The organism is Mycobacterium sp. UM_Kg27, assembly GCF_000972905.1.
GTDB lineage: Bacteria > Actinomycetota > Actinomycetes > Mycobacteriales > Mycobacteriaceae > Mycobacterium.
Genome location: NZ_JRMM01000005.1, coordinates 1 through 56,168, shown reverse-complemented (window position 1 = coordinate 56,168; position 56,168 = coordinate 1). Strand labels below are relative to the sequence as shown.

Annotated in this window: 56 protein-coding genes, 1 tRNA gene and 1 other RNA gene; 19 read left to right on the top strand and 39 right to left on the bottom strand. The window is 66.8% G+C overall.

From position 1 onward, the window contains the following. Positions 1 to 4: 4 nt before the first annotated feature. Positions 5 to 78 (top strand) — tRNA-Met (locus LI94_RS01795). 191 nt (positions 79 to 269) lie between these two features. Here LI94_RS01795 and LI94_RS01790 read toward each other — a convergent pair. The 6 genes from LI94_RS01790 to LI94_RS01765 all read right to left on the bottom strand — a co-directional run bounded on the left by LI94_RS01790 (position 270) and on the right by LI94_RS01765 (position 6,877). Continuing rightward, the gene (locus LI94_RS01790; protein ID WP_046300102.1) at positions 270 to 1,013 is read right to left on the bottom strand and encodes a DsbA family protein; all 744 of its coding nucleotides are present in this window, start codon (positions 1,011 to 1,013) and stop codon (positions 270 to 272) included. Continuing rightward, the gene (locus LI94_RS01785; RefSeq protein ID WP_239651128.1) at positions 1,010 to 1,810 is read right to left on the bottom strand and encodes a maleylpyruvate isomerase family mycothiol-dependent enzyme; all 801 of its coding nucleotides are present in this window, start codon (positions 1,808 to 1,810) and stop codon (positions 1,010 to 1,012) included. Before LI94_RS01785 ends, LI94_RS01790 begins: the two co-directional genes overlap by 4 nt. 78 nt (positions 1,811 to 1,888) lie before the next feature. Further along, positions 1,889 to 3,313: a TIGR00366 family protein gene (locus LI94_RS01780; protein WP_046300100.1), complete on the bottom strand. Its 1,425-nt coding sequence runs from the start codon at positions 3,311 to 3,313 to the stop codon at positions 1,889 to 1,891. 89 nt (positions 3,314 to 3,402) lie between these two features. Beyond that, positions 3,403 to 4,017: a TetR/AcrR family transcriptional regulator gene (locus LI94_RS21820; protein WP_052739850.1), complete on the bottom strand. Its 615-nt coding sequence runs from the start codon at positions 4,015 to 4,017 to the stop codon at positions 3,403 to 3,405. Then, complete coding sequence (locus tag LI94_RS01770; RefSeq protein WP_046300099.1) at positions 4,014 to 5,840, bottom strand: NAD(P)/FAD-dependent oxidoreductase; 1,827 nt, start codon at positions 5,838 to 5,840, stop codon at positions 4,014 to 4,016. Before LI94_RS01770 ends, LI94_RS21820 begins: the two co-directional genes overlap by 4 nt. Positions 5,841 to 5,953: 113 nt before the next feature. Then, positions 5,954 to 6,877: an alpha/beta hydrolase gene (locus tag LI94_RS01765; protein WP_046300098.1), complete on the bottom strand. Its 924-nt coding sequence runs from the start codon at positions 6,875 to 6,877 to the stop codon at positions 5,954 to 5,956. 79 nt (positions 6,878 to 6,956) lie between these two features. On the opposite strand from LI94_RS01765, the gene LI94_RS01760 reads away from it, so the two are divergent. Continuing rightward, positions 6,957 to 7,334 carry a MerR family transcriptional regulator gene (locus LI94_RS01760; protein WP_024442442.1) on the top strand — a complete coding sequence of 126 codons (378 nt, stop codon included), beginning with the start codon at positions 6,957 to 6,959 and terminating at the stop codon, positions 7,332 to 7,334. A gap of 69 nt (positions 7,335 to 7,403) precedes the next feature. Continuing rightward, positions 7,404 to 8,159, top strand: a complete 756-nt coding sequence (locus tag LI94_RS01755) for a DUF1295 domain-containing protein (RefSeq protein WP_046300097.1) — start codon at positions 7,404 to 7,406, stop codon at positions 8,157 to 8,159. A gap of 9 nt (positions 8,160 to 8,168) precedes the next feature. On the opposite strand, the gene LI94_RS01750 is transcribed toward LI94_RS01755, so the two are convergent. Both LI94_RS01750 and LI94_RS01745 read right to left on the bottom strand, forming a co-directional pair. Continuing rightward, positions 8,169 to 8,990, bottom strand: a complete 822-nt coding sequence (locus LI94_RS01750; RefSeq protein ID WP_046300096.1) for a nuclear transport factor 2 family protein — start codon at positions 8,988 to 8,990, stop codon at positions 8,169 to 8,171. A gap of 43 nt (positions 8,991 to 9,033) precedes the next feature. Next, entirely contained in the window at positions 9,034 to 10,008 is a 975-nt protein-coding gene (locus LI94_RS01745; protein WP_024442445.1) for an NADPH:quinone oxidoreductase family protein, read from the bottom strand. 98 nt (positions 10,009 to 10,106) lie between these two features. On the opposite strand from LI94_RS01745, the gene LI94_RS01740 reads away from it, so the two are divergent. Both LI94_RS01740 and LI94_RS01735 read left to right on the top strand, forming a co-directional pair. Then, positions 10,107 to 11,093, top strand: a complete 987-nt coding sequence (locus LI94_RS01740) for an alpha/beta hydrolase (protein ID WP_024442446.1) — start codon at positions 10,107 to 10,109, stop codon at positions 11,091 to 11,093. Between the two features lie 15 nt (positions 11,094 to 11,108). Next, complete coding sequence (locus LI94_RS01735) at positions 11,109 to 12,107, top strand: TIGR03617 family F420-dependent LLM class oxidoreductase (RefSeq protein WP_024442447.1); 999 nt, start codon at positions 11,109 to 11,111, stop codon at positions 12,105 to 12,107. A gap of 26 nt (positions 12,108 to 12,133) precedes the next feature. Here the strand turns inward: LI94_RS01735 and LI94_RS01730 are convergent, their stop codons facing one another. Beyond that, the gene (locus tag LI94_RS01730) at positions 12,134 to 13,249 is read right to left on the bottom strand and encodes a hypothetical protein (RefSeq protein ID WP_024442448.1); all 1,116 of its coding nucleotides are present in this window, start codon (positions 13,247 to 13,249) and stop codon (positions 12,134 to 12,136) included. After that, positions 13,249 to 14,388: a phosphotransferase family protein gene (locus tag LI94_RS01725; protein WP_024442449.1), complete on the bottom strand. Its 1,140-nt coding sequence runs from the start codon at positions 14,386 to 14,388 to the stop codon at positions 13,249 to 13,251. Before LI94_RS01725 ends, LI94_RS01730 begins: the two co-directional genes overlap by 1 nt. Before the next feature lie 45 nt (positions 14,389 to 14,433). Here LI94_RS01725 and LI94_RS01720 point away from each other — a divergent pair, with 45 nt between their 5' ends. The 3 genes from LI94_RS01720 to LI94_RS01710 are packed head-to-tail and all read left to right on the top strand — an operon-like array spanning position 14,434 to position 16,731. Further along, entirely contained in the window at positions 14,434 to 15,036 is a 603-nt protein-coding gene (locus LI94_RS01720; protein WP_024442450.1) for a TetR/AcrR family transcriptional regulator, read from the top strand. A gap of 4 nt (positions 15,037 to 15,040) precedes the next feature. After that, on the top strand, positions 15,041 to 15,736 hold the full coding sequence (locus tag LI94_RS01715; protein WP_046300095.1) for a PIG-L family deacetylase: 696 nt from the start codon (positions 15,041 to 15,043) through the stop codon (positions 15,734 to 15,736). Further along, positions 15,733 to 16,731 carry a Gfo/Idh/MocA family oxidoreductase gene (locus LI94_RS01710; protein WP_024442452.1) on the top strand — a complete coding sequence of 333 codons (999 nt, stop codon included), beginning with the start codon at positions 15,733 to 15,735 and terminating at the stop codon, positions 16,729 to 16,731. The genes LI94_RS01715 and LI94_RS01710 overlap by 4 nt, the downstream gene beginning before the upstream one ends. A 20-nt stretch (positions 16,732 to 16,751) precedes the next feature. Here the strand turns inward: LI94_RS01710 and LI94_RS01705 are convergent, their stop codons facing one another. The 27 genes from LI94_RS01705 to hisN all read right to left on the bottom strand — a co-directional run bounded on the left by LI94_RS01705 (position 16,752) and on the right by hisN (position 44,983). Next, on the bottom strand, positions 16,752 to 17,240 hold the full coding sequence (locus LI94_RS01705) for a flavin reductase family protein (RefSeq protein WP_024442453.1): 489 nt from the start codon (positions 17,238 to 17,240) through the stop codon (positions 16,752 to 16,754). Between the two features lie 39 nt (positions 17,241 to 17,279). After that, on the bottom strand, positions 17,280 to 18,881 hold the full coding sequence (nuoN, locus tag LI94_RS01700) for an NADH-quinone oxidoreductase subunit NuoN (protein WP_046300094.1): 1,602 nt from the start codon (positions 18,879 to 18,881) through the stop codon (positions 17,280 to 17,282). Between the two features lie 2 nt (positions 18,882 to 18,883). After that, positions 18,884 to 20,509: an NADH-quinone oxidoreductase subunit M gene (locus LI94_RS01695; protein WP_024442455.1), complete on the bottom strand. Its 1,626-nt coding sequence runs from the start codon at positions 20,507 to 20,509 to the stop codon at positions 18,884 to 18,886. Further along, a complete protein-coding gene (nuoL, locus tag LI94_RS01690) occupies positions 20,506 to 22,440 on the bottom strand; it encodes an NADH-quinone oxidoreductase subunit L (protein ID WP_046300093.1) in 1,935 nt (644 codons plus the stop codon). The genes LI94_RS01695 and nuoL overlap by 4 nt, the downstream gene beginning before the upstream one ends. A gap of 15 nt (positions 22,441 to 22,455) precedes the next feature. Beyond that, positions 22,456 to 22,755, bottom strand: a complete 300-nt coding sequence (nuoK, locus tag LI94_RS01685; RefSeq protein ID WP_024442457.1) for an NADH-quinone oxidoreductase subunit NuoK — start codon at positions 22,753 to 22,755, stop codon at positions 22,456 to 22,458. Next, positions 22,752 to 23,609: an NADH-quinone oxidoreductase subunit J gene (locus LI94_RS01680; protein ID WP_046300092.1), complete on the bottom strand. Its 858-nt coding sequence runs from the start codon at positions 23,607 to 23,609 to the stop codon at positions 22,752 to 22,754. The genes nuoK and LI94_RS01680 overlap by 4 nt, the downstream gene beginning before the upstream one ends. After that, the gene (gene nuoI, locus LI94_RS01675) at positions 23,609 to 24,178 is read right to left on the bottom strand and encodes an NADH-quinone oxidoreductase subunit NuoI (RefSeq protein WP_024442459.1); all 570 of its coding nucleotides are present in this window, start codon (positions 24,176 to 24,178) and stop codon (positions 23,609 to 23,611) included. Before nuoI ends, LI94_RS01680 begins: the two co-directional genes overlap by 1 nt. After that, positions 24,171 to 25,403 (bottom strand): NADH-quinone oxidoreductase subunit NuoH, encoded by a 1,233-nt coding sequence (gene nuoH / locus LI94_RS01670; RefSeq protein WP_046300091.1) that lies wholly within the window; start codon positions 25,401 to 25,403, stop codon positions 24,171 to 24,173. Before nuoH ends, nuoI begins: the two co-directional genes overlap by 8 nt. Continuing rightward, positions 25,400 to 27,808: an NADH-quinone oxidoreductase subunit G gene (locus LI94_RS01665; protein WP_046300090.1), complete on the bottom strand. Its 2,409-nt coding sequence runs from the start codon at positions 27,806 to 27,808 to the stop codon at positions 25,400 to 25,402. Before LI94_RS01665 ends, nuoH begins: the two co-directional genes overlap by 4 nt. Then, positions 27,805 to 29,157, bottom strand: a complete 1,353-nt coding sequence (gene nuoF, locus LI94_RS01660) for an NADH-quinone oxidoreductase subunit NuoF (RefSeq protein WP_046300089.1) — start codon at positions 29,155 to 29,157, stop codon at positions 27,805 to 27,807. The genes LI94_RS01665 and nuoF overlap by 4 nt, the downstream gene beginning before the upstream one ends. Continuing rightward, positions 29,154 to 29,933, bottom strand: coding sequence for an NADH-quinone oxidoreductase subunit NuoE (nuoE, locus tag LI94_RS01655; protein ID WP_046300114.1), 780 nt, complete (start codon positions 29,931 to 29,933; stop codon positions 29,154 to 29,156). The genes nuoF and nuoE overlap by 4 nt, the downstream gene beginning before the upstream one ends. Positions 29,934 to 29,992: 59 nt before the next feature. Beyond that, positions 29,993 to 31,297, bottom strand: a complete 1,305-nt coding sequence (nuoD, locus tag LI94_RS01650) for an NADH dehydrogenase (quinone) subunit D (protein ID WP_024442464.1) — start codon at positions 31,295 to 31,297, stop codon at positions 29,993 to 29,995. After that, entirely contained in the window at positions 31,297 to 31,998 is a 702-nt protein-coding gene (locus LI94_RS01645) for an NADH-quinone oxidoreductase subunit C (protein WP_046300088.1), read from the bottom strand. The genes nuoD and LI94_RS01645 overlap by 1 nt, the downstream gene beginning before the upstream one ends. After that, on the bottom strand, positions 31,995 to 32,549 hold the full coding sequence (locus LI94_RS01640; protein ID WP_024442466.1) for an NADH-quinone oxidoreductase subunit B: 555 nt from the start codon (positions 32,547 to 32,549) through the stop codon (positions 31,995 to 31,997). Before LI94_RS01640 ends, LI94_RS01645 begins: the two co-directional genes overlap by 4 nt. 22 nt (positions 32,550 to 32,571) lie before the next feature. Next, a complete protein-coding gene (locus tag LI94_RS01635) occupies positions 32,572 to 32,949 on the bottom strand; it encodes an NADH-quinone oxidoreductase subunit A (RefSeq protein WP_024442467.1) in 378 nt (125 codons plus the stop codon). Positions 32,950 to 33,166: 217 nt separating this feature from the next. Continuing rightward, on the bottom strand, positions 33,167 to 33,571 hold the full coding sequence (locus LI94_RS01630) for a response regulator transcription factor (RefSeq protein ID WP_046300113.1): 405 nt from the start codon (positions 33,569 to 33,571) through the stop codon (positions 33,167 to 33,169). An 87-nt stretch (positions 33,572 to 33,658) separates the two neighbouring features. After that, on the bottom strand, positions 33,659 to 34,006 hold the full coding sequence (locus LI94_RS22975; RefSeq protein ID WP_024442469.1) for a DUF6285 domain-containing protein: 348 nt from the start codon (positions 34,004 to 34,006) through the stop codon (positions 33,659 to 33,661). Then, positions 34,003 to 34,983 carry a phosphotransferase family protein gene (locus LI94_RS01620; protein ID WP_046300087.1) on the bottom strand — a complete coding sequence of 327 codons (981 nt, stop codon included), beginning with the start codon at positions 34,981 to 34,983 and terminating at the stop codon, positions 34,003 to 34,005. Before LI94_RS01620 ends, LI94_RS22975 begins: the two co-directional genes overlap by 4 nt. After that, positions 34,980 to 36,221 (bottom strand): acyl-CoA dehydrogenase family protein, encoded by a 1,242-nt coding sequence (locus LI94_RS01615; protein ID WP_024442471.1) that lies wholly within the window; start codon positions 36,219 to 36,221, stop codon positions 34,980 to 34,982. Before LI94_RS01615 ends, LI94_RS01620 begins: the two co-directional genes overlap by 4 nt. Positions 36,222 to 36,238: 17 nt before the next feature. Then, a complete protein-coding gene (locus LI94_RS01610) occupies positions 36,239 to 36,859 on the bottom strand; it encodes a TetR/AcrR family transcriptional regulator (RefSeq protein WP_046300086.1) in 621 nt (206 codons plus the stop codon). An 8-nt stretch (positions 36,860 to 36,867) separates the two neighbouring features. Next, positions 36,868 to 37,773: a hydroxymethylglutaryl-CoA lyase gene (locus LI94_RS01605; protein ID WP_024442473.1), complete on the bottom strand. Its 906-nt coding sequence runs from the start codon at positions 37,771 to 37,773 to the stop codon at positions 36,868 to 36,870. After that, positions 37,770 to 38,975 carry a CoA transferase gene (locus LI94_RS01600; protein ID WP_024442474.1) on the bottom strand — a complete coding sequence of 402 codons (1,206 nt, stop codon included), beginning with the start codon at positions 38,973 to 38,975 and terminating at the stop codon, positions 37,770 to 37,772. The genes LI94_RS01605 and LI94_RS01600 overlap by 4 nt, the downstream gene beginning before the upstream one ends. Next, positions 38,972 to 40,156: an alpha/beta fold hydrolase gene (locus LI94_RS01595; protein WP_024442475.1), complete on the bottom strand. Its 1,185-nt coding sequence runs from the start codon at positions 40,154 to 40,156 to the stop codon at positions 38,972 to 38,974. The genes LI94_RS01600 and LI94_RS01595 overlap by 4 nt, the downstream gene beginning before the upstream one ends. Next, positions 40,153 to 41,247, bottom strand: coding sequence for a homogentisate 1,2-dioxygenase (locus LI94_RS01590; protein ID WP_046300085.1), 1,095 nt, complete (start codon positions 41,245 to 41,247; stop codon positions 40,153 to 40,155). The genes LI94_RS01595 and LI94_RS01590 overlap by 4 nt, the downstream gene beginning before the upstream one ends. Before the next feature lie 150 nt (positions 41,248 to 41,397). Continuing rightward, complete coding sequence (locus LI94_RS01585; RefSeq protein ID WP_046300084.1) at positions 41,398 to 42,606, bottom strand: acyl-CoA dehydrogenase family protein; 1,209 nt, start codon at positions 42,604 to 42,606, stop codon at positions 41,398 to 41,400. 49 nt (positions 42,607 to 42,655) lie between these two features. After that, on the bottom strand, positions 42,656 to 44,059 hold the full coding sequence (locus LI94_RS01580; protein WP_046300083.1) for an acyl-CoA dehydrogenase family protein: 1,404 nt from the start codon (positions 44,057 to 44,059) through the stop codon (positions 42,656 to 42,658). Between the two features lie 111 nt (positions 44,060 to 44,170). Beyond that, a complete protein-coding gene (gene hisN / locus LI94_RS01575; RefSeq protein WP_046300082.1) occupies positions 44,171 to 44,983 on the bottom strand; it encodes a histidinol-phosphatase in 813 nt (270 codons plus the stop codon). 23 nt (positions 44,984 to 45,006) lie between these two features. Between hisN and LI94_RS01570 the strand changes: the two genes are divergently transcribed. Further along, the gene (locus tag LI94_RS01570) at positions 45,007 to 45,330 is read left to right on the top strand and encodes a hypothetical protein (protein WP_024442480.1); all 324 of its coding nucleotides are present in this window, start codon (positions 45,007 to 45,009) and stop codon (positions 45,328 to 45,330) included. A gap of 9 nt (positions 45,331 to 45,339) precedes the next feature. Here the strand turns inward: LI94_RS01570 and LI94_RS01565 are convergent, their stop codons facing one another. Beyond that, positions 45,340 to 46,800: an FAD-dependent oxidoreductase gene (locus LI94_RS01565; RefSeq protein ID WP_082105626.1), complete on the bottom strand. Its 1,461-nt coding sequence runs from the start codon at positions 46,798 to 46,800 to the stop codon at positions 45,340 to 45,342. Positions 46,801 to 46,897: 97 nt separating this feature from the next. On the opposite strand from LI94_RS01565, the gene prfB reads away from it, so the two are divergent. From prfB to LI94_RS01525, 9 genes are all read left to right on the top strand, one after another. Beyond that, positions 46,898 to 48,004 carry a peptide chain release factor 2 gene (gene prfB, locus LI94_RS01560; RefSeq protein ID WP_024442482.1) on the top strand — a complete coding sequence of 369 codons (1,107 nt, stop codon included), beginning with the start codon at positions 46,898 to 46,900 and terminating at the stop codon, positions 48,002 to 48,004. A gap of 4 nt (positions 48,005 to 48,008) precedes the next feature. Then, a complete protein-coding gene (locus LI94_RS01555; RefSeq protein WP_024442483.1) occupies positions 48,009 to 48,911 on the top strand; it encodes a mechanosensitive ion channel family protein in 903 nt (300 codons plus the stop codon). A 44-nt stretch (positions 48,912 to 48,955) separates the two neighbouring features. After that, positions 48,956 to 49,441, top strand: coding sequence for a hypothetical protein (locus tag LI94_RS01550; protein WP_239651130.1), 486 nt, complete (start codon positions 48,956 to 48,958; stop codon positions 49,439 to 49,441). A 13-nt stretch (positions 49,442 to 49,454) separates the two neighbouring features. Then, a complete protein-coding gene (gene ftsE / locus LI94_RS01545) occupies positions 49,455 to 50,144 on the top strand; it encodes a cell division ATP-binding protein FtsE (RefSeq protein WP_024442485.1) in 690 nt (229 codons plus the stop codon). A gap of 1 nt (position 50,145) precedes the next feature. Continuing rightward, positions 50,146 to 51,039, top strand: coding sequence for a permease-like cell division protein FtsX (gene ftsX / locus LI94_RS01540; protein WP_046300081.1), 894 nt, complete (start codon positions 50,146 to 50,148; stop codon positions 51,037 to 51,039). A gap of 2 nt (positions 51,040 to 51,041) precedes the next feature. Further along, entirely contained in the window at positions 51,042 to 51,542 is a 501-nt protein-coding gene (gene smpB / locus LI94_RS01535) for an SsrA-binding protein SmpB (RefSeq protein WP_024442487.1), read from the top strand. Beyond that, entirely contained in the window at positions 51,539 to 52,384 is an 846-nt protein-coding gene (locus LI94_RS01530) for a DMT family transporter (protein ID WP_192830887.1), read from the top strand. Before smpB ends, LI94_RS01530 begins: the two co-directional genes overlap by 4 nt. A 97-nt stretch (positions 52,385 to 52,481) precedes the next feature. Next, positions 52,482 to 52,874, top strand: a transfer-messenger RNA (tmRNA) gene (gene ssrA, locus LI94_RS22075). Between the two features lie 285 nt (positions 52,875 to 53,159). Beyond that, positions 53,160 to 53,945 carry a glucose 1-dehydrogenase gene (locus LI94_RS01525; RefSeq protein ID WP_046300080.1) on the top strand — a complete coding sequence of 262 codons (786 nt, stop codon included), beginning with the start codon at positions 53,160 to 53,162 and terminating at the stop codon, positions 53,943 to 53,945. A gap of 98 nt (positions 53,946 to 54,043) precedes the next feature. Here LI94_RS01525 and LI94_RS01520 read toward each other — a convergent pair whose 3' ends face one another. After that, entirely contained in the window at positions 54,044 to 54,484 is a 441-nt protein-coding gene (locus LI94_RS01520) for a hypothetical protein (RefSeq protein WP_125078215.1), read from the bottom strand. Positions 54,485 to 54,689: 205 nt separating this feature from the next. Between LI94_RS01520 and LI94_RS01515 the strand changes: the two genes are divergently transcribed. Continuing rightward, a partial coding sequence (locus tag LI94_RS01515; RefSeq protein WP_046300079.1) for an aldehyde dehydrogenase family protein occupies positions 54,690 to 56,168 on the top strand: 1,479 nt, incomplete at its 3' end.

Below are 56,168 nucleotides of genomic sequence, written 5' to 3'. Positions count from 1 at the left end.
CCGACGCGGGGTGGAGCAGCTCGGTAGCTCGCTGGGCTCATAACCCAGAGGTCGCAGGTTCGAATCCTGTCCCCGCTACTAAAGAGAGTGGCCCCCAGGCGCAAGCCTGGGGGCCACTTTCGTTCATGGGTCTCGACCGATGCGCGACGCAGCCATCCCAGCGCTGGATCAGCTGGGTGCCGATGTCGAGCATGACACCGTGGTAGTTGCGCAGCCCGGCATAGCTGGAGCCGGGCATCAGGACATCGTGGGCCGTCTGCCAATTCGGTTCACGTGGTAGGCGGTGAACAGACCGTCCCTGACGCGGATCTCCCGTGCTCCGGCTCGGTGAAGGTGACCACCTCTCCGCGGTTGATCGACACCCAGTCGCGGGCCTCCAGATAGGGCCGGAAGGTCTCGGCAATGCGCTGTTCGTCGGCAGGAGTCTTCGGTCGCTGCAGTTCGTACAGCTGCGGAAACTCGGTCCAGCCGACCACGGCGTCCCAGAGCCGCAGGGCAGCGTCGCCGGTGGGCGGGTCGATGAGCACCGGCCCGAACAGGCACTGCCCGTCGGGAAAGAACAGCGTGGGTACCCCGTAGCCGCTGGCGGCGACCACGCGTTGATGGTCGGTCAGTACTTCGTCGCTGGTTGTCGGGTCAGCGATCGCCTGGTCGGCGAGTGCGGGATCGAATCCGAGCTCTTCGAGCAACCGGCGGGCGACCGCCTTTTCGTGCGGCTTGCGGCCCTCGACGTGCAGAGCGCGGCCGGCGCGCTCGTACCAGGCATCGACGTCGGCCATCGATCGGCGACGCAGCAGTGCGCCGATGCGCATCATCGACCAGCCGTAGGACCACTCGCGCTCCCAGGGATGCTTCTTGCCTTCTTGGCGGTTGATCTCCTCCAGGCTGAAGAAGCGCCAGTTCACCGTGAGGCCCGTGCGGTCGCGGACTTCCCGGATCCACCGCGACGTCTGGTATGCATACGGGCACATGACGTCGAAGTGGAAGTCGACGAAATCCGGGCGACTGGTCACATCGTGAACCTCAGGTTGCGGGCGGCGCGGTCGCCGAGTTCGGTGTCGCCTTTCCAGGTGATGGCGCCGGAGTCGATCTGGGCCTGCGGATCGATGCGCCCGCACGCCAGTTGAATGAAGGTTGTGGAATCGGTGACCACCGTGACATCCGGATTATCCAGTTGATCAACAGCTTTGGCTCGACCGTCCACGGCAACGTGCAACTGGCGGGGGATGGGTCCGGTGAGATCGAAGGTGATGCTTTTTCCGTCGGGGAGGCCCACTTTCTTGCCGACGATGTAGCCCAAGGAACCGGCCACCTCCGCCAGCGCGATCTGGGCGCCGAGGCTCGCGTCGTCGGTGGTGCGGCCCAGTGGGGTGGTGATGTCTCGTTCGTGCACCCAGAAGTCGAAGACCCGGATCTCCAGGAACCTGCCGTAGGTGGCGGGGCCGACCGGAGTCCACGACGGCCGCAGCAGATCCGCGTCGGACAACGTGGCCAGGTCGCGTCGGCGACGGTCGTAGATGGCGCGTACCAGTTCGCGGTACGCGGTGGTGTCGGTGTCGGCGTCGCGCAGGAAGTCCGCGGCCTTGTCGAACGGCGGCGGGGTGCGATCGTCACCGGGCAGCCACCCTGCCATTGCCGCCTCGATGCTGGTGACGTGGTTGATCACGTCACGAACCGTCCAGTCCGGGCACAGTGACTGAGCGCCCCACTCGGCGTCGCTGAGATCGGTGCACAGACTCTCTATCGCGGCGTAGCAGTCCCGCAGGGCGGCGGAGATTCTGTCCACGCTGCCGGCGTCCGGTGTGTTCAAAGCCATTCTCCTTCGCGTCCGTCACGAGCATCCGACAAGCACGAGCAGATATCAAGGAATGGCGAACGCCGGGTGCCCTCAGATCACCCACGGTGCGATCAACGTCATCGCCCCCAGAACCACCAAGCCGATGACGAACGCCACGACCGTAAAACCCATCACCTGACGAACATTGAGCTTCGCGATCGCCAACAGTGGCAGCAGCCAGAACGGCTGGATCATGTTCGCCACGCCCTCGCCGACCGCAACGGCCATCGACACCAGCCCGAGATAGCCCGGTGACTGCTGCCCGATCGCTAGGGCGGAGTCGACGGCGATCGGGCCCTGCACCGCCCAGTGCCCGCCGCCGGACGGTACGAACAGGCTGATGATCACCGAGCCGATGAACGTCAAAAACGGCAACGTGTACTCCGTCGCGCCATTGACCAGCGTCTGGGCCAGCAGCGTCTGCAGCGGCTTGGAACCCTCGGCGCCCTGATACGCCAGCAGCCCGACCAGGCCGCCGTAGAGCGGATATTGCAGCAGCAGCGGGCCCGAGACCTTCGCGGAACCGGCGAACGCCCGGATGAAGCGAATTGGCGTGCGGTGCAACAGGGCGGCGGTGATGGTGAACAGCATGATCATCGACGAGATGTTCAGCGCGAAACCACTGGCCACGAAATAGGTGATCCCCGCCCCGAACAGCGCCACGTTGAGGATCCACTGGTTCTCCAGCCATTCGGCAAATGTCTTGCCGGTGGGTGCCTCAACGGTTGTTGTGTCGTCTTCGAACACCGCGGCATCGGGGGGCAGGCTTTCCGACGGCTCCATCCGCCACACCGCCATCGCGAGCACCCCTAACACCAGGATCGCCGAGAGCCAGCTGTACGGCTGGAAGATGGTCTGGCGCAGCGGCACAGTGAATCCGGCGATCTTGTGGATCACGTTGATGGGGCTGCCGGCGTCGGTGTTCGCCAGCGCGATCGACGACGAGAGTCCCTGCGTCCAGACGATGAAGCCCATGAACGCCGCGGCGATCAGGTAGCCGAAATGCGAGTCGGGAAAACGTCGCGCTACCTGCCGGGCGACCAGGGCTCCTGCCACCAGGCCCAGGCCCCAGTTCAATAGGGACGCAACGGCGCTGACAGTGAAGCAGAGCAGAGCGCCCTGCACCTGGCTGCGGGGCACTGCGGCAACGCGGACGATCGCCCGCTTCAGCACAGGCGCCTCGGCCAGCGTGTAGCCGGTCACCAGGATCAGCACCATCTGGAAGGCGAAGGTGAAGATGTTCTCCCGCCCCCACACCCCGGCATACCAGGCCGCCAGCATGCCGTCGGCTGACGCTCCGCGTACCAGAGCGGCGACCAGCCCGGCGACGATCAGCGTGAGGATCACCGCGAACAGGTACGGGTCGGGCATCAGGCGCTCGACGTAGCGGACACTGAGCCCGGTGAGCGCTTGCATGACGCCTCGGCGTTGCGTCGGCTGCTTTGTGATCGCGCCGTCGGCCCGTAGCTCGGTCATTGCGCAGCCTCTCGTCGGAAAACCGCTCGCACCGCGGTCGCTCGTGCGTGTGTCACGATAAATGCCGCGGGCGCTCGGGCCGGGGGTTTTCAGCGCATGGTGGCGTGCAGCGCGTCGGTCATCGCCCCAATGGCAGCCTCGCGCTCCAGTGGCCAGCCGTCGACCAGCCACAGGTGCATGAAGGAATCGACCATGGTGTACATCATCGCGATGGCCAGCCGCAGCTGGGCCTCGGTGGCACCGGGCATGGCATCGGCCTCGATCCACTCGGTGACGTTGTCCTCCATGGTGGCTCGGTGCGCCGCGGCGAACTCCGGGTCGGCCGCTCGTGCCTGGTGGAGTGCCATATAGAGCTGCGGTGCGGAGGTGTAGAAGTCGACCACCTTCTCGAAGAACGCTCTGATCGAGGGCCGTCCCGATCTGCCGCCACGCGGGGCGTCCTGCTGGGACCAGACGGTCATGCGGGTATTGCGCAGTTCGCGCAGCACCGCGGCTTTGGAGTCGAAGTGTAGGTAGAACGTCGCCCGCCCGATCCCGGCCCGGCGCACGATGTCGTCGATGGTCACCGCGACGTAGCCGCGGTCGGCGAACGCCTCCAGCGCGGCGGCCATGATCTGGTCGCGGGTCATGGCGCGGTGCCGGTCACGCATCGTGAGTCGCGGTGCGGTGCCGCCGGTTTCACCGGCCAGAGCCGACTCCGTCATGTCAGAGTCACCCCCTCCAGCTGGCCGGTGGATCGCCACGCGTTCAGCATCGCGAAGAACTCGACAGGCTTGCCGCCGAAATTGGTCGACAGCATGCCGTGCGGATTCTCCCGGTCGCCCTCGGAACTGAGGTAACTCGGCGTGCACTCGGCGTAGAAGGCTTTGGGTTTTTCCGACGCTTGGTCCATCGCGGCCAGCCACTGGTCCTCGGCGGCCTTGGTGGCTTCGATGGTGTTCGCGCCCCGTTGCACGAATGTGCTGACCAGGTAGGCGAAATGGCGGGCTCGCTCCTCGGCGGTGTGGGTGTAGTTGGGGGAGACCCCGGATTGGGTGTAGCCCAGGAAGAAGCAGTTGGGAAAGCCGTGGGTCTGTAGGCCGTGCAGTGTCCGCATGCCTTTGGCCCACTTGTCGCTCAGCCGCACGGCGTCGCGGCCCACGATCTCGAAGCCGAGCCGACGGGTGAACTCGGTACCCACCTCGAAGCCGGTCGCGAACACCAGTGCGTCGAGTTCGTATTCGATGCCGTCGACCACGACGGCGGTCTCGGTGAACCGATCGACGCCGCGCCCATCGGTGTCGACCAACGTGACGTTGTCCCGGTTGAACGTATCGAGGTACTGGTCGTGGTAGCCGGGCCGTTTGCAGTTCAGCCGGTACCAGGGCTTGAGCGCTTCGGCGGTCTTGCGGTCGCGGACGGTCTCGTCGATGCGGGCGCGCAGCCGTTGCATCGCCACGTAGTCGGCGTGGAACAGGAAGTCGGCGATCTCCTCGGGGGTCATCTGCCGGCCGAGGCGCTGAGTCTCGCGGATCACGGCGGGCTCACTGAGTTCCAGGGCCTTCTGCGTCCAGCCGTCGTCGGTGAGGTCGAGGTCCATCTCCACCCCGCAGGTGACCCGGGTGAAGTTCTCCATGCGTTCGCGTTGCCAGCCCGGCTGCAGGCTCGCCGCCCACGCCGGGTCGGTGGGCCGGTTGCCCCGCACCGAGACGGTGCTCGGGGTGCGCTGGAAGACGTAGAGCTGGCCCGCCCACTCTCCGAGGTGCGGGATGCACTGCAGCCCAGTGGAACCGGTGCCGATGACGCCTACGCGCTTGTCAGACAGTTTGGTCAGTCCACCGGATTCGTCGCCGCCGGTGTAGCCGAAGTCCCAGCGGCTGGTGTGGAAGGTATGCCCGCGGAATTCGTTGATGCCGGCAATGCCCGGCAGTTTCGGCCGGGTGAGCGATCCGGGCGAGACCGCGACCAGCGTCGCGGTGAACGCGTCTCCGCGATCGGTGGTGATCTGCCAGCGCTTGGCGGCGTCGTCCCAGTGCAGGCCGGTGACCGTGGTGCCCAGCAAGGCGTTGTCGTAGAGGCGGTAGTGCTTGGCGATGTTCTGCAGGTGCTCGCGGATCTCCGGGCCGTGCGCATAACGCTCGGTGGGCACGTAATTCAGCTCTTCGAGCAGTGGCAGATAGATGTAGGACTCGACATCGCACTGCACGCCGGGGTAGCGGTTCCAGTACCAGGTGCCGCCGAAGTCGCCGGCGGTGTCGATCATCCTGATGTCGTCGATACCGGACTCCTGGAGCCGCGCGGCGGCGATCAGGCTGCCCAGGCCGGCGCCGATGATCGCCACCTGGACGTGGTCGTGCACCGGGTCGCGCTCGACGCGTTCGGTCCACGGGTCGTCGGCGTAGTGCGTGAAATCGGCGGTGACCTCGATGAACTGGCCCACGGCGTCGGGACGCAGCCGTTTGTCGCGTTCGAGTGCGTACTTCGCCCGGACCCATTCGGGGTCGTACTCCGCTGGCTGCGGTCCCAGGGAGCTGGCCGTGGGGGGCATCGCCTCGTGCTCCTTGCGTCATCGAGATCTCACTGGACATAATGTCCAGTGAATAGACTAGGCGATAGCTGGCCAGACGCAACGTATATTCCTTGGGCTCAATTCGGCGGCCGTCAGCGCCGAGCTGGGAGAGCGGCGGCGATGTCCTCGAGGGCCCGGGCCGCGTCGTCGAACGGCCAGCGCATGAACTCGTGGATCATCCCGTCGTAGCGATTGATGGTGGTGGGGACACCCGCTTGTTGGAGTCGGGCGCCGTACTGTTCGCCCTCGTCGCGCAGGGCGTCGAATTCGGCGGTGACGATGAACGCCGGAGGAAGCTGCTCGAGGCTGGGGGCCAGCAGCGGCGAGACGTGAGCATCGAGCTTTTCGTGATCGCCGTTGAGGTAGTGGTTCATGAACCACTGCTGGGTCGCTCGACTGATGTTCCCGTACCGTCCCGCGAATTCTTGGATGGAAACATTCGATCGCCGAAAATCCAAGTCCGGGTAGATCAATACCTGGTGTGTGATGGCCGGGGCACCGGCGTCGCGAGCCATCAGCGCGACCACAGCTGCGAGATTTCCGCCGGCACTGTCACCGGCGACAGCGATGTTTGTGCCGTTGGCGCCGATTTCGCCCGCGTGCCGGGCCACCCACTGCGTGGCGGCGAAGCCGGCGTTGATCGCTGCCGGGTACTTGTGCTCGGGGGCCAGGGGATAGTCGACCGAGACGACGACGCGGCCGGTGCGGTTCGCCAGCGCCCGGGCCAGCCCGTCGTGGGTGTCGAGGTCGCCGAGCACAAAGCCGCCGCCGTGGAAGAAGACGATCACCGAACGCCGTTCCTCTGGTTGCGGGTGGTAGATCCGAACCGGCAAATCGCCGGCTTGCGTGGAGACGATGTGGTCGCAAACGCTTGCGACGGCTTCCCCGGTGCCCAGGCTTTCGGTCATCAGACGCATGGCCTGCCGGACCTGCTCCGGGGCGAACGTGTGCAGGTCGGCAAAGTTACTGCCGGCCAGGCGTTCCAAATGGGCTTGGACCTGCGGATGTAGTGGCATGGCGCTGGGTGTCCTTTCTTAAGCGGCGCTTCGTCGCTAGTCTCTGACTTGAACCACGCTTCAAGTCAAGGGGATGGTGATGCTGGACATTGCTGAGGTGGCGAGTCGATCCGGTCTGGCGTCATCGGCGCTGCGGTTCTACGAGCGGCGCGGGCTGATCAGCTCCGGTGAACGCAACGGCCTGCGCCGCACCTACGAGCCGGCGGTGCTTGACCGGCTCGCCTTGATCGGCTGTGCCAAAGCGGCCGGATTCACGCTTGCTCAGATCGAGCGCTTTCTGCGGGCCACGCCCAGTGACACCGAACTACGTGCACGAATGGCTGAGAAGGCTCGCCAAGTCGACGACGAAATCGCCCGCCTCACCCGCATGCGCGACAGCCTCACTCACGCGGTGACCTGCACCCATACCCCACTGGTCGAGTGCCCGGAGTTCAAGGCGCGCATCAGCGAGTCCTAGCAGCTCGTCGGTTGTAGGGACCGTTTGATGTGCTACTACTGCCTGGCATCCTGGATGAGAGGTTCCGCCATGGCCGGTCTGTATCACGCCGCTGTCGTCTTCCTGATCGTCTTGACGGTCGTCACCTTCGCCAGCAGCTTCTGGTTCACCAATCCTTATGGCCGCTTCGCGAGTCCGGACGATCGCTTCACGCTGCCGGGAAAGATCAGCTGGCTGATGTTCGAGTGCCCGCAATGGTGGGCTTTCACCGTGGCGTTCTGGCTCGTGGCGCACTCGCATGGGGCACCGGCGATCGTGTTGTACGCGCTGTGGCAGTGCCACTACCTCTACCGGGGCCTGATCTATCCGCTGAGCCGCAAGGGCGATGGCAAGCGTTTCCCCATCTCCGGTATTGCCTTCGGCTTCACGTTCAACGCAGTCAACGGGTTCGCCAACGGTTACGCCGTGGCCCTGGCTCCGCACTTGCAGCAGGAGAGTTGGTTTGTCGACCCCCGCTTCATCCTGGGCCTCGCCGTGGCGGTGGTCGGGTGGGGGATCAACTTCCAAGCGGACCGCATCCTGATCGGCCTGCGCGCGGACGGCAGCAGCGGGTACAGCATCCCGTACGGCGGGGTGTATCGCTGGGTGTCTTCGGGCAACTACTTCGGTGAACTCGTCTTGTGGGCGGGCTGGGCGATCATGGCCTGGACTCTTCCGGGCCTGATCTTCCTGCTCTTCTCCATCGCCAACCTGGGGCCCAGGGCGATGGCCACCCACAAGTGGTACCAGCAGAAATTCCCCGACTACCCGCCCAACCGTAAGGCGATCATTCCCGGCGTACTGTAGGTGTCCGCCTCAGATATAGAGGCGGACAGCGGAAATCGCGCCCCGGTCCGCGCCCGCTGTGGAGAACTCGAACAACCCCACCCCGCGGCGGCCGTCCAGGTGCACCGTCGCAGTGACGGTGTGCCCTGCGGCCAAGAGCTTTTCGACGGCCAGGTGCCGCGCCGTTGCGACGAACTCGGCGACCGAGGTCTCCGAAACACCGTCCGGACTCAGCGTGGCATGGGGAGTCAGCTGCGCCGAAACCGCCGCCGCATCACCGTGCGCCAGCGCCGCGACAAGGTCTTCGACCCGACGCTTACCGCGCTTTCCCACCCCGGAAAGGCCGCGCAGGAATCCAGCGCAGCCAGAAAGGCCTTGGTGCCGAATCAGCTGCGGGCCCAGGATCACCGACGCCAGCAGGCCACGGCCACCGGAGGTAAGGAGCTGCCCGACCATCTTCTGCAGCTCCCAGTGCGCGAACAACCGCTGGATCTTCAGCGAGCTGTCCGGCCCCTGCGAGACCAGGTCATAGCGCAGGTGCATCGGGATATGCATGGTGACACCCGTCGACATCGTGGTGTGCACCGTCAGGTCTCGGAGCACCGACATGCCGGCGACCACGTCGTTCTGCACCTCAAATGCGATCGTGTTAGGCGCGATGAAGGTGTCGAAGAAACGTCCGATGGCGGCCGTGCCGACATGGGGCCTCGAACCGACCGGATCATTCACCTGGCCGTCGGCGGTGAAAATTCCGACCCACGCCGACTTATCGTGCACCGCAACAGCTTTCGGGGACCGCTCTACGGCGTCGAGCAGTGCACTGGTACTGTGCGAAGAACGCTGGTCCGACATCGGAATTCCTCTCGTTTCGAAGACCGCTGAGAATTAACGCCGCTCAGTCACGCATCCGCAGCACGACCTTGCCGGCCGCGGTGCGATTCTCCAGTGCCGCCAACGCATCAGCGGCCCGGTCGAGGCCGAACACATCCGGTTGCGGCGCGGCCACCTTCCCGGAGGCCAGCAATGGCTCCAACGTCTCCCATTGGCGCTCCAGCTCACCCGGATGCGACATCACCCACGCGCCCCAACCGACGCCCACCACGTCGATGTTGTTGAGCAGCAGCCGGTTCACCTTGACAGTCGGAATGTCGCCACCGGTGAAGCCCACCACTAACAGCTTTCCGCCGGGGGCCAGCGAGCGCAGCGAGTCGGTGACACGGTCACCGCCCACCGGGTCGAGCACCAGGTCCACGCCGCGCCCGCCGGTCAGCTCGGCCACCGCCTCTCGGAACCCGTCGGCGAGCACGGTGTCGGTAGCGCCCGCAGCCCGGGCCACCTCGGCTTTAGCCTCCGTGGAGACCACCGCGATCACCCGGGAGGCCCCCAGCGGTGCGGCCAGCCGCAGCGTGGAGGTGCCGATCCCGCCGGCGGCGCCGTGCACCAGCACGGTGGCGCCTTCGGCCAGCCGGCCGCGGGTGGTCAGCGCGAAGAGCACCGTCAGGTCGTTGAACAGCAGCCCGGCACCGGCCTCGAACGACACCGTGTCCGGCAGCTTGAACACCTGCGCGGCGGGCACCGCGATCACCTGCGCCATGCCGCCGTTGAGCATGGTCAATACCGCCACGCGGTCGCCGGGGCGCACATGCGCGTCGGCCGGGGCGCTGCGCACCACGCCGGCAGCCTCGCCGCCTGGCACGAACGGCGGCTCCGGCTTGTGCTGATAGAGCCCGCGGGACTGCAACACATCGGGAAACGCCACTCCGGCGGCGTGGATGTCGATGACCACCAGGCCGGCACCGGCCGGTTCGTCTAGGTCGACTACCTGGGCAGCTGCCGGTCCGTCGAGTCGGGAAATCTGTACCGCGCGCATGGGCGAACCCTTCGTCAGAAGTGCTTTTCCGAAAACCTAGTCCACGCAGGCGTATGCTCGCGATGCGGCAGCGTTGCCGCATTTCCGATGAGGTGGCGATGAGTGCTCAACGGTCCGGTCGGCGGCGAAGTGCCGGCATGTTCCCGGTGGAGTTGCCGCCGGCCCGCACCATGGCGGTCCGGGCAGCCGACGGAACCAAGCTGCACACCCAGGTCTTCGGGCCGGCCGACGGGTATCCGATCGTGCTGGCGCACGGCATCACCTGCGCCATCCGGGTGTGGGGACCTCAGATTGCCGACCTGAGCGCCGATCACCGGGTGATCGCCTACGACCACCGCGGCCACGGACGAAGCGGGGTGCCCAAGCGCGGCGGATACAGCCTGACGCACCTGGCATCCGATCTCGATGCGGTGCTGGAGGCCACCCTGGCGCCGGGAGAGCGTGCCGTCATCGCCGGACACTCGATGGGCGGTATGGCGATCAGCGCCTGGTCAGACCGCTACCGGCACCGCGTGCAGCAGCGTGCCGATGCGGTAGCGCTGATCAATACCACCCTCGGCAACCTGCTGGCCGAAGTCGAACTGTTCCAGGTGCCACCGCCACTGCAGCGGGCCCGGGTGCAGGCAGCCCGTCGCGGGTTGCTGGCCTTTGGCAACGTGCCGATCGTCGGCCCGGCGAACCTGGCGGCTCGGCGATTCGTACACATGCTTGCCGTCGGCGGCGAGGCCGATCCGTGGGTCACCTCGTTGATCTGCGACCTGTTCGCCAAGACGCCGGCCGCAAGCCGCGGCCACTGGGTGCGGGCGCTCGTCGACGCGCTCGGTCCGGCGTCCTTCATCAACCTCGACGGTCTGACCGTGCCCACCCTGGTCATCGGCAGCACCCGCGACCGATTGTTGCCGCTGGCGGCTTCGCAGCGAATCGCTGACGCCGCACCCAATCTCGCCCGGTTCGTCGAGGTCAGCGGGGGCCACTGCTCGATCCTGGAGCACCCTGTCGCGGTCAACCGTGAGCTTCGCGACCTGGTGGACCTGGCCACCGGATCCACCGGCGGCTTGGCCGTCGGGTCCGAAATCAGTTCATAGGGCTTCGGAGCCGCGTTGAGAGTTCTCACGGCCCTCAGCGGGCTGACCGGTGTCGTCGATCAGGCACGCGAGCTGCGCGACGCCGGCGTCGGCGGGGTCTTCACCTTCGAAGGTCCGCACGATGTGTTCGCACCGTTGACGTTGGCCGCCGGTGTGGGCGGCCTGGACCTGATGACCAACGTCGCGATCGCCTTCCCACGCAATCCGATCCATTTGGCGCACCAGGCCAACGATCATCAGCTGCTCAGTGGCGGGCGATTCGTTCTGGGGCTGGGTACCCAAGTGCGTGCGCAGATCGAGAAGCGCTTCGGTGCGGACTTCGACCACCCGGTGGACCGCATGGTCGAGCTGGTCGCGGCGCTGCGGGCGATCTTCGAAGCCTGGAACACCGGCGCCCGCTTGGACTTTCGGGGTGACTACTATCGGCACACGCTGATGACGCCGACGTTCAGCCCCGGACCGAACCCGTACGGCCCGCCACCGATCTACGTCGGCGCGCTGGGACCACGGCTGACCCGTGCGGCCGCGACGCACGCCGACGGCCTGCTGGTGATGCCGTTCTCCACCAAGCGATTCCTGCATGAGAGCACCATGTCCGCGGTGCGCGCAGGGCTTGCCCAATCCGGACGTCGCGCCGAGGATTTTGCGGTCGTGCCGGAAATCATCGTGGCCACCGGCGCCACCGACGCCGAGCGGGAAGCCGCCGAAGCCGCTACCCGGATGTTGCTCGGCTTCTACGCATCGACTCCGGCGTATGCGCCGGTGCTGGCCGCGCACGGCTGGCAGGATCTGCAGCCCGAGCTCAACGCGCTGTCCAAGCAGGGCCACTGGGCGCAGATGGGTGCACGGATCACCGACGAGATCCTGCACACCATCGCCGCATGCGGTACTCCGGCGCAGGTGGCCGCGCGAATCCGCGACCGGGTCGACGGAATCGCCGACACCGTCTGCGTTTACCAGGCTGCGCCCATCGCCCCGGCGGTCGTCGGGGCGATCGTCAGCGAGCTGGGCTGACGGGACAACCCGCTTAGCGCTGAGCGCTAGGGCGCCATGGTGACCCAGTCGGGGAATCCCGTCGGGTCATGCCGGCCCAGCACACCGTGCTCGTAGAGTCCCCAACCCTCGACCGGGGCGGCGTCGCCGTCGCGGCACACCGCGCGCCCCACGTGGTCGATCATCCCGAAGCTGGTGCGCCCCAGGATGCCCGGATCGGTCATGTCATAGGTCAGGCGCTCGGTGAACTTCTCACCCTTCCACTCGCCGTGCAGCCAGTCGATGTCGCCGCCGTAGCCGCCGCCGACGTGAATGGGCACCGGCAGTTTGGATTCCACCTCGAACACCACTGGAGTGCCATCCGGGCGCGTGGCCTCGATGGTGGCCCCGGTGGCGATGCGGGTGCCGGCGCGGTAGCGCGTGGAGATCCGTGGCCACCCCAACTGTTCGACACGGCCATCGCGCCAGACCCGGCTGCAGTCGTTGAGTGAACGGAAACCGTTGGGCTCCTCCTGGATGATCATCACCACCGCGAAGTCCTCGAACGCCATTGGCAGATACAGCCACCACATGCCATCGAACGGCGGGTCGGCGGGCCGGCCCGCCGGTTCGCGTTCACCGACCGGGCGAATTCCCCAGGAGCGGTCGCGTGAGCCGATCCAGATCGCGGGGTCGACGGCGATCTCCTCGCCATCGATCACGATCTGCCCACTCCACGAGCCCAATTGAGCGAAGCGCTGCGCGTCCAGGGTCACCCGGTTGCCGGTCCGCAGGATGTGCCGCTGCTCCTGCACCGGGTCGAACAGCCCCTCCCAGCGCAGATCCAGCGCGATGCCCTCGGTCTCCTCCATCACCACCCGCAGAGAGCGCAGCGGATCGGTGACCTCGATGCGGTAAGCGCCGATCCGCTGATTGAGCCGATCTTGGTCGATGGCGTCGGACAGGTGCACCGCGGTCTGGGTGTCGCCGCGGCGTAGGAGCACGTAGGCGTCCTTGACACCGAGGTTGGGGTAGTAGCCGCACCCGGTGATCAAAAAGATGTCCCCGGTGCGGTCGTGGGCGTTGAGATAGCACCGGTCGTAGAAGTTGCGATCCGAGGAGCCCGGCCAGGCGAGCGGCTGTGGCAATTGGTGGATCGGGAATTCGTCGAGTGGCCCCAGCATCAGCTCTGTTCTCCGATCAACTTCTTGAGCAATCCGGCGTGATAGAACAACGATTCGGGATTCTCGGGCTTTTCCATCTCCCCGAAGTGCACCCGACGGGCCCCGGTGCGCATGAACACGATCGCCCACATCACGCCGGCATAGACGTAGAACCAGTGCAGGTCACCGAGTTCGACGCCGGTGAGCTTCTGGTAGGTGGCCCGCACGTCCTCTCCGCGTAGCACCTGCGGGAGCCCGGGGAGTCCAGCCAGTCCAGCGAGTTCCTCGAAAACCAAGTGCGCGAAGATAATCCACGACACATCGAGCTCGCGCGGCCCCAGGGTCACCATCTCCCAGTCCAGCACGGCAACGGGCTGGAAGTCGCGGTAGAGCACGTTGCCGACCCGCGAGTCGCCCCAGCACAACACCGTCTCGCCGGCGGCCGCGCCGTCCGGCCAGTTCTCCTCCAGCCAGCCCAGGGCGCGGTCCAACAGCGGCGAACGTCCCATGTCGGGCACCGCGAATTCGTACCACTGCCGCACTCCCTCGAAGTGTCGGTGCAGCGCGGTAGCCCCATCCGTCCCATCGTCGAGGAACGCGAAGGTCTGTTCGGCATTCGGAATGGCGTGCAGCTTGGCGAGCACTTCGACGGTGGAGTCCTGCAGGGTCCGCTGCTGCTCGGCTGTCGCGTCAGAGAACCAGTTGCTGCCGAAGGTATAGGGCATGACGTCGGGAGGCACCTCGCCGTCGATGCGGTCCATCAGGAAGAACGGTCGGCCCAGCACGTCTCCGGTCGGTTCGAGCCAGCGGACCTTCGGCACTGGGACATCGGTGAGTTCACCCACCAGTCGCATCACCTCGAACTGGTGATCCAGCCGGTAGGTCGGAAACACCGGGACGTCTTCGGCGGCCGGTCCCACACGCATCACCCAGCGCTGCTCAATCGGGGCGCCGTCGGCCGTCCAGCGGCCGGTGAGCATGATGGTCTCCGACGACATGCCGTTGGTGTCGACGCCGCTTTCCACGGTGATCTCCGGCGTGGCCGCGCCGGGCAACTGGGTGGCAAGCCAGCGAGACATTACCGTGGGCAGTGTGGTGACATCGCGGCTAGAACGTTGGATCCGGCCGACGTCCTTTTCCACAGTCGGTTGGTCGACCACGGTTGTATCCTCCGTCAAGGTAATTACGATACGACAGGTAGCGTTATGAAAGCAGAACGTTCGGCCGTTGACAAGGGGTCCGGCGCCGGACGCCCTCGTGATCCCCGCATCGACGGTGCCATATTGCAGGCCGCCGCGGAACTGGTTGTCGAAGTCGGATATTCGAATCTGAGCCTGGCGGCCGTCGCCGAGCGCGCCGGCACCACCAAGACCGCGTTGTACCGCCGGTGGCCCAGCAAGGCCGAACTGGTGCACGAGGCCGCGTTCTCGGTGCCCCCGAGCGCGGTGACTGCGCCGCCGGGCGACGTGTCCGGCGACCTCAAGGCGATGATGGCCGGCGCGCGCGACGCGTTCACCAACCCGGTGGTGCGGGCGGCGCTGCCCGGCTTGATCGGCGACATGGCGACCAACGCCGAGCTGACCGCGCGGATCCTGGACCGCTTTCAGGGCCTGTTCGAGGTGATGCGCCACTGGGTGGCCGATTCGGTGAGCCGCGGCGATGCACGAGCCGATGTGGACCCCGACCGGCTCGTCGAGATTATCGGCGGTGCGACGTTGCTGGCGATGATGCTTCGTCCCGACGACGACCTCGACGACGACTGGGTGCAACGGATCGCGGACATCATCGCCCACGGCGTGATGGCATAGACCCATGGCTCAGCCGATCGGGCCCAGCGGGCCGCAGCCCTTCCCGCAAGACTGGGCGTCGCTGCTGGTGTTGGTGCCGCATCCCGACGACCCCGAGTACGGCATCGCCGCCGCGGTGGCCAAATGGACTGCCGCCGGCAAGACCGTCCGCTATGCGTTGGCCAGCAGCGGGGAAGCAGGCATCGCCGGCATGGAGCCGGCGCAGGCCGGGCCGCTGCGCGAGGATGAGCAACGGCGGGCGGCGGCCATCGTGGGGGTTCCTGACGTCGACTTCTGGGGCTTCCCGGACAGCAACATCCGCAATACGCCGGAGTTGCGCGCCAAGATCGCCTCGGTGATCGGTGAGGTGCGCCCCGACGTGGTGGTGACGATCTACGGCGGTGCGGAGTTCGGGCCGGGGGCGCCCAACCAGCGCGACCACATCGAATTCGCCGCCGCGGTCACCGACGCCTGGGACAGTTGCGAGGACCCGCCGCGCTGGCTGTTCCAAGGGGGCCCGGGACCCACCCACGTCGAGGATGTGGGTGACTACCTCGACATCGCGGTGGACTCCCTGGCCTCCCACGAGGTCTACCTATCGGTCCTCGACCCCGCCACGCCGGTAGCCGAGCAGGCACGCCGGGTGGTCGACATGACGACCTCGGCGCAACCCGGTCGCCGGCTGGCCGGGTTCTTGCTGCAGCGGAGCGCCGTCGCATGACCGGCACCAGGACGGTGCTGCGTATCGGCGTGCTCGGAGCAGCGCGGATCACCCCGGACGCACTGCTCAAACCGGCCGCCGCCAACCCTGAGGTCGTGGTGAGCGCAGTGGCCGCGCGCGACATCGGCCGGGCCCGGGCGTTCGCCGCGAAACACGGCATCGCCCGGGTGCATGACAGCTACAACGCACTGATCGCCGACCCCGAGGTCGACGCCATCTACAACCCGTTGCCGAACCACCTGCACGGCAGGTGGACACGCGCCGCACTGGACGCCGGCAAGCATGTGCTGTGCGAGAAGCCGTTCACCGCCAATGCCGAGGAAGCCCGCGAGGTGGCCGCGGCGGCCGCGGGCTCTGATCGGGTGGTCATGGAGGCCTTCCACTACCGCTACCACCCGATGACGGCGCGCATCGAAGAGATCATCGACTCGGGGGAGTTGGGCGAGCTGCGGCAGGTCGACACCGCGCTGAGTTTTCCGCTGCCCCGGTTCTCCGACATCCGCTATCACTACGCGCTGGCCGGCGGGGCGTTGATGGACGCGGGCTGTTATGCGGTGCACATGGCCCGCACCTTCGGCGGAGCTACCCCGGAAGTCGTTTCCGCGCAGGCGAAGTTGCGCGACCCGCTTGTCGACCGGGCCATGACGGCACAGCTGCGGTTTCCGGCCGGGCACACCGGCACCATCCGCTGCTCGCTGTGGTCATCGAACCTGCTGCAGATCAGCGCCCGGGTGATCGGCGAGCACGGCGAGCTGCGAGCGCTCAACCCGCTGATGCCGCAGTACTTCCACCGCTTGCGGGTCAGCTCGCCAAAGGGCAGGCGCGTCGAGCGATTCACCCACCGGGCGTCCTACGCCTACCAGCTCGACGCGTTCGCCGACGCGGTGTTGCGCGGCGTGCCGGTGCGCACCACTCCCGAGGACGCGATCGAGAACATGACCGTCATCGACGCGATCTATCAGGCTTCCGGTCTTCCGCTGCGAGAGCCGGGCTAAGCGCTGCTCGGGCCGTTCAGTCAGGCTTTGTGGCCCGGTTCGAGATCGTTGACGTCGGAAAGCGTCAGCAGGTCATCGTCGCTCTGGGCGGCATATCCGGCCACCGGGTCCAGCAGGTAGCCCATGTGGTCGCCGAGGTCGATCCGGCGCAGCGTCTTGCCGACGAACCAGGCCGGCGCATGGTCGAGGATTGGCATTCCCGCGGGACCGCTGTGCCAGGCGCAGCGCTCGAACTTGTCGATGTCGTCGCCGGTCTGACCGCCGAACAGCCGGGCCAGCTCGATGTCGCGGCGTGCCAGGACGTGAACGGCCAAGTGCTCGGACTCGGCAGCCACCTCGAAGGTGTGGTTGCGCTTGGACATGCCGACCAGAAATCGCGGCGGCTCGATGCTGGCCTGGGTGGCGAACCCGACCAGACACCCCGAGGCGCGCTGATCGGTCGCCGTGGTCACCACGAACATCGTGTAGTCCAGCATGGCGACCAGCTGCTGGAATGACTCGTCTGGCATCTCTCCATGTGTACCCGCTGCACGGCGGGCATGTTGCGCTTACTGCGCGAATTGGGTTGCGGCGTCCACCAGGTCGAGCAGCGGCTGCGGCAGCACCCCTAGCAGCACGGTGATCGCGGCACACAGCGCGATGGCTGCCTTGCTCCACACGCTGGGCAGCACCAGTTGCGGTGGGTCGGCGGGGGAGTCGGTGAAGAACATCAACACGATCACCCGGACGTAGAAGTAGGCGGCGACACCGCTGGCGATCACGCCGACCACCACCAGTGGTGCCGCACCGCCCTCGGCAGCGGCCTTGAACACCGCGAACTTGCTGATGAAACCACTGGTCAGCGGGATGCCGGCGAACGCCAGCAGGAACATCGAAAACAGTAGGCCCACAACGGGGTAGCGCCGGCCCAAACCGGCCCACCGAGACATGTCGAGCTCTTCCTCGCCGCTGGAGCCGCGGATCAGGTTCACCACCGCGAAGGCACCCACCGTGGAGAAGCTGTAGGCGACCAGATAGAACAGCGTGGCGGAGATGCCGGCCGGGATCGCCGACAGCACACCGGTCAGCACAAAGCCCGCGTGGGCGACCGAGGAGTAGGCCAGCATCCGCTTGACCTCGGTCTGGGTGATCGCCGCGATGGTGGCGACCACCATGGTCAGCACCGCGATCAGCCACAGCAGCGGCCGCCAGTGGTCATGCAGCGCAGGCAGTGCGACGTAGAGGATCCGCAGCATCGCCCCGAACGCGGCGACCTTGGTGGCCGCCGCCATGAAGCCGGTGATCGGCGTCGGCGCCCCGACGTAGACGTCGGGAACCCACGAATGGAATGGCACCGCGCCGACTTTGAAGAACAAGCCCACCAGCAGCAGCCCAGCCCCGATCAGCGCCAGCGGGTCGCTGCTGTGGGCGAACAACTGCTCACCGATGTCCGGCAGCGTCAGCACCCCGGTGGCGCCGTAGAGCAGCGCGGCGCCGAACAGGAACAGCGCCGAAGAGAAGGCGCCCAGCAGAAAGTACTTCAGCGCCGCTTCCTGCGAGAGCAGACGGCGGTAGCGGGCCAGCCCGCACAGCAGGTAGAGGGGCAGTGAGAGCACTTCCAGCGCCACGAACATGGTGACCAGGTCGTTGGCGGCGGTGAACACCATCATGCCGCCGGCGGCAAGCACGGTCAGCGGGAATACCTCGGTCTGAGCCACCCCGGCTCGCGCCGCGTCGAGTTCGGCGACGCTGTCCGGCACTGCCGACGCCTGCGGAGTGAACGCGTCCAGGCCCGCACGTGCCGGGGCTGCGGGGGCTGTCGACGCTCCCGGACCTTCGGGAACTCCGGCACCGATGTTGCGCTCGGAGATAAACAGCACGGCCATGATCCCGACCAGCACGATGGTGCCCTGCAGCACCAGTGCGGGCGCGTCGACGGCCAGCGCGCCCAGGACCGCGATGCGGCCACCGGTCGGCAGATCACGGCCCACCACGACGATCGCGGCGAACGTCGCGACTAAACCGCCGACAGCGAGCAGGACCTGCATTACGTAGCGCGCTCGGCGCGCAATGAACGCCTCGAAGAGCACACCCGTCACCGCAGTGCCGAAAACGATCAGCAGGGGCAGGACAAGGCTGTATTCGACGGATGGGATAGGCATGCCCGCCATGGTCAGTGCGCCCCCTCAGCGGTCAGTGGTGCCGGATCGGTCTCACCGATCGTGGTCAAGGTGTGCGCGACACCCGGATTGATGATGTCCAGCGCGGGTTTGGGGTAGAAGCCGAGGAACAGCAGCAGCGCGATCAACGGCGTGACGACCAGCAACTCCCGCGGCACCAGATCGCGGATGCGCTCATTGCCCGCCGTGACCGGGCCGGTCATCACCCGCTGATACAGCCACAACATGTAGATCGAGGACAACACCAGCGCCGTGGAGCCGACCGCCGCCGCCACCCAGTACCGGTTGAACGTGCCGACCAAGACCAGGAACTCGCTGATGAACGGGGCCAGACCGGGCAGCGACAGGGTGGCCATCGCGGCGACCATGAAGGTGCCGGCCATCACCGGCGCCACCTTCTGCACGCCGCCGTAGTCCGAAATCGCCCGGGCACCGTCGCGCCGGGACACCAGGAACCCGGCGATCAGGAACAGTGCCGCCGTCGACAAGCCGTGGTTGAGCATGTACAACGTCGAACCGCTCTGCCCCTGGCTGGTCATGACGAAGATGCCCAAGATGATGAAGCCGAAGTGCGAGATCGAGGTGTAGGCGATCAAGCGCATCATGTCGCGCTGGCCGATCGCCACCATGGCCCCGTAGACCACGCCGATGACCGCCAGCACGATGATGACCGGACGGAAATATGTTGAGGCGTCGGGGAAGAGCTGCAGGCAGTACCGCAACATCCCGAAGGTCCCCACCTTGTCCATCACCGCCATCATCAGCACGGCAGTGGCCGGGGTGGATTCCACGGCGGCATCGGGCAGCCACCGGTGCAGTGGCCACAGCGGGGCTTTGACCGCGAAGGCGAACATGAAGCCGGCGAAGAGCAGCTTGAGTACACCCGGATCCACCGTCGTGGTCGCCGGGGAGAAGATCGAGACCAGTTCACGGAAGTCGAAGGTGCCGCCGGAGGCGCCTTCGCCGGAACTCACCACGTACACCCCGATCACCGCGGCCAGCATGATCAGACCGCCGAACAGGTTGTACAGCAGGAACTTCAGGGCCGCTTGGGAACGCTTGGCGCCATTCCCGAAACCGCCGATCATGAAGTACATCGGGATGAGCATCGCTTCGAAGAACACGTAGAACAGCAGCACATCCAGCGAGACCAGCGAGATCAACACCATCGCCTCGACGGTCAGGGTCAGCGCGGCGAACGCGTGCGGGCCGCGGGCTGACGAGCGCAAGCGCAGCGCAGCCGGGCGCTGGGGGTCGTTGGCATCGGCACCGTTCTGATCGGCCCGTTCGCCGTCGTTCCAGCCGGCCAACATCAGCAACGGCACCAGTCCGGCGGTCAACAACGCCAGGATCACCGCGATACCGTCCACTCCGAGCGTGTAGCTCGCGCCGAATGCCGGTATCCAGGAGTGCGACTCGACGAACTGGTAGGGGGCGGCCACCGGGGTCGTGTCGAAGCCGACGGTGACCACGATCGCGATCGCCAGCGTCGCCAGGCTCACCAGCAGGGCGGTCCACTTCGCCAGTGCTGCCGCTCGGGCCGGCAACACGATGACCAATCCGGCGCCGACCAGCGGTACCAACCACAGCAGGCTCAGCCAGGGCACGTTGTTGTTCACAGCTGCACCGCCAGCACGAGTGCGACGACCAGGACCGTACCGGCCAGCATGGTCAGCGCGTAGGAGCGCACGAAACCGGTCTGCAGGCGCCGCACCAGGTATGACGCGATCGCAACCAGGCCGGCTGTCATGTTGACCGAGCCATCAACCACCCGGTCGTCGACGCCGACCAGGCCTTGTGCCAGTCGGTTACCCGGACGCATGAGCACCTCCTCGTTGAAGGCATCGCCGTAGAGATACTTGCGGGCCGCCACCGTCAGCGCCGACACGTCGGTGGGCGCGGTGATCGGTATCGGCTTGCGGCCGTACATGTTGAAGGCCACGGCGACACCGAGTAGGACAACTCCGAGGGTGATCGCGCCGGTGAGCCAGGCCGGGATGGCGTGCGCGTGCTCGGCAACCGGCGCTACCCGGGTGACCACCGGCTCCAGCCAGTGCTCCAGGCGCCCGCCGATGGCCAGCGCGGCGCCGGCGAACACAGCGCCCAGAGCCAGCACGATCATCGGCCAGGTCATCACCCGCGGGGATTCGTGCGGGTGCTGCAGCACGCGGTCCGCACTCACCTCGCTCTCATCGGCGGCCCAGCGGCGCTCGCCGCCGAACGTCATCAGCATCACCCGGGTCATGTAGAAGGCGGTGATGCCGGCGCCCAGGATGGTGACCGCCCCCAGCACCCAGCCGCGGGTGCCGCCGGATGCCAACGCGGCCTCGATGATGGCGTCCTTGGACCAGTAGCCGGCGAACGGCGGCACCCCGATGATCGCGAGATAACACAGTCCGAACGTCGCGAACGTCACCGGCATGAAGCTGCGCAGGGCGCCGTAGCGGCGCATGTCCTGTTCGTCGTTCATCCCGTGCATCACCGACCCCGAGCCCAGGAACAGCCCGGCCTTGAAGAAGCCGTGGGTAAGCAGGTGCATGATCGCCACCGCGTAGCCGGCCGGGCCCAGGCCGGCGGCCAGCACCATGTAGCCGATCTGGCTGACCGTGGAGGCGGCCAGTGCCCGCTTGATGTCGTCGTTGGCGCAGCCGATGATCGCGCCGAACAGCAGCGTGAGGGCACCGACCACGACCACCGCCAGCCGGGCGTCGGGGGACAGATCGAACACCGGTCCGGACCGCACGATCAGGTAGACACCGGCGGTCACCATGGTGGCGGCGTGAATCAGGGCCGACACCGGGGTCGGGCCTTCCATGGCGTCGAACAACCAGGCCTGCAGCGGGACCTGCGCGGATTTGGCGCAGGCACCCACTAACAGCAGCAGGCCGATCGCGGTGGTCAGGCCGCTGGGGCCGGCGTCGCCGACCGCGCCGAACAGCCCGTCGTAGGACAGCGTGCCGAATCCGGCGAACATCACGAACATGGCCAGCGACAACCCGATGTCGCCGACCCGGTTGGACACGAACGCCTTCTTGCCGGCCGCGGCCGCCACCGGCTTGGCGTACCAGAAGCCGATCAGCAGGTAGGACGCCAGGCCGACGCCTTCCCAGCCGACGTAGAGGCCCAGGTAGTTGTCGGCCACGACCAGCAACAGCATCGCCGCGACGAACAGGTTGAGGTAGGCGAAAAACCGTCGCCGGTCCGGGTCGTGCTTCATGTAGCCGGTTGAGTAGATGTGGATCAGTGCGCCGACGCCGCTGATCAGCAGCACGAAGCAGATCGACAGCTGGTCGATCAGTATCCCGAAATCGACCTGCAGGGCACCGACCGGCACCCAGCTGAACAGGTGCGTGTGAATCGCCCGGTCTTCGCCGTCGCGGCCGAGCATGTCGGCCAGCAGGGCCAGGCCGATCCCGAACGAGCCGAGCACCGTGGCGCAGGCCAGTAGGTGTCCCCACCGATCGGTGCGGCGCCCGCCGAGTAACAGGATCAGGGCACCGGCCGTCGGAAGGGCCACCAGCAGCCAGCTCAGCTGGCTCAGATTCGTCATAGAGCTCCCCAACTCCTAGCCGCGCAGTAGGTTCGCGTCGTCGACCGAGGCGGATCGCCGGGCCCGGAAGATCGTCATGATGATGGCCAGGCCGATCACCACCTCGCAGGCGGCGACGACCATGGTGAAGAACGCGACCATCTGGCCGTCGAGCTGGGAGTGCAGCCGGGCGAAGGTGACGAACGCCAGGTTGGCGGCGTTGAGCATCAGCTCGACGCACATGAACATCACCAGTGCGTTGCGCCGCAACAGCACTCCGGTGGCGCCGATGGTGAACAGCATCGCCGACAGGTACAGGTAGTTCTCCGGATTCACTGGTCCGATTCCTCCCCGTTGGCCGCGGCGGTGCTGATGCGCCGCTCCTCAGCATCGCTCCGCTCTGCACCGTCGGCGGCGGCGGCGTTGCCGGTGGAACCGACCCAGCGGTGCGTCAAGGTGTCCGACACCGACAACTCGGAGTAGGTCCCGTCGGGTAGTCGTGCGGCGATGTCGACAGCGTTGTGGCGGGCGTACACCCCGGGCGTGGGCAGCGGGGTGGCCCGCCGGCCGGATTGGAAACGCTGGATGGACAGCTCCCGCTGCGTCATTCGCGGCTGCAGTCGTTCGCGGTGCGTCAGCACCATGGCGGCGAGCACCGCGGTGATCAGCAACGCACTGGTGAGCTCGAACGCCCACAGGTAGCGGGTGAAGATCAGCGCCGCCAGTCCCTCGACATTGTGCTGGCCCAGGTCCGCCGAGCCGGTGCCCGTCGCGGCGGGCGTGCCGATGCTTCGCAGGTGCGTTGTGGCGCTGCCGATTCCGGCGATCAGCAGCATTCCGAAACCGATGCCGGCGAGCGTGGCGCCGACTCGCTGGCCACGCAGGGTTTCCACCAGAGACTCGGCGGAGTCGACACCGATCAGCATCATCACGAACAGGAACAGCATCATCACCGCGCCGGTGTAGACGACGATCTGCACCACGCCCAGGAACATGGCGTCTTGCACGAAGTAGAACACCGCCAGGATCAACATCGTCATCGCCAGAAACAGCGCCGAGTAGACCGCCTTCGCGGCGGTGACGACGCCGATGGCACCGATGACCGCGATGACGCCCAGGACCCAGAACACGACCGCTTCCCCGGTCGAGGTGCGGACGACGATATCGGCGGCGAGCAGTGTGGTGCCCATCAGGCTTTACCCTGCTTGACTCGGTTCAGCATCACGAACAGGTCTGGCTCGGCATCGAGCCCGGCCGGGCTGACCCGGCCCAAGTAGTAGTCCTTTTCGGTGGCGCCGGGCGGCATCGCGTGCGGCGGCGCGACCATGCCCGGTTCCAGGGGCGCCAGTAGCTGGTCGCGTTCCCAGATCAGGTCGGCGCGGTTGTCGGCGGCCATCTCGTAGTTGTTGGTCATGGTCAGCGCGCGGGTGGGGCAGGCCTCGATGCACAGTCCGCAGCCGATGCAGCGCAGGTAGTTGATCTGGTAGACGCGCCCGTAGCGTTCGCCGGGGGAGAAGCGTTCCTCGTCGGTGTTGTCCGCGGCTTCCACGTAGATGGCGTCGGCTGGGCAGGCCCACGCGCACAATTCGCAGCCGATGCACTTCTCCAGCCCGTCCGGGTGCCGGTTGAGTTGGTGACGGCCGTGATAGCGCGGCGCCGTGGGCTTCTTGCGCTCGGGGTAGCCATCGTTGATCGGCCGCTTGAACATCGTCTTCCAGGTGACGCCGAACCCGGCCAGGGCGTCTCTCAAGCTAGCCATTGACGTCCTCCTTGACCCGCGATGGATTGCGTTGCGGCAGCGGTGGTGTCGGAAATGCCCCCTCGGACGAAGGCACTGCGACGGCTGGCGGCGGCGATTCGTCGAGGCGGCTGTTGAGCGCGCTGAACTTGCGATGCAGCGCCACCAGCAGCACCACCGTGGTCAGCGTGCTGATACCGGCCAGTGCCAGTTGCCAGTGCTGGTAGCCGTCGTTGCGCATGCTGCGCAGCACCGCGGCGAGCATTACCCACGACAATGCCACCGGGATCAGGATCTTCCAGCCCAGCGCCATGAACTGGTCGTAACGCAGCCGGGGCAGGGTCCCCCGCAGCCAGATGTAGATGAAGATGAAGCACCACAGCTTGAGGGTGAACCACAGCAGCGGCCACCAGCCGGTGTTGGCGGCCGGCCACATGTTGAACGGGAACGGCGCGTGCCAGCCGCCGAGGAACAAGGTGACGGCGACGGCCGAAACCGTGGCCATGTTGATGTATTCGGCGAGGAAGAACAGCGCGAACTTCAGCGACGAGTATTCGGTGTGGAAGCCGCCGACCAGTTCGCCTTCGGCCTCGGGCAGGTCGAACGGCGCGCGGTTGGTCTCACCGACCATCGCGGTCAAATACACCAGGAAGGCCGGCATAAGCAGGAATGCGAACCATGCCCGATCCTGGGCCGCCACGATGCCCGAGGTCGCCATGGTCCCGGCGTAGAGGAACACCGACGCGAACGCCAGACCCATGGCGACCTCGTAGGAGATCACCTGGGCGGTGGAGCGGATTCCGCCGAGCAGGGGATAGACGGATCCGGACGACCAGCCGGCCAGGATGATCCCGTACACCCCGATCGAGGACATCGCCAGCACGAACAGCACCGCGATCGGCAGGTCGGCCAGCTGCAGCGCGGTGCGGTGGCCGAAAATGCTGACCTCGGGACCGAGCGGGATCACGGCGAATGCGGTGATCGCCGGCACCGTCGAGATGATCGGCGCCAACGTATATATCGCCCGGTCGACGTTGAAGGGGGTGATGTCCTCCTTGAGCGCCAGTTTGATCGCATCGGCCAGGCTCTGCAGCCAGCCCTTTGGCCCGACGCGGTTGGGTCCGGGGCGCATCTGCATGCGGCCCACGACTTTTCGTTCGATGACGATCGCCAGGACCACCGTCAGTATCAGAAACACGAAGACGCCGAGGACCTTGACCAGCATCAACCACCAGGGATCGGTCATGAGCTGCGTCCTATCTGTACCGTCGCGCCGGGGGTGACTCCCAGATCCCGATGCACCGCGCAGCCGTGCGACTTCATCGGCAGCCACACCACGTTGTCGGGCATCTCGGTGATCACCAGCGGCAGGGTGATGCTGCCGTGCGCGGTGCTGACCGTGACCGGCTCGTCATCGGCCACACCGATATCGGCGGCCGTGGTCGCCGACAGACGCGCCACCGGTTTGCGGGCGGTGCCGGCCAGATTCGGTTCGCCGGCTTGCATCCGGCCCTCGTCGAGCAGCATGCGCCAGCCGGCCAGCACGGCTTCGCCGGTGCCGGGCTGCGGTGGTGACCCGGCGGCGACGTCGGGGCCGGCGACTCGCTCACCGGACCAGGCGCCCAGCCCCGCCAGTTCCTCGCGGGCAGCTTCCAGCGTGCCCAGCCCCAGCGCGACGCCCATCTCCTCGGCGAGGACGTCGAGCACCCGCCGGTCGGGCAGGGCGCCGGTGTCACCGAGCGCGACACCGAACCGCCGATGGCGGCCTTCCCAGTTGACATAGGTGCCGGACTTTTCGGCGGCGGCGGCCACCGGCAGCACCACGTCGGCGCGTTCGGTGACATCGCTGTGCCGCAACTCGAGACTGACCAGGAATCCGACCGCATCCAGGGCGGCCAGCGCCGCTGCCGGGTCGACCAGGTCGGTCGGCTCCAGCCCGCCGACCACCAGCGCCCCCAACGTTCCGTCGGCCGCGGCCGCCAGGATGGCGTCGGTATCGCGACCCGTCTGCGCCGGCAGGTCGTCGGAGCCCTCGAGACCCCACTCCCGCGCCACCTCGGCCCGCGCCGCCGGATCCCCCAGCGGACGTCCGCCCGGGAGCAGGCCGGCCAGCGCCCCGCCGTCCAGTGCTCCGCGTTCTCCGGCTCGGCGGGGCACCCAGGCCAGCTTCGCGCCGGTGGCTTCGACCAGCCGGATCGCCGCCGACAGTGCTCCCGGTGAGGCCGCCAACCGCTCGCCGACCAGCACCACCGCGCCCGGTTGGCGAAGCGCTTGCCCCAGATCGGATTCGTTCCCGGTGTGCAGGCCGTCCAGCGCCGCCGCCTCACCGCCGGGAACCACTGCCAGCAGGGTGCCGAACATCTTGGCCAGCCCGCGATCGGCGAACGGCGCCAGGCTGAACACCTTGGTGGCGTTCTTGCGGGCCGCCTTGCGCAGTCGCAAAAAGACGATCGGCGATTCTTCCTCGGGTTCCAGACCGGCCAGCAGCACCACCGGGGCGGCTTGCAGATCGGCATAGCTGACCTCGATGCCGCGACCTGCCACCCGGGCGGCCAGGAACGCGGCCTCTTCGGCGGACTGGGCACGCGCCCGGAAGTCGATGTCATCGCTGTGCAGCGCCACCCGGGCGAACTTGGCGTAGCCGTAGGCGTCCTCGGCCGATACCCGGCCGCCGACCAGTACGCCGGTGCGCCCACGTGCGGCGGCCAGGCCACGCGCCGCCACTGCCACCGCGTGCGGCCAGGAGGTGGGGACCAGTTTCCCGCTGTCGTCGCGGACCAGCGGCGTGGTGATCCGGTCGCTCTGGGTGGCGTAGGTGAACGCCCAGCGGCCCTTGTCGCAGTTCCATTCCTCGTTGACGTCCGGGTCTTCGCCGGCCATCCGCCGCATCACCTTGCCGCGACGGTGGTCGGTGCGCTGCGCGCAGCCCGACGAGCAGTGTTCGCAGACGGTGGGGGTGGACACCAGGTCGAACGGGCGGGCCCGGAACCGGTAGGAGGCGCCGGTGAGTGCGCCCACCGGGCAGATCTGCACGGTGTTGCCCGAGAAGTAGGAGTCGAACGGCGTGTCGGTGTAGATGCCCACCTGTTGCAGGGCGCCGCGATCCATCATTTCGATGAACTTGTCCCCGGCGATCTCATCGGCGAACCGGGTGCAACGTGCACACAGGATGCAGCGGTCGCGGTCCAGCAGCACCTGCGAGGAGATGTTGATCGGCTTGGGGTAGTGACGCTTGGTCTCCTCGAAGCGGGTCTCGGTGCGGCCGTGCGTCATCGCCTGGTTCTGCAGCGGGCACTCACCGCCCTTGTCGCAGGTCGGGCAGTCCAGCGGGTGATTGATCAGCAACAGCTCCATCACCAGGTGCTGGGCCCGATCGGCCTCGGCGGAGGTGTGCTGGGTGCGTACCACCATGCCGTCGGCGGCGGCCACCGCACACGACGGCTGTGGCTTGCGCTGGCCCTCCACCTCGACCATGCACTGCCGGCACCAGGCCACCGGGTCCAGCAGCGGGTGATCACAGAACCGCGGGACCTCGATGCCCAACTGTTCAGCGGCCCGAATGATCAAAGTGCCCTTGGGGACCGTGATCTGTTGGTCGTCGATGGTGAGGGTCACCGACTCCTGGCCGTCCGGCTGAGAAGTTTGGGTCACGCCACACCGCCTGCTGCTCCACCTGGCACGAACATGCTCGCTTTCGGGTCGAACGGGCAGCCGCCCTCGAGGTGGGCGATGTATTCGTCACGGAAGTACTGGATCGACGACTTCACCGGCATGGCCGCGCCGTCGCCCAAGGCGCAGAAAGACTTTCCGAACAGGACGTCGGCGATGTCCAGCAGGGTGTCGAGGTCTTCGGGGGTGCCGCGGCCGGCTTCCAGACGTTCGTAGATGGGCACCAGCCAGTAGGTGCCCTCACGACACGGCGTGCATTTCCCGCAGGACTCATGCTTGTAGAACTCCGACCAGCGTCCGGCGGCGCGTACCACGCAGGTGGTCTCGTCGAAGATCTGTAATGCCTTGGTGCCCAGCATCGATCCCACCGATGCCATGCCCTCGTAGTCCAACGGGATATCGAGGTGCTCCTCGGTCAGAATCGGGGTCGACGACCCGCCCGGCGTCCAGAACTTCAACCGGTGTCCGTCGCGTATGCCGCCGGCGTAGCCGAGCAGTTCGCGCAGCGTGATGCCCAGCGGCGCCTCGTATTGGCCGGGCCGGTTGACGTGCCCGGACAGCGAATACAGGGTGAACCCGCGGGATTTCTCGGTGCCCATGGAGCGGAACCACTCCGCACCGTTGCGCAGGATCGACGGCACGCTGGCGATCGATTCGACGTTGTTGACCACCGTCGGCGAGGCGTACAACCCGGCCACGGCGGGGAACGGCGGGCGCAGCCGCGGCTGGCCCCGATAGCCCTCCAGCGACTCGATCAGCGCGGTCTCCTCGCCGCAGATGTAGGCGCCTGCTCCGGCGTGCACAGTGATGTCCAGGTCGAAGCCGCTGCCGCCGATGTTGGTGCCCAGCAATCCCGCCGCATACGCCTCGGCGACCGCGGCCTGCATTCGGCGCACCACCGGCAGCACTTCGCCGCGGATGTAGATGAAGGCGTTGCGGGCGCGGATTGCGTAGCAACACACGATCATGCCCTCGATGAGGACATGCGGTGTCGCCATCAGCAGCGGCATGTCCTTGCAGGTGCCGGGCTCGGATTCGTCGGCATTGACCAGCAGGTAGTGAGGACGCGCCCCAGGACCCTCACTGCCTTGGGGGACAAAGGACCACTTGGTTCCGGTGGAGAATCCGGCGCCGCCTCGGCCCCGCAACCCGGAGTCCTTGACCAGTTCGATGACCTCGTCGGGTGTCATCGCCAGCGCGCGCTTCATGCCGACGTAGCCGTCGTGGCGGCGGTAGGTCTCCAGCGTCCAGGACTCGGGCTCGTCCCAGTAGCTGCTGAGCACCGGGGTCAGCGGTGTGCCCTCGGGCGGTGTTCCTTTGGTAAGGGTCATTTCGCACCCCTATCGGTCTTGCTGCCGGGCTCCGGTGCCGTCATCCCGCGCTCACGGGCCACCTGCAGGCCGGCCAGCGTCGCCGCGCCGGCACCTCCTTGGCCGTCGTCGGAGCGTTCGTCCGGGAAGCCGGCGAGAATCCGCTCGGTGGCGGCGAAACTGCACAGCGGCATTCCTCGGGTGGGCCGCACTTCGGCATCGGCGCGCAACTTGTCGACCAGTTCACGCGCCGATTCCGGGGTCTGATTGTCGAAGAACTCCCAGTTGACCATCACCACCGGCGCGTAGTCGCAGGCGGCGTTGCACTCGATGTGCTGCAGGGTGACCGAGCCGTCCGCAGTGGTCTGATCGTTGCTGACGCCCAAGTGTTCCTTGAGCTCGGAGTAGATGGTGTCGCCGCCCATCACCGCACACAGGGTGTTGGTGCAGACGCCGACCAGGTACTTACCGGTGGGATCACGCCGGTACATCGAGTAGAACGACGCGACCCCGGCGACGTCGGCGCTGGTCAAGCCCAACAGTTCCGCGACGAACGACATGCCGGCCGGTGTGATGTAGGTGTCCTCCGACTGCACCAGATGCAGCAGCGGCAGGATCGCCGAGCGCGGCTGCGGGTATCGGCCGATGATCTCCTTGGCGTCGGCCTCCAGCCGGGCTCGCACGTCGGGGGAGTAGGCGGTCGGGGCGCCGGGGTGGTTGAACTGATTGGGTTCTTCGGGCTGTCGGCCCAGCTGCAGAAAGACTCGGTTGCCGTCGGTCCCGGCGGTCGGCGGCATCAACCGGCCACGCCCGGTCTTGTTGACGCCGACCTTGTCGATCTCGCCGCCTGGCGCGCTCACCGGTCCACCCCGCCCATGACCGGGTCGATGCTGGCGACCGCGGCGATCACGTCGGCGATCAGCCCGCCCTCGCTCATGGCGGCCACTGCCTGCAGGTTGGTGAACGACGGGTCCCGATAGTGCACCCGGTAGGGGCGAGTACCGCCGTCGCTGACCATGTGCACCCCCAGTTCGCCGCGGGGTGACTCGACCGAGACGAACACCTGCCCCGGCGGCACCCACAGATCCTCGGTGACTCGCTTGAAGTGGTGGATCAGACCTTCCATCGAGTGGCCCATGATCCAGCCGATGTGCTCGCGGGAGTTGCCCTGCCCGTCCGGGCCGATGGTCAGGTCGGCCGGCCAGGCGATCTTGCGGTCGGAGACCATCACCGGGCCGGGCTGCAGCTTGTCCAGACACTGTTCGACGATTTTCAGGGACTCCTTGATCTCTGCGATGCGGATCAGGTAGCGGCCGTACGCATCACAGCCGTCGTCGGTGATCACCTCGAACTCGTAGTCCTGGTAGCCGCAGTAGGGTTCCGCACGTCGCACGTCATAGGGCAGGCCCGTCGAGCGCAGTACCGGTCCGGTGATGCCCAGCGCCATGCACCCGGTCAGGTCGAGGTAGCCCACGCCTTTGGTGCGGGCCTTCCAGATGTAGTTCTCGGTCAGCAGGTCCTCGATATCCTTGAGCCGCTTGGGCATCAGCTTGAGGAAGTCGCGAATCATGGGGATCGCGTCGCCGGGAAGGTCCACCGACACCCCGCCGGGCCGGACGTACTGATGGTTCATCCGCAGACCGGTGATCGCCTCGAAGATGTCGAGTACCAGCTCGCGTTCCCGGAAACCGAACAGCATCACCGAGAGCGCGCCGAGCTCCATGCCACCGGTCGCGAGTGCGACCAGATGCGAGGACATCCGGTTGAGCTCCATCATCAATACCCGGATGACGCTGGCGCGTTCGGGGATGTCTTCGGTGATGCCCAGCAGTTTCTCTACCCCGAGGCAGTAGGCGGTCTCGTTGAAGAACGGTGACAGGTAGTCCATCCGGGTCACGAATGTGACGCCTTGGGTCCAGTAGCGGCTTTCCAGGTTCTTCTCGATGCCGGTGTGCAGATAACCGATGCCGCAGCGGGCTTCGGTGACGGTCTCACCCTCGAGTTCCAGGATCAGGCGTAGCACGCCGTGCGTCGACGGGTGCTGGGGCCCCATGTTCACGACGATGCGTTCGCCGGGGTCAGCGGCCTTGGCGGCGTCGACCACCTGATCCCATTCCTGCCCACCGACATTGAGAACGGTGTGCGGTGTATCGGTGCTCATTACTTGTAAGCCCTCCGCTGGTCCGGCGGCGGTATCTGTGCGCCCTTGTACTCGACCGGGATGCCGCCCAATGGGTAGTCCTTGCGCTGCGGGTGACCGTGCCAGTCGTCGGGCATCTCGATTCGGGTCAGTGAGGGGTGGCCGTCGAAGATGATCCCGAAAAAGTCGTAGGTCTCCCGCTCATGCCAGTCGGTGGTCGGGTAGATGGCGAAGAGCGAAGGAATGTGCGGATCCGCGTCGGGGGCAACGACTTCCAGGCGGACGCGGCGGTTGTGGGTGATGGATCGCAGTGGATACACCGCGTGCAACTCGCGGTCGGCGTCGCCGGGGTAGTGCACACCGGAGACTCCGAGGCTCAGCTCGAAGCGCAGTTCCGGCTCGTCGCGCAGCAGCCGGGCGACCGCCGGCAGCTGCGCGCGTGCAACGTAGAGGGTCAGTTCATCGCGGTAGACGACAACTTTCTCAATGGCGTCGGCGAACTCGATTCCGTTGCGCTGCAGCGCGACGCTGAGGGTGTCGACAAGTTCGTCGAAGTATCCGCCGTAGGGCCGTGGGGTCTCGCCGGGGAGCGTGGCCTCGGTGACAAGACGTCCGTATCCGGACGTGTCGCCGGTGCCCGTCGCGCCGAACAGGCCGTGGCGTACCTTGATTAGGTCTTCGGGCCCGTTGCGGTCGCGGTCCCCGCCGCCTGCCTCGCTCACCGCAGCAACCCCCTCATCTGCCAGGTGGACGGCGCCGACAAGGCGGCCTCCTCGGTCGCGGTGATCACCTGTTCTCTGTTGGCACCCAAGGGCATTGAGCGAATCTTCTCGTGCAGCTTGAGGATTGCGTACATCAGCATCTCTGGTCGGGGCGGACACCCAGGCAGGTAGATATCGACCGGGACGACATGGTCCACGCCCTGCACGATCGCGTAGTTGTTGAACATTCCGCCCGACGACGCACACACGCCCATCGACAGCACCCACTTGGGCTCCACCATCTGGTCGTAGATCTGGCGCAGCACCGGTGCCATCTTCTGGCTGACCCGGCCCGCGACGATCATCAGATCGGCCTGCCGCGGTGAGGCCCGGAAAACCTCCATCCCGAACCGGGACAGGTCGTAGTCGGGTGCCATCGTCGACATCATCTCGATCGCGCAACAGGCCAGGCCGAAGGTGGCCGGCCACAGCGACCCGGTGCGGAAGTACCCGGCCAGGTCTTCCACCGTGGACAGTAGGAGCCCGCTCGGCAGTTGCTCTTCTAATCCCATGTCTAAGCCCGCCTACTCCCGCTCAATCCCAATTCAGGCCGCCGCGCCGCCAGACGTAGGCGTAGGCGACGAACACGATGACGGCGAACAGCACCATTTCGATGAGGGCGAACATTCCAAGCCCGTCGAAGGCCACTGCCCAGGGGTAGAGAAAAACGATCTCGATGTCGAAGACGATGAACAGCATCGCCGTCAGGTAGTACTTCACCGGGAACCGCTGCCCGGATGGAGCGTGCGGACCGCTGACCGGCTGGTCTGTGGGCTCGATGCCGCACTCGTAGGCTTCTAGTTTCGACCGGTTGTAGCGCGAGGGGCCTACCAGAGCGGTGGCGACCACGGAAAATACGGCGAAACCGGCGGCGAGCGCGGCGAGGACCAGGATCGGCAGGTAGAGGTTCATGCTCAGTGACGTAGTTCCCTTCCGGGCACCGATGTGACTTCAGGCACAGCCTAGTCTGCTGCCACGAGGCGGTTGGGAAGAATCCGAAATTGCCGACAACTGTGACGGGTATCACCTGTAGCGGTAACGGCGACAGGGGAATTCGGTCCTGAGGCTGCCCTAACCCCGCCGGTTCAGCGAGGCTCGACGCAGGAGAGGTGAGGCTGGGACCGCGGTATCAACCAGGGGTCGGCGTGCGCAGCAGACCCAGCACCGCGCGGCTCAGTTCCATCGGGTCGATCGGGTGGGCCACCGCGGTGTCGGCATGTGACCATTTGGCGAGCCAGACGTCGTCGGCGCGGCCGATCAGCACCAGGATCGGCGGGCAGGGCGTGATCTCGTCTTTGAGCTGTTTGCAGATGCCCATCCCGCCGGCCGGGGTTGCCTCCCCGTCCAGGATCGCCAGGTCGATTCCGCCGGCATCCATCTGCCGGATCACCACCGGCTCGGTCGCGACCTCGACATAAGTCAGCTCCGGTAGGTCCGGGTGCAGCTGCTTGCCCAACGCGGTCATAACCCGTGCGCGGGTCGCGGCGTCGTCACTGTAGACAAGGATTCGCAGCGCGGCATTGGAGTCGGACACGAACCAGATGCTACTGCGCAGGTCCTGTCGATACACCAGGTTTGGAGCAGCGTCGTCGAAGTGATTGTCGCGCAGGAACTCTAGCGGCTACTGGGCGTATCCCGGATGGTCGATCGCCAACCGATGCTCCACCAGGGTGTACAGGCAGGCGGTGAGCGCCTCAGGCCGGTCGTCGAGGTCGCCGGCCCGGATGGCGGCGGCCAGCTCGGCCTCGTCGGCGAAACCCAGCCCGGCCAAGGCCTCGACCACGACGCCACCGGCGGTATCGCGCAACTCCCGTTCGACGATACGCAGTGCGTTGGCCGCCACCCGGGCGTGGAACCTGACCTGGCCGTCGTTGGCGGCATCGCCGTCGCGGTTCACCAGCGCGGTGTCCAGGAATTCGGTGACAGCTGCGACGAGTTCGGCCGCGGTGGGGCGGCGTCCGGCGCTCATGGCCGCACTCCATCGAGCAGGCGCAGCACGTCCCATTCGGATTCGGAGACCCGCCGACCGATGGTCGCCAGTTCCACCGAACGGGTTTGGCCACTGAGGTGACGCTGTGCCTGGTAGCGGCAGATGATGCCCCATCGCAGCGTGCCCAGCAGTAGCCACCAGTCGAACCGATCCGGGTCGACGGCACAGTCGCCGCCGGCCTGCTCATAGGCGGTCAGGAAGGCGTCGATATGGCCGAGCCCACCGGCGGCGCGCTCCAGGGGCGCACCGAACCGCCAGGCCCGGAGACAGAACCAGGCCAAGTCCTCACACCCGTCGCCGAGGTGCACCAGCTCCCAGTCCAGCACGGCGGCCAGGTCACCGTTGCCGGAGACCATCAGATTGCCCATCCGGAAATCGCCGTGGACCAGCTGCTTCGGCACCGGCGATGGACGATCGGCGGCCAGCCGCCGAAACGCCCATTCGAAGGCAGCGGTGGTATCGGGCATGGTGTCGAGCTGGGCGCGGCACGCGGCCAACTGATCGTCGGTGCTCAGCGCGATGCCACTCGGATCGGCCCGGTGGATGGCGCTCAGCGCGCGCGCACACTGGTGCAGCAGGTGTTCGCGTCCGGCGTCATCGAGCTGGCGCTCGATGCGGCGAACCACCGTCTCGCCGTCGATCAGGTCGCAGATGAGGTACGGATTCCCCAGTGCTGCAGGGGAATTATCGGCGAGTAACACGTGCGGAACGGGAGCGCCGGCCTCGCCTGCGGCGCGCTGGGCCTGCGCCTCGAGTTCCATGCTGGCGTAGAGCTCCTCGAGCGGCCCGGTGCGCAGAATCAGTGACCGGCGTTCCTGGTTGTCGGCGACGGCATCGAAAGCCCAGGTGATGCGGCTGGCGCCGCCGGTCAGGGCGCGCAGGCCCTCGACCGCGACGGGGCCCATCACCGGCGTCAGCACATCGGCCAGCCGATCGGCGAGCTGGTCGGCGGTCATCGCCGGCGGTCGAACCCGAACAGGCGCTGGGCGACCCGACGGATCTGGATCTCCTCGGCGCCCTCGGTGATCCGGTATCGGCGGTGATGCCGGTAGATGTGCTCGAACTGCTCGTGGCGGGTGTAGCCGATTCCGCCGTGGATCTGAATGGCGCGGTCGGCGGCTTCGCACACCAGCCGGTTGGCGCGGTAGTTGGCCATCGACACCTTGTCGGAGACCTCCAGGTGGTGGTCACGGTCCAGGTGCCAGGCCGCATAGTTGACCAGCAGTCGCACCATCTGGGCCTCGGTCTGCAATTCGGCCAGCGGCCACTGCACCGCCTGGTTGACCGACAGCGGCTTGCCGAACACGATGCGTTGCCGGGCGTACTCGGCGGCGCGGTCGATGCAGTACTGCGCGGCGCCCAGGCTGGAGGCGGCCTGGCGGATCCGGTTTTCGTGCAGGAAGGTCTGTGCCACGTCCAACCCGCCGTCGACTTCGCCGAGCACCGCTTCGGCCGGAACTCGCACGTTGCGCAGTTCGACCTCGCCATGGTCGGTGGGCATGTTGAAGGTCCACCAGTAGAACGGGATGGTGAAGCCCGGGGTGTCGGTGGGCACCAGGAATGCGGTGATGCCCCGCGCCGAACCCGCCTCGCCGGACGTGCGGGCGAACACCAGATCGTGGGTGGCCCGATGCACTCCGGTGTTGAACCGCTTGGCACCGTTGATCACCCAGGTGTTGCCGTCGAGTTCGGCGCGGGTTTCCAGCCACGTCGCATCCGAACCATGGTCGGGTTCGGTCAAGCCGAAGGCCATCGACCGCTCGCCGGTGATCATCGCCTCGGAGAACTCGCGGCGCTGCTCGTCGGTGCCGAACCGCTCCATCATGATCACCTGCGGGAAGTTCCCGACGATCGAGGACTCGTCCTGCAGATCGTTGTGCAGGCCGAGACCTTTGTGCGCCAGATGTTCCCGGATCACTGCCATGTCGACGTTGGTTCCGTTTCGCCCGCCCAGCGAGGAGGGCAACCCGTACCGCAGCCAGCCGGCGGCGTCGGCGCGGCGGCGCATCTCATCGAGCAGTTCTTCCCACTCACGCCGCGGGATGCCGCCACGTTCCACGTCGGTGCGGGCGAACTCGCGCCGGTGGTCGAAATACTGCATGTTTTCGGCCTGCAGCGGTGCGATCTCGCGTTCGATGAAGTCGTCCATCTCGGCGAGCACACCGGGAAGATGTTCGGGCAGTGTGAAATCCATGGCGATTCCTTCAGTTGTCAGTGATCACGGCCGTACAGGGTCTTTCTCCAGATGGTCGACAGCGTCTCGATTGCCTCGCTGTCACTGATCCGCCATCCCGGCCCGGACGGGCCGACGAACACGACGGTGAAATTCTCGAACAGTAGCGCGATGGCCGCCGCGATGTGGTCGGGATGGAGCTCGACTCCATAGCCCTGCTGCTGTGCCCGCCGCACCGAGGCGGCGACGATCTCCATGCCGAACCGGCGGAACTCGTTCTGCAGCGCGGCGAATCGCTCGCTGGTCGCGGCCAGCTGCGCGACTGCGATCATGACGCCGATGTTCGGCTTGAACATGGCCCAGTAGGCGCTGACCACCGACGAGAAGAACTCGGTGTCCTCCGGAGATTCCGGCAGTCGCATCTTGAGGCCGGAGGGCTCGACCACCTGGGTGAGAAACGACTCGGCCAGCGCGGCCAGCAGCTCTTCCTTGTCGCGGAAGTACCGGTACAACACGGCCGGGGACTTTCCGGCGGCCGACGTGATGTCGGCCAGTGTGGTGCCGTGAAACCCACGTTCGGCGAACAGTTCTCGGGCGGCCTGCTCGATCGCACCACGCGTCAGGCGCCCCTTGGAACTGAGCTCACGCTGGGTCGACATCGAGGCTCTCAGACCCGCTTCCGGTCTCCGGCGGCCAGCAGGGCGCTGGGTAGCCCGTGGCCGACGACGGTGCTGGCCACGCCGGCCGCGGTGATGGCGGCATCCAGATCGATTCCGGTGTCGATGCCGCAGTCACCGAGCAGGTACACGAGGTCTTCGGTGGCGATGTTGCCGGTGGCACCCGGGGCGAACGGACAGCCGCCCAGGCCGCCGGCTGAGGCGTCGAGTCGGGTGATTCCCGCCTGAATCGCCGCGTAGGCGCAGGCCAGCCCGGAGCCGCGGGTGTTGTGGAAGTGCGCTCCCAGGGGGATGTCGCCGATGATCGGCTGCACCGCCGCGATCAGGTCGGTGACGCGCCGGGGAGTGGCGGTGCCAATGGTGTCGGCGATGGCCAGCCGGTCGATTCCGAAAGCGGTCGCCGAGGCGACGATGTCGGTGACGCGGCCGGGCTCGGTCGGACCGTCGAACGGGCAGTCCCAGGCCGTGGCGACGATGACCTCCACCGAGGCGCCGGCGTCGTGGGCGATGCCGGCGATGTCGGTGATGGCTGCGACAGCCGCTGCCGTGGGGCGCCCGACGTTGGCGGTGCTGAAGGCATCCGAGGCGCACACCACGTACTCGATGGACTTCAGGCCGGCGGCGACCGCCCGGGCGGCGCCACCGGGGCTGGCGACCAGTGCGGAGAACTCGAGTTGGGGGTAGCGCCACAGCTCGGCGGCCAGCTCGGCGGCATCGGCGAGGGCCGGGACTTTGGTCGGGGAGACGAAGGAGGTCACCTCGACTTCGCGAACGCCGGTGGCGGCGATGGCGGCCAGCAGTTCGAGCTTGGCGCTCAACGGGATCGGTGCTTCGATCTGCAGACCGTCGCGCAGCGCGACTTCGCGGATCGCGACCTGGGCGGGCAGTGTGCTCACAGCACCCCCTCGGTGCGTAGGGCGTCGATCTGCGCGCTGGTCTTGCCGAGCAGGCCGGCGTAGACCTCGTCATTGTGCTGGCCGGGCCGGGCCGATCCGGCGTTGCGGATGGTGCCGGGGCTCTCCGAGAGCACGGGCATGACGCCGGGTCCCAGCACGGTGCGCTCGGCGCCTTCGTCCCAGTGTTCGGCGAGCATGCCGCGCGCCCACAGTTGCGGGTCTTTGACGACCTCGGCAACGGTGTTGATGGGCCCGGAGATCACGCCGGCGTCGCTGAGCGTCGCGATGATGGCATCGGGCGCCCGCTGCGCCGCCCACTCGCCGATGATCGCGTCCAACTCATCCTGATTGCGGCCGCGGGCCCCGTGATCGGTGAACCGCGGGTCGGTTGTCAGCTCGGGGCGCCCCATGGCCTGACACAGCCGGGCGAACACGCTGTCCTGGTTGGCGGCGATCACCACCCAGCTGCCGTCGGCCGACTGGTAGATATTCGACGGGGCGATCCCTTCCAGCCGGGTGCCCGACGGTCCGCGGACCACGCCGCCGACGTCGTAATCGGGGATGGTGGATTCCTGGATGGCCAAGCAGGATTCGGTGAGGGCGACGTCGACCACCTGGCCTTGGCCGGTGACCGTGCGACGGTAGAGGGCGGCCAACGCACCTTGGGCGGCGAACATGCCCGCGAGGCTGTCACCGAGAGACAGGGCCAGCCTCGGTGGCGGGCCGCCGGGAAAGCCGTTCATGTGCCGCAGCCCGCTGGCCGCCTCAGCGACCGAGGCGTAACCGGCCTTGTGTGCATCCGGTCCGGTCTGTCCGTAACCGGAGACCCGCACCAGGATGATGCCCTTATTGCGTTGACGCAGGATGTCGAAGCCCAGCCCCCAGCGCTCCAGCGTGCCGGGCCGGAAGTTCTCCACGACGATGTCGGACTTGTCGATGAGCTCCAGGAACAGCTCGCGGCCGCGCTCGGTACGCAGGTCGAGGGTGACGGCCTTCTTGTTGCGGGCGTGCACGGTCCAGAAGAAGTGGTGCCCGTCGAGCTCGGCCTGTCCCCAGGTGCGCAGCGGGTCGGGTTTGCCGGGCAGCTCGATCTTGATGACCTCGGCACCCATGTCGCCCAGCAGCCGCCCGGCGAACGGCCCGGAGATCAGCGTGCCGAGCTCCAGCACCCGGATGCCGTCCAGCGCACCAGCGGTGTTCATGCCGACGAGCCTACGAAATCGTGCTGGGCCAGCCAATCAGTGACGATCGTTACGGCCTGTCGCAGCGCGTCACGCTGATCCGGCCCGGCGTAATAGTGGTTGGCTCCGGGGATCTCGTGCATCGCCTTGTCGCTGGTGCCGATCGCCTCGAAGAGCCGGCGGGTGTGACTCGGGGTGCAGGCGTCGTCGGCCAGATTGCCGATCACCAGGGTGGGCACCGCGATGTCTGCTCCGCAGTCCAATCCGTCGCCGTGGGCGTCGTCGTAGCTCCACTGCGACAGCCAGCTGCGCAGCGTGCAGAATCGCGCCAATCCGACCGGGCTCATGTTCACCACCGCGGGCTCGCCCAGATAGCAGCTGCCGGGGGTGCGATCGTTGGGATCGACGGTGGGATCCAGCCAGCGCGGGTCGGCCATGGTGCCGTGTACGACGAACCCGAACTCCTGATCGGGCAGGCCGGCCTCGGTGTACTCGGCCAGCTTCGCCTTGACCCAGGCGGTGATCCGGCGGTTGCGGGCGATCTGGGCCGCCCGGTAGCGGTCCAGGAACTCCGTGCTGTAGGGCGGCTGGTTGGGGTTGTCCGGGTTGTAGAGGTCCAGTTCCGGGTCGCGTTTGGTCGGGTCGGACTCGTCGAGGATGGACGCGTCCAGCCACTCGGTCAGCGTGCCGTGGCGGCTGATGTGGGCGGCCAGCAGCATCACGCCGTCGGCCGGGATCAGGTTCAGTTTGGTGAGGTCGGGGCCGTCACCGGACGGGCTGGCCGTCACCGTCGGGTGCTGTGCCTGCTGTTGGTAGAACAGTGACAGCGAACCTCCGCCGCTCCATCCGGCCAGCACCACCTTGGCGTAGCCGAGCCGGTTCTTGGCGTCGGAGATGCACTGACCGAGGTCTTCGACCACCTTCTCCATCAGCAACGCCGAGTCGGTGCCGCGGAATCGGCTGTTGCAGTAGATGACGTGGTGACCGGCGCGGGCCAGCGCATTGACCATCGGAAGGTAGGCGCCGCCGCCGATCGGGTGCATGAACACCAGCACGGTGTCGCTCGGCGCATCCTTCGGCTTCAGCAGGTAGCTCTCCAACACCACCAGCTCGGCGACTCCGCCGTAGACGTCACGGACGCCCGAGTTGTTCTGGTAGGCGATCAGGTAGGGGATTCGGTCGTAGTCGTGCTTGGCGGTCATGCGTGCTGTCCTAGGTCGGCGGCCAAAACTTCGGGGGAGGGGATGAGGCGGCGCCGGGTGTCGATGGCGATGACCTGCCAGTCCACCCGCTGATAGTCGTCGAACTTCCGGCGCGCGCGCTCGCGGGCCTTCTCCGGTGCACCGTGATGCACGCCCTGCGGGGCGTGGCTGATCAGTCCGGGTGGCATCGGAATCCCGTAGAGCGAACCGCCGTGGAAGAAGGCGATTTCGTCGTAGTCGACGTTGCGGTGATACCACGGTGTGCGTTCGGTGCCCGCCACCCCTTCGGCGGGTTTGGGCAGGAAGTTCATCACGTAGACCCCGGTGGCCTGCATGAACAGGTGCACCGTCGGTGGCAGATGCACGCTGTCAGACGTCACCACGTTGTAGTCGGCGATGTTGAACGAGAACGCGAAGTTGTCGCCGCGCCAGCCCTTGACGTCAATCGGATTGTGTTGGTAGTGAAGCGTTGTCGGGCCGCCGTCATGGATCAGCCGGACCTCGTAGCTGTCCCGCCCATCGTCGTCGATGGGGGCTGGATCCGGGATGACGATCAGGGAAGGGTCGAACGGGAAGTGCCGGCCCAGCGGACCGGGCGGTGGAACCCGGAACTCGTCGGTGGCCTCGATCATGAGCAGCGTCGTTTCGGCCGCGGGTAGTTGTCGCCAGGTGGTCGCTTTGGGCAGGTAGAGCCAGTCGCCCTCGCGGTAGTCCAGTGGGCCGAACTCGGTTTCCAGCTGTCCGGACCCGGCATGGACGAAGCAGAGCAGGTCGCCGTCGACGTAGCGGATGTGAAACGGCATCGGGACCGAGCGCCGCGACAGCCGGATGCGGCAGTCGGCGTTGCTGAACAGCAGCAGCGGATCGCCGGCGGCGTCGGTGGCGTCGGTCGGCTGCAGGAGCGCGGCCAGCACATCGACGGGCCGCAGTGGTCCTTCGGCACGGTAGGCGGTCGGGTCGTTGCGCCGGTACATGTTGGCGGTGCGGCCGATGAAGCCACCGCGGCCGAGTTCATCGTCCTTGAGGCCGTCGAGGTCGGCGTGCAGGCGATGCGGAGTGGTGCCTTTGCGCAGGTGGACGAAGGATTCCATCGGCGACTCCCGGGGATAGGCGCAAGAAAGTAAAAGTAATATTACTTTTTGTTTATCTCCGGGGCAAGTGCGCGAGCAGACGCAAAAGCCCCCATTCCGGGCGGGAGATGGGGGCCTGTGCGTCTGCTCGGCGGGAAGGGGGCGGGTGCGCTACTTCAGCTCGGCCGAAGTCAGGCCCAGCAGCCGGCGGGCCACCACCAGCAGCTGAATCTGCTGGGTGCCTTCGAAGATGTCGAGGATCTTCGAGTCGCGGCTCCACTTCTCCAGCAGCATCTGCTCGGAGTAGCCCAGGGTGCCGGCCATTTCGACGGCCTTGAGGGTGATGTCGCTGGCCACCCGGCCGGCCTTGGCCTTGCCCATCGACGCCTCTTTGGAGTTGGGGATGTTGTTGTCGGCCTGCCACGCCGAGCGCAGCGTCAGCAGGTTCGCCGACTCCCAGTCGGCCTCCATGCGCAGGAATTCCGCGGCCGGTGCGCTCTGGGCGTGGGCCGGCTTGTCGTAGGAGATCTCGATGCCCGCGGCGGTGAGCATCTTGCGCAGCTCTTCGAGTGCGGCGCGCGCGACCCCGACGGCCATCGCGGCCACGATCGGCCGGGTGTTGTCGAAGGTCTCCATAACCCCGGAGAAGCTCTTCTCGGTGTTGATCTCCGGGCTGCCCAGCAGGTTGTCCTTGGGGATGCGGGCATTGTCGAACCGGATCACCGCGGTGTCGGAGGCCTTGATGCCGAGCTTGTGTTCAAGGCGCTCGACGATGACGCCGGGGTGCTCGCGCGGCACGATGAACGACTTGATGGCCGCCCGCCCCAGCGCCTTGTCCAGGGTGGCCCACACCACGATGTGGGTGCAGCGCGATCCGGCGGTGACGAAGATCTTCTCGCCGTTGATCACGTACTCGTCGCCGTCGAGGGTGGCCGTCGTGGTGACCGCGGCCGAGTCGGAGCCGAAGCTCGGCTCGGTGATGGCCATGGCGGCCCACACCTTGCCCAGTCGGGCGAGCTGCTCGTCGGTGGCCACGCCGGAGATCGCCGCGTTGCCGAGGCCCTGATAGGGCACCGACAGCATCAAAGCCACATCGCCCCAGCTCATCTCGAGCACCTGCAGCATCGCCGCCATGTTGGCCGCGTTGCGGTTACCGGTCTGCTCGCCGGTGTCGCGGAAGGCCTCGGCGCCGGCCATCGCATTGCCGCCGGCCCCGGAGACTCCGTCGAACAGGGTTTCCAGTGTGTCCAGCTCGACCGGGTAAGCGTGCTCGCGCTCGTCGTACTTGCGCGAGATGGGGCGCAGCATCTCGGCGGCCCCGGCATGGGTCATCTCAATGACTTCCTGCAGCTTGCGGGGCAGTTCCAGATTGATTGCCATGATCAGACTTTCGTGTTCGCAGCGGAGTTTGCTTGATGTCTTCGATGACTCAGATGACCAGGACGCCCTCGGCGACACCGAGTGCCCGCAGATCGCGGTACCAGCGCTCGACCGGGTGTTCCTTGGTGTAGCCGTGGCCGCCGAGCAGTTGCACACCGTCCAGGCCGATCTGCATGCCCTTGTCGGTTGCGATGCGCTTGGCCAGCGCGGCCTCCCGGATGAAGGGCAGGCCCTGCTCGCAGCGCGAGGCACCGCGCCAGGTCAGCAGCCGCAGGCCGTCGAGTTCGATGGCGATATTGGCGCACATGAACGCCACCGACTGGCGGTTGGCGATCGGCTCTCCGAACGCCTCACGCTCCTTGATGTAGGGCATCACATGGTCGAGCACCGCGTGGCTGGTGCCGACCGCCAGTGCGGCCCAGCCCAGTCGGGACAGCGCGATGGCCTGCGAGTAGTCGGAATCGGTTGCGGCTTCCTCGCCGAGGCGGGCGCTCAGCGGCACCGACACCTGGTTCAGCTCGAGCTGGCCCAAGGCGGCGGCGCGCAGGCCCATGCTGGGGTCGGCCTTCACCGTCAGGCCGGGCGTCGAGGACTCGACGATGAACAGCGCGGGCTTGCCGTTGAGCTGGGCGGCCACGATGAACAACTCGGCGTCGGCGGCGGCCACCACCAACGACTTCACGCCGTCGAGCCGGTAGCCGCTGGGGGTGCGCACCGCGGTCGTCTTGAGGTTGGTCGGGTCGAACAACGGCTGTGGCTCGACGATCGCGACACAGGCCTGCGGGACCTTCTCGCCGGCGAACTCGGGCAGGTAGGTGGCCTGTTGGTCGGCGCTGCCCCAGTGAGTCAACGCCGAAGCCACCCCGCCGGGGGCCAGGATCGGCAGCGCCAGGCCCATGTCGCCGTAGCCCAGCGCCTCGGCGACCAGCACGTTGGTGACCGCGGAACGGTGTGCGGCGATCCCGTCGAAGTCCTCCGGGATGTTGATCGCCGTGATGCCCAACTCGGCCGCCTTGCCGAGCAGCTCGCGCGGGTAGTCGAGGGCTTCGTCGGCGTCGTGGGCGGCCGGGCGCAGCAGCTCGGCCGCGAACTCCTCGACCGTGTCGATGATCATCTGCTGGTCATCATCGGGGGTCAGGTCGAAGTAGTCGCCACCCTTGCTTCGGGCGGGGGCGCCGAGCCGGGCCGGGGCCTTGCCCAGGCCCTGGACCTTCTTGAACTGGCGGGTGGAGGCTCCGGCGACGGAGAACACCGTCTTGACGCCGTAGTTCAGACCTCGGTTGAGCGGTTGCCGCAAACCGTAGCGGTCCAGAAATTCCTGGCTGACCAGTGGCGTGACGAATGACAGTGCGGTTGCGATCGGGCTGCGCTTGTGCGGAACCGACCCGACGCCGCTGGCGCGGCTGTTCAACCGAACCTTTGAGCCGTTGGTGGCGGGAGCGATATCAGTCATGTCAGAGCCTCACTCGATGGGAAGGTATCGATGAGACCACCTTACTCCGAAGTAAGATGACTCAGAAGTAAGGTGTGACCAAGTCGTCAACGGCCCCCGCCGGACGCCCGCCTATTCCGGGGCCAAAGCCGCCAAAACCTGCTGGTGCAGGGCGGGGTTGGCGGCCACCGCGCAGTTGCCGTGCGGGCCCGGGTTACCGGCCAGGTCGGTAAACACCCCGCCCGCTTCGCGCACCAGGATGTCGACGGCCGCCAGATCCCAGACCGACACTGCCGGCTCGATGGCTGCGTCCACAGCTCCCTCGGCGACCAAGCAGTACGCCCAGAAGTCGCCGTAGGAGCGTGCCCGCCACACCGCCTCGGTCAGCCCCAGGAACTGCTCCCGCAGGCCGCGCGCGGCCCAGTAGGGCAGCCCGGCGAACGTCAGGCTGGAGGAGCCCAAATCGGCCACCGAGGAGACCGACAGCGGCCGGGCCGGGCCGCCGGCGACGGACCCGAACGCGCCCTGACCGCGCGTCGCCCACCACCGCCGGTGCAACGCCGGGGCGCTGACCACCCCCAGAATCGGGACGCCGTCTTCAAGCAACGCGATCAGAGTGGCCCACACCGGCACCCCGCGCACGAAGTTCTTGGTGCCGTCGATCGGGTCGATAATCCATTGGCGCCCAGTGAAAGTGGCGGTGCCACCGAATTCCTCGCCGAGGATCTGGTCGTCGGCACGCTCGGCGACCAGGACCTCGCGCAGGGCGGTTTCCACCGCTTGGTCGGCGTCGGTCACCGGGGTCAGGTCGGGCTTGGTGTCGACCCGCAGGTCAAGCGCACCGAACCGCGCCAAGGTGATTTCGTCCGCCCGGTCGGCCAGGCCCAGGGCCAGGGTCAGGTCTTGATGAAGCTGCGAGTCGCGATTGTCGTTGATCTGCGCCATGGCGAAAGTCCTACCATGACCACATGTGGGAGTTTGGGGCACTGCTGTTGCTACTGGCGGTTCTGGCGGTGTTCCTCGCGCCGCGTTTTCTGCGCTCGGGGCCGGGCTCGGGCGCCCAAGACGGCACCGTGCTGGTCACCGGCGTCAGCCCGCGGCCCGAGGCCACCGGCCCGCAATACGTCACCATCACCGGTGTCCTGCATGGGCCCACCGTCGATGAGCACGAGGTCTACCAGCGCTACGCCGTCGATGTCAGCAAATGGCCGAGCGTGGGCGATCTACTGCCGGTGCGCTACTCGCCGCGCAATCCGGACAACTGGAATCTGATCGGGCCGATCGGCGACTGACGTTCCCGGTCAGTGCGACTGCGACTCCGGCAATGCCACCGGGTAGGACGTCAGGCCCGCGTCATCACAATCCGGGCAGGAGTCGGTCGCGCCCGGTCCGTGCCCGACCCGCAGCATCTCGGCGACGTTGGTCAGCTTGACCCGGGGGCGGCCGTGCGGCTCGCCGGTGGAGCGCTCGTGGGTATCGATCAGCTGCCAGTGCTCGGCGGTGACCAGTTCCGGCTGGCGAGACAGCAACCAACGGTGCAGTTGCGCTTCATAGTCGGCGTCGACGTCGGGTAGGCCGCCTTGCGCTGCCCGGGAGGCCAGATCTGCGGCGAGCGTGTCGACGGTGGCCTGCGAATCGCTCTTGTTGGAACCGATCACCCCGGAAGGTCCACGCTTGATCCATCCGACCACGTACTGATTGCTGGTGCCTTCGATGCGGCCGTCGGTGTGCGGAATGGTGCAGCTGCGATCGTCGAACGGCAATCCCGGCATCGGAACCCCGCGATACCCGACGGAGCGCACCACCAACTGGGCCGGCAGAACCTCGCGCTCACCGGTGTCATTGGCGCTGACCCAACCGTTCTCGTCGGTCGTCAGCTCGTTGCGTCCCAACACGATTTCCTCAACCCGGCCGTTGCCGCGGATCTCGATCGGTGACGTGCAGAACCGGAAGACGATCCGGCGGTGATCAGGACGGGTTTCGCGCCCGACGTAGGTGCGCAGCACTTTGACGTTCTGCCGGGGATGCTTGGCGGCCGCCTCGATGTCCTCGTCGGTGATCCCGGCGAACTCGGCGGCGTCGATCACCACGTCGACGTCGTCGAGACCCTTCAGGTCGCCGAGTTCGCGTAGCTCGGGGCTGGTGAACGTGGCCTGCAGCGGGCCGCGCCGACCGACGATCACGACCTCCTCGACACCGCGCGGGCCGAGCAGATCCAGCGCGTGGTCGGCGATGTCGGTGCGGCGCAGTTCGTCGGGTTGACTGACCAGAATGCGGGCCACGTCCAGGGCCACATTGCCGTTGCCGACCACGATGGCGCGCTTGCACGTCAAGTCGGGTGCATGGTCGGCGAAGTGCGGGTGGGCGTTGTACCAGCCGACGAAGTCGACCGCGGCGACGCTGCCGGGAAGGTCCTCCCCGGGAATGCCCAACTGCCGATTCGACTGCGCTCCGATTGCGTAGATCACCGCGTCGTAGCGCTCGGCCAGTTCCTCGGGCATGACGTGCTCGCCCACGGTGACGTTGCCGTAGAACCGGAATCGTGGATCGGCGGCGGTCTTCTCGAACTGGGCGCTGATCGACTTGATCTTCGGGTGATCCGGCGCCACACCCGAGCGCACCAGGCCCCACGGCGTCGGCAGCATCTCCAGCATGTCGACGCGCACGTCGACCTCACCGCCGGCAGCAAGCTTGAGCAGCGATGCCGCAGCGAAGTAGCCGGAGGGACCGGAGCCGACGATGGCCACGTGGTAGGGCCGCATCCTCGAACCTTCTTTCGGAGTCGGAAGTCGTTCATGCACCCGCGTAACCCCGATGCTAGAGGTCGCACGCCAATGGCCGCCGGTAACCTCGATAAACGTGGAACCAGACCGCCAGCCCGATATCGATGCCCTCGACGCCACCTTGACCACGGTGGAGCGGGTGCTCGATGTCGACGGCCTGCGCCGCCGTATCAGCGATCTCGAACGCGATGCATCCGACCCGAACCTGTGGGACGACCAAGCCCGCGCCCAGAAGGTGACCAGCGAGTTGTCGCATGCTCAGGCCGAGCTGCGCCGGGTGGAGGAGTTGCGCCAGCGCGTCGACGACCTTCCGGTGCTCTACGAGTTGGCGGCTGAAGAAGGCGGTGCTGACGAGGTCGCCGAGGCTGACGCCGAACTGGCCCGGCTGCGCGAGGACATCGACGCGATGGAAGTCCGCACCCTGCTCTCGGGGGAGTACGACGAGCGCGAGGCGCTGGTCACGATCCGCTCCGGGGCGGGCGGCGTGGACGCCGCGGACTGGGCCGAGATGCTGATGCGGATGTACATCCGCTGGGCCGAGCAGCACAAGTACGGCGTCGAGGTGTTCGACACCTCCTACGCCGAAGAGGCCGGGATCAAGAGCGCCACCTTCGCGGTGCACGCCCCCTTCGCCTACGGCACCCTCTCCGTGGAGCAGGGCACCCACCGTCTGGTGCGGATCAGCCCGTTCGACAACCAGGGGCGCCGGCAGACGTCGTTCGCCGAGGTCGAGGTGTTGCCGGTGGTGGAGACCACCGACCACATCGACATCCCCGAGGGCGATGTGCGGGTCGATGTGTACCGCTCCAGCGGGCCGGGCGGACAGTCGGTGAACACCACCGACTCGGCGGTGCGGCTCACCCACATCCCCACCGGGATCGTGGTCACCTGCCAGAACGAAAAATCGCAGTTGCAGAACAAGGTTTCGGCGATGCGGGTGCTGCAGGCCAAGCTGATGGAACGCAAGCGATCCGAAGAGCGAGCCGAGATGGACGCGCTCAAAGGCGATGGTGGCAGTTCGTGGGGCAACCAGATGCGCTCCTACGTGTTGCACCCCTACCAGATGGTCAAGGACCTGCGTACCGAGTACGAAGTCGGCAACCCGGCCGCGGTGCTCGACGGTGACATCGACGGATTCCTCGAAGCCGGAATCCGGTGGCGCAACAGGCCGGAAGGCGACTAAGCGGATGGTCTTGGCTTTCTCTCCGGGGCAGCGCTGGCATGACTTGTGGCGCGGTGAGATCGGCGAGTGGGTCATCACCAAGGGCTTGCGAATCGTCCTGCTGCTGATCGGGGCGGCGCTGGCATCGCGGTTCATCACCTGGGCGGCGCGCCGCGTCACCCGGCGGCTGGAACGCGGCTTCGCGGCCAGCGACGCGCTGGTGCGGTCTGAAGCCTCCAAGCACCGCCAGGCCGTTGCCTCGGTGATCTCGTGGCTGTCGGTGGTGCTGCTGTGCGTGATGGTCGCCGTCCAGATCACCAGCATCCTCGACGTTCCGGTCGGCTCCCTGGTGGGGCCGGCCGCGGTGCTCGGTGGCGCGATCGGTTTCGGCGCCCAAAAGCTGGTGCAGGACCTGCTGAGCGGATTCTTCATCATCACCGAAAAGCAGTATGGCTTCGGCGATCTGGTGCAGCTGTCCATGGTGGGAGCACCGACCGAAGCGCTGGGGACGGTCGAGGAAGTCACGCTGCGGGTGACGAAGCTGCGCACCCCCAACGGCGAGGTCTACAACGTGCCGAACGGCAACATCGTCCGGTCGCTGAACTTGTCCAAGGACTGGGCGCGCGCCGTCGTCGACATCCCGGTACCCACCACCGCCGACCTGACCCGCGTCAACGAGGTGCTGCACCAGGTGTGTGAGAACGCCCGCGAGGCCGACGCTCCGCTGCGGGACCTGCTGTTGGACCAGCCGTCGATCATGGGCGTGGAGAGCATCGAGCTCGGCGTCGTCAATCTGCGGATGGTGGCTCGCACCCTTCCCGGGAAACAATTCGAGGTGGGTCGCCGGCTGCGCATCCAGGTGGTGCGGGCTCTGGCGGCGGCCGGCGTGGTCACCGCCGGCGATGTGAAGCCGGTGGAGACACTGTGAAACTCAGCATCAGAAAGCCCGACGACGTTCCGGAGAAGCCAGAGGTGGCAGACGGCAGGCGACTGAAACTGCCGGCGCATCTGTTCGGCGGCCGGGTCCGCACGTCCACGGCGGCGCTGATCATCGCCTTCGTCGCGGTGTGGTGGGTCTACGAGACCTACCGGCCGGAGCCGACGCCGCCGCCCGCCCCGCAGGTGGTGCCGCCGGGATTCATCCCCGACCCGGCCTACACGTGGGTGCCGCGCACCAAGCTGCAACAGCCGCCGGTGACGGTCACCGAGACCGTCACACCGACACCAACCACCACCGAGGCGCCCGCCCCGACGGAGTCGCCGGCCGGTGCACCGCCGCCGGCGCCGGTGCCGGGATTCCCGTTCTGTCCGCCGCTGTGTCCGCCGCCCGCTCCGGCGCCGCCGGAGGAAGCCGGACCGGTCCCACCGGCTCCCGAGGCGCCGCCGGATGTTCGCCAGCCCGTGCCTGTGCCGCCCACACCCGCGTCCCCGCCCGGTCCGGGCGCCTCACCCGGCTAAACTTCGTGCCGTGATGATCACGCTCGACCATGTCACCAAGCAGTACAAATCGTCGGCCCGTCCGGCGCTGGACAATGTCAATGTCAAGATCGACAAGGGCGAGTTCGTGTTCTTGATCGGGCCGTCCGGCTCCGGCAAGTCGACGTTCATGCGGCTGCTGCTGGCCGAGGAGACACCCACCTCGGGTGACATTCAGGTGTCGAAGTTTCACGTCAACAAGCTGCCCGGCCGCCACATCCCCAGCCTGCGGCAGGTGCTCGGATGCGTGTTCCAGGACTTCCGGTTGCTGCAGCAGAAGACCGTGTTCGAGAACGTCGCGTTCGCGCTCGAGGTGATCGGCAAGAAGCCGGAGATGATCAACCGGGTCGTTCCCGAGGTTCTGGAGATGGTCGGGTTGTCCGGCAAAGCGAACCGGCTGCCCGGTGAGCTGTCCGGTGGTGAGCAACAGCGGGTGGCGATCGCCCGGGCCTTCGTCAACCGGCCCCTGGTGCTGCTGGCCGACGAGCCGACCGGAAACCTGGACCCGGAGACGAGTGAGGACATCATGGATCTGCTGGAGCGGATCAACCGCACCGGAACCACGGTGCTGATGGCGACCCACGACCACCACATCGTCGACTCGATGCGCCAGCGCGTCGTCGAACTGTCACTGGGTCGGCTGGTGCGTGACGAACAGCGCGGTGTTTACGGGATGGACCGCTGACGTGCGCTTTGGATTCCTGTTCAACGAAGTCCTCACCGGCCTGCGCCGCAACGTCACCATGACGGTGGCGATGATCCTCACCACGGCGATCTCGATCGGGTTGTTCGGCGGCGGCCTGCTGGTGGTGCGCCTGGCAGACCAGTCCCGCAACATCTACCTGGACCGGGTGGAATCGCAGGTATTTCTGAACCCCGACGTCGCTGCCGACGACCCGAACTGCGAAGGCCAGGAGTGCAAGGCGCTGCGCGAGCAGATCGAGACCCGCGATGACGTGAAGTCGGTGCGCTACCTCAACTCCGACGACGCTTATGCCGACGCGATCCGTAAGTTCCCCGAGTTCAAGGACGTGGCGAGCAAGGATTCCTTCCCGGCGTCGTTCATCGTCAAGCTGGAGAATCCGGAGCAGAGCAAGGATTTCGACGCCGCGATGCAGGGCCAGCCGGGTGTGCTCAGCGTGCTCAATCAGAAGAAGTTGATCGACCGGCTGTTCGCCGTGCTCGACGGCCTGAGCAGTGCTGCGTTCGCGGTCGCCCTGGTGCAGGCGGTGGGGGCGGTGCTGTTGATCGCCAACATGGTTCAGGTCGCCGCCTATACCCGGCGCACCGAGGTCTCCATCATGCGTCTGGTGGGTGCCAGCCGCTGGTACACGCAGCTGCCATTCCTGGTGGAGGCGGTACTGGCCGCGACGGTGGGGGTGATCATCGCGATCATCGGGTTGATCATCGTGCGAGCGGCGTTCCTCGACAATGCGCTCAGCCAGTTCTATCAAGCGCATCTGATCGCGCGGATCGATTACGCCGACATCCTCTACATCTCGCCCATCCTGCTGCTGTTAGGCGCGGCGATGGCCGGAGCGACCGCGTACGTGACGCTTCGGCTGTACGTGCGGCGGTAGCGATGGCTAAGAAAGCGGCGGACAAGGGCAGCAAGAAGAAGCCGGACAAGCAGATCGTTGCGTCGAATCGCAAAGCGCGCCACAACTACTCGATTCTCGACGTGTACGAGGCGGGCGTGTCGCTGGTGGGCACCGAGGTGAAGAGCCTGCGGGCCGGGCAGGCTTCACTCGTTGATGCGTTCGCCACCGTCGATGACGGCGAAGTGTGGCTGCGCAACATGCACATTCCCGAATACCACCACGGGACGTGGACCAATCACGAGCCGCGACGCACGCGCAAGTTGCTGTTGCATCGACGCCAGATCGACATGCTGATCGGCAAGATCCGCGACGGCAACCTGACCCTGGTGCCGCTGTCGGTGTACTTCACCGAAGGCAAGGTCAAGGTCGAATTGGCATTGGCACGCGGTAAGCAGGCCCACGACAAGCGGCAGGACCTCGCCAAGCGTGATGCGCAGCGCGAAGTGACCCGTGCGCTGGGCCGGCGCGCCAAGGGCATGTGACCGGCGCCGTCCTGGCGCTGTTGTCAGCGGCCGGTTTCGGGGTCAGCGATTTCGCCGGTGGCCTCGCCGCGCGTCGCGTACCCGCCCTGCGGGTGGTGTTGGTGTCCTACCCGGTGGCGCTGGTGTTGCTGGGCACGCTCGCCATCGCGGTGGGCGGACCGATTCCGCCGGGCGCGATCGGCTGGGGACTGGCCTCCGGAGTCGCGCTGGGGCTAGGCGGCTGGTGGTTCTACGCCGCGCTGGGTGCCGGGCCCATCGCGGTGGTGTCTCCGATTTCAGCGGTGCTGACGGCCGGGGTTCCGGTGGGGATCGGCTTGATCCAGGGGGAGCGGCCCGGCACGGTGGCCGACGGCGGGATCGTGCTGGCACTGCTGGCGGTGGCCCTGGTGAGCCGGCAGGCCACCGACGAGGACGTCCGGCCGCACCGCTTCACCCGCAAGGTGGCTTGGCTGACCGTGGGCGCCGGTATGGCGTTCGGGTTGGACTTCGTGTTCATCCACGAGGCGCCGGACGACTCCGGGCTGTGGCCGTTGGCGTTCGCGCGGGTGGCCGCCGCGGTGCTGGTGTTCACCGCGGCGACCGGGGCGCGTGAGTTGCGGTTGCCCACGGGCAGGCCGTTGAGGCTGGCGCTGGTGGCGGGGCTGTCGGACACCGCAGCCAATGTCGCGATGCTGCTCGCGCTGCGCGGTTCGGATCTGGCGTTGGCCAGCGTGCTGATTTCGCTGTTCCCCGCGGTGACGGTGGTGCTGGCCATCGTGGTGCTGCGCGAGCGGGTGCACCGCGGACAGGTGCTCGGCATGGTGCTGGCGGCGGTGGCGGTGGCAATGATCACCGCGCGGTGACGGTGCGGCGCCGATGGAATGAACGGGCGTCGGTCTGTCGTTGGAACCGCGTACCATGAAGTGTCCGCCGACGGTCGGCGGCAATCACCCAAGACAGGGGGCTGAAAGGTTTCGACTGCGTGTGTCGAATCAAGGGAAGCGTGCCGGTGCAGGCAGGAGACCACCGTTAAGCGTCGCTGTAACCAAGTAAGCGCCAAGGTTGCACTTACTCCGGCTAAGGTCGCTCTTCAGAGCGACTTCGCTCTCGCTGCCTAAGCGATAGCGGGCCTGTCAGACCGGGACCTCCCTCGGCCCGGACCCTGGCATCGACTAGAGGGATCCACCGATACGTCCGGTCGCGGGATTTATCGGGACACCAACAGCGACTGGGATCGTCATCTCGGCTGGTTCGCGTGACCGGGAGATCCAAGTAGAGGCATAGCGAACTGCGCACGGAGAAGTCTTGAGGGAATGCCGTAGGACCCGGGTTCGATTCCCGGCAGCTCCACCGAAGCGGGACGGGCCAGGACGAAAAGTCCTGGCCCGTCCCCGTTCCAGCTCAACCTCAACCGAGGCACCTGGCGCTCGCTTACACCTGCACGGTGGCGATTGCGCCGATGAGATGATCCGCTGGGGCTTATCCTGTTCGCGTCCCGCCCTGTGGCGAGGCCTCGATCGTGATGTGTGCCAGCGCTGCGCACCGTCATGCGCTCACGCGAAATCGAGTGGACATCTGTCGCGTTGAAAGCTCGGCGCACAAGGAAGTAGGAACGGTGTTGACCGAGATGACGCGCAGATGACCGACGGCGCAGCCGACGCACGAGGACGCCTGCTGGGAAAGTCGGCGGTGATCACCGGGGCAGCCCTTGGCATCGGTCGGGCCACCGCCGTGCTCTTCGCACGCGAAGGTGCGCGTCTGGTCGTGACTGACATTCAAGGCGAGCCGCTACTGGCGCTCGCCGAGGAACTGCGGCACACCGGGGCGCAGGTTGAGACCGTCGTCGGCGACGTCTCGGTCCAGAGCGACGCGGAACGAATGATCGGCGCGGCGATCGACCGCTTCGGACGGCTCGATGTGCTGGTCGCCAACGCCGGCATCATCCCGCTCGGCGATGCGCAAGAAGTGACCGCCACCGACTGGGACAACGTGATGGCCATCGATGGCCGCGGCATGTTCCTCACGTGCAAATACGCAATCGAGGCAATGCTGCCAACCGGCGGCGGCGCGATCGTGTGCCTCTCGTCGATCTCGGGACTGGCCGGGCAGAAGCGACAGGCGGCCTACGGGCCGGCCAAGTTCATCGCCACCGGTTTGACCAAGCACTTGGCGGTCGAGTGGGCCGACCGGGGAATCAGAGTCAACGCCGTTGCCCCCGGAACGATTCGCACCGAGCGAGTCAAACGGTTTCCGGAGGAGCCGGGAGGCTCAGAGTATTTGGCGGCGGTCGAACGCATGCACCCGATGGGCCGTATCGGCGAACCGGCCGAAGTTGCCAGCGCCATAGTCTTCCTCGCTTCCGACGATGCCTCCTTCATCACCGGCGTCGTGTTGCCCGTCGACGGGGGCTACCTCGCCCAATAGCGCTCTCCCCGTTGGTTCCACCGATAGAACACCGGCACTTTCATGAGGGGAGATCGGCGGTCCAACCCGCGATATGCGTTGCCTTGGATAGTGGAGTCCTAGTGCGGCGTCAGACCGGCCACGTAATAGCAGGGCCAGACCTTCTCCCCGGGAAGCCCCGGCCTGGGCATGGCGCCGGGCGCGAACCATTCGGGACCGGTGCTGTACATCCAGCAGTTCTTGTCCGCCAGGTCGCCCTTCTTGGAGGCATCGTTGTTGGTGGGGTTGTTCGGCGGGTTGGCGTTGGACGGGTTGTTGTTGGATGGGTTGTTGTCGGGAGCATCGGGCCGCGGCGGCGAGAATCCCTTCTGCTGCTGTTCGTCCTGCTGTTCCTGGTTCTCGGCCGGCTCCTGCTGAGTTGAGGGCTCCGGGTCGGCCCAGGCCATCGGTGCACAGGCGAGGACGATGCCCGCGGCAGCCCCGGCCGAGACGGCTTTGGCAGTGGTGACGACGAAGCGCCCAACCCATCGGCGAGAACGCGTCCATACCCAATCAGTCATCGGCCTCTCCAGTCCCAGCGTGACGATCTGCTGATTTCGCACAGTAGGCGACTTCGCACCGATCGGATACAGGGATTTCCCTGTACTCCGGGCGCCTCGGGCAAAGTTTCCGCGACGGTTGACCTTGACAAATTCCCAGGCAGCAACCGACGATCACCTACGGCGAGGTCACAGCCTCCCCGCAGGATCTGAATTGGAGCGCGACATGACCGCAGTGCAATCCAGGGCCGAGTCGATGATCACCGTGCACAACCCCGCTACCGGGGCCGTGTCGGGCACCGTGCCGATCGACGATCCCCAGACGGTGGCCGCCAAGGCAGCCCAACTGATTTCAGCCCAACCGGAGTGGGAGGGGCTCGGGCCGAGCGGGCGCAAGCGGTGGTTGTTGGCCTGGCAGGACTGGATCCTGGACCACGCCGATCACATCACCGAGGTGTTGATCTCCGAGACCGGGAAGTCGCACGTCGACGCCAGCGTGGAGGCGGTCGCCACGGCAGACGCCATCGGCTACTGGGCCAAGAACGCCAAGGAGTTTCTCGCCGACCGGCATCCCAAGGCGCACAGCCCGCTCTATCGCGTCAAGCGGTTCACCACCGCCTACCGTCCCTACCCGCTGGTCGGGGTCATCACGCCGTGGAACTTCCCGTTCGCGATGCCCGGCCTCGACATTCCGCCGGCTTTGGCGGCCGGCGCGGCCGTGCTGCTCAAACCCTCCGAAGTGACGCCGCTGTCGGCGGTCGAGTTCGTGCGCGGTTGGGCCGAGATCGGTGCACCGCCGGTGCTCGGCCTGACCACCGGCTACGGCGACACCGGCCAGGCGCTGATCGAGCACGCCGACTTCCTGCAGTTCACCGGGTCGACGGCCACCGGGCGCAAGGTCGCGGTGGCGTGCGCGCAACGGTTGATTCCCTACGGTCTGGAGCTCGGCGGTAAGGACCCGGCGATCGTGTTGGCCGACGCCGACCTCGACCGCGCCGCCAACGGCATCGCGTGGGGCGGGATGTTCAACTCCGGCCAGGTCTGCGTGTCGGTGGAGCGGGTCTACGTCGAAGCGCCGGTCTATGACGAATTCGTCGCCAAGCTGGCGGCCCGGGTCGGTGACGTGCAGCAGGGCCAGGACAAGGACACGGGCGCCATGGCGACCGCGGCGCAACGCGACATCGTGGCACGCCATGTCGACGAGGCGACGGCCGCGGGTGCTCGAGTGGTCGCAGGCGGCAAGGCGACCGGTGTGGGAACCTACTTCGCCCCGACCGTGATCGCCGACGTCGACTCGTCCATGACGTGCATGACCGAAGAGACCTTCGGGCCGACCCTGCCCGTCATCAAGGTCGCTGACGAGACCGAGGCCATCCGGCTGGCCAACGACTCACCGTACGGATTGTCGGCCACGGTGTGGACAGGCGATAGGCGCCGCGGCGAGCGGCTGGCGCGTCGGCTGGAAGTGGGCGCGGTGAACGTCAACGACGCGTTGGTCAATGTCTTCTGTCCGGGGCTGCCGATGGGCGGCTGGAAAGAATCCGGCATCGGCTACCGCGCCGGTGGCGCTTCCGGAATCATCAAATATTGTCGGCAGCAAGCGATTACGTCGCCGCGGCTGCCCACTCAGAAGTCCGAATTGCTGTGGTACCCGTCGTCGAAACGCCGGATGGCGATCGCACTGGGGGCTGTCTCTTATACACAT

Bases quoted from the DNA above. Each gene is read 5' to 3' on its own strand.
- LI94_RS01780 (WP_046300100.1), bottom strand. From the start codon at position 3,313: ATGACCGAGCTACGGGCCGACGGCGCGATCACAAAGCAGCCGACGCAA.
- LI94_RS21820 (WP_052739850.1), bottom strand. From the start codon at position 4,017: ATGACGGAGTCGGCTCTGGCCGGTGAAACCGGCGGCACCGCACCGCGA.
- LI94_RS01770 (WP_046300099.1), bottom strand. From the start codon at position 5,840: ATGCCCCCCACGGCCAGCTCCCTGGGACCGCAGCCAGCGGAGTACGAC.
- LI94_RS01765 (WP_046300098.1), bottom strand. From the start codon at position 6,877: ATGCCACTACATCCGCAGGTCCAAGCCCATTTGGAACGCCTGGCCGGC.
- LI94_RS01760 (WP_024442442.1), top strand. From the start codon at position 6,957: ATGCTGGACATTGCTGAGGTGGCGAGTCGATCCGGTCTGGCGTCATCG.
- LI94_RS01755 (WP_046300097.1), top strand. From the start codon at position 7,404: ATGGCCGGTCTGTATCACGCCGCTGTCGTCTTCCTGATCGTCTTGACG.
- LI94_RS01750 (WP_046300096.1), bottom strand. From the start codon at position 8,990: ATGTCGGACCAGCGTTCTTCGCACAGTACCAGTGCACTGCTCGACGCC.
- LI94_RS01745 (WP_024442445.1), bottom strand. From the start codon at position 10,008: ATGCGCGCGGTACAGATTTCCCGACTCGACGGACCGGCAGCTGCCCAG.
- LI94_RS01740 (WP_024442446.1), top strand. From the start codon at position 10,107: ATGAGTGCTCAACGGTCCGGTCGGCGGCGAAGTGCCGGCATGTTCCCG.
- LI94_RS01730 (WP_024442448.1), bottom strand. From the start codon at position 13,249: ATGCTGGGGCCACTCGACGAATTCCCGATCCACCAATTGCCACAGCCG.
- LI94_RS01720 (WP_024442450.1), top strand. From the start codon at position 14,434: ATGAAAGCAGAACGTTCGGCCGTTGACAAGGGGTCCGGCGCCGGACGC.
- LI94_RS01715 (WP_046300095.1), top strand. From the start codon at position 15,041: ATGGCTCAGCCGATCGGGCCCAGCGGGCCGCAGCCCTTCCCGCAAGAC.
- LI94_RS01710 (WP_024442452.1), top strand. From the start codon at position 15,733: ATGACCGGCACCAGGACGGTGCTGCGTATCGGCGTGCTCGGAGCAGCG.
- LI94_RS01705 (WP_024442453.1), bottom strand. From the start codon at position 17,240: ATGCCAGACGAGTCATTCCAGCAGCTGGTCGCCATGCTGGACTACACG.
- nuoN (WP_046300094.1), bottom strand. From the start codon at position 18,881: ATGGCGGGCATGCCTATCCCATCCGTCGAATACAGCCTTGTCCTGCCC.
- nuoL (WP_046300093.1), bottom strand. From the start codon at position 22,440: ATGACGAATCTGAGCCAGCTGAGCTGGCTGCTGGTGGCCCTTCCGACG.
- LI94_RS01680 (WP_046300092.1), bottom strand. From the start codon at position 23,609: ATGGGCACCACACTGCTCGCCGCCGATATCGTCGTCCGCACCTCGACC.
- nuoI (WP_024442459.1), bottom strand. From the start codon at position 24,178: ATGGCTAGCTTGAGAGACGCCCTGGCCGGGTTCGGCGTCACCTGGAAG.
- nuoH (WP_046300091.1), bottom strand. From the start codon at position 25,403: ATGACCGATCCCTGGTGGTTGATGCTGGTCAAGGTCCTCGGCGTCTTC.
- nuoF (WP_046300089.1), bottom strand. From the start codon at position 29,157: ATGACCCTTACCAAAGGAACACCGCCCGAGGGCACACCGCTGACCCCG.
- nuoE (WP_046300114.1), bottom strand. From the start codon at position 29,933: ATGCCGCCGACCGCCGGGACCGACGGCAACCGAGTCTTTCTGCAGCTG.
- nuoD (WP_024442464.1), bottom strand. From the start codon at position 31,297: ATGAGCACCGATACACCGCACACCGTTCTCAATGTCGGTGGGCAGGAA.
- LI94_RS01640 (WP_024442466.1), bottom strand. From the start codon at position 32,549: ATGGGATTAGAAGAGCAACTGCCGAGCGGGCTCCTACTGTCCACGGTG.
- LI94_RS01635 (WP_024442467.1), bottom strand. From the start codon at position 32,949: ATGAACCTCTACCTGCCGATCCTGGTCCTCGCCGCGCTCGCCGCCGGT.
- LI94_RS22975 (WP_024442469.1), bottom strand. From the start codon at position 34,006: ATGAGCGCCGGACGCCGCCCCACCGCGGCCGAACTCGTCGCAGCTGTC.
- LI94_RS01620 (WP_046300087.1), bottom strand. From the start codon at position 34,983: ATGACCGCCGACCAGCTCGCCGATCGGCTGGCCGATGTGCTGACGCCG.
- LI94_RS01615 (WP_024442471.1), bottom strand. From the start codon at position 36,221: ATGGATTTCACACTGCCCGAACATCTTCCCGGTGTGCTCGCCGAGATG.
- LI94_RS01610 (WP_046300086.1), bottom strand. From the start codon at position 36,859: ATGTCGACCCAGCGTGAGCTCAGTTCCAAGGGGCGCCTGACGCGTGGT.
- LI94_RS01600 (WP_024442474.1), bottom strand. From the start codon at position 38,975: ATGAACACCGCTGGTGCGCTGGACGGCATCCGGGTGCTGGAGCTCGGC.
- LI94_RS01595 (WP_024442475.1), bottom strand. From the start codon at position 40,156: ATGACCGCCAAGCACGACTACGACCGAATCCCCTACCTGATCGCCTAC.
- LI94_RS01590 (WP_046300085.1), bottom strand. From the start codon at position 41,247: ATGGAATCCTTCGTCCACCTGCGCAAAGGCACCACTCCGCATCGCCTG.
- LI94_RS01585 (WP_046300084.1), bottom strand. From the start codon at position 42,606: ATGGCAATCAATCTGGAACTGCCCCGCAAGCTGCAGGAAGTCATTGAG.
- LI94_RS01580 (WP_046300083.1), bottom strand. From the start codon at position 44,059: ATGACTGATATCGCTCCCGCCACCAACGGCTCAAAGGTTCGGTTGAAC.
- hisN (WP_046300082.1), bottom strand. From the start codon at position 44,983: ATGGCGCAGATCAACGACAATCGCGACTCGCAGCTTCATCAAGACCTG.
- LI94_RS01570 (WP_024442480.1), top strand. From the start codon at position 45,007: ATGTGGGAGTTTGGGGCACTGCTGTTGCTACTGGCGGTTCTGGCGGTG.
- LI94_RS01565 (WP_082105626.1), bottom strand. From the start codon at position 46,800: ATGCGGCCCTACCACGTGGCCATCGTCGGCTCCGGTCCCTCCGGCTAC.
- LI94_RS01555 (WP_024442483.1), top strand. From the start codon at position 48,009: ATGGTCTTGGCTTTCTCTCCGGGGCAGCGCTGGCATGACTTGTGGCGC.
- ftsE (WP_024442485.1), top strand. From the start codon at position 49,455: ATGATCACGCTCGACCATGTCACCAAGCAGTACAAATCGTCGGCCCGT.
- smpB (WP_024442487.1), top strand. From the start codon at position 51,042: ATGGCTAAGAAAGCGGCGGACAAGGGCAGCAAGAAGAAGCCGGACAAG.
- LI94_RS01525 (WP_046300080.1), top strand. From the start codon at position 53,160: ATGACCGACGGCGCAGCCGACGCACGAGGACGCCTGCTGGGAAAGTCG.
- LI94_RS01520 (WP_125078215.1), bottom strand. From the start codon at position 54,484: ATGACTGATTGGGTATGGACGCGTTCTCGCCGATGGGTTGGGCGCTTC.